Genomic DNA, 57671 nt, shown 5'->3' with positions numbered 1-57671 from the left:
TGCTGTCGGCAACGGCGCTGTTCCTGCTGCTGTACCCGCTGGCCCTCGGACGCGAGTTGGGGTGGCCCCCGATCCTGTGGGCGATGATCGGGACGGCCGGAATCCTGTTGACGCTGTTCGCTGTTCACGAGGTGCGCGTCGACGCCCGCGGTGGCACTCCCCTGTTACGACCACGGCTGTTCGCCTCGCGCCGCTTCGCGGTCGGGCTTCTCCTGTCGCTCCTGTTCTTCAGTGTGTTCGCCGGGTTCTTCTTCACCGTGTCGATCTCGGCTCAGTTCGGACTCGGCTACTCGGCCTTCGGGACCGGGATGCTGGCCCTGCCCTTCGCGATCGGCGCCGCGGTCGGCTCACTCGCCTCACCACGCGTGGTCGCCCGCATCACCGCCCCGCACACCCTGATGGCCGGATCCGTCGCCGTCGGAGCCGGATTCGTCTGGCTCGCGATGATCATCGAACCGGCTGCGGAGACCCTGCCGGTGCCCGGCATCCTCGGTCCCCTCGTACTCGGCGGTCTGGGGACGGGTGTGTTCATCGCACCGCTGCACGCCGTGATCCTGTCCGACACGACCGAAGCCACGGTGGGCACGGCAACCGGGACTATCCCCACTGTTCAGCAGATCGGCGCCTCGATCGGGCTGGCGGTCGTCACCCTCTTCTTCTTCGGTCAGGTGGCCGGCCAGACAAGCGAGACGGTTCCGGCGGTGAGAGCCGAACTCGTTGCGTCGCTGTCGGAGTCACCGGTTCGCCCGGTGCTGCACGGGGCGGTCGCCGATCGTTTCGCATCCTGCGCGAGCGATCAGCTGCGGTCCGCACATCCGGAGCGACCGGCGCCCGCCTGCGCGGGCGGACCGACCTCGCCGGCGGTCGCCGCGGTCGCCGCGCAGGCACGGCCCTCGACTCAGGATGCGGCCCGGTCGGTGACCGCTCGGACCTTCCTGGCCGCGCTGAGGACGACCTTGATGATGCTGGGTCTCGTCGCCGTGGCGATCGGGGCACTCGCCGCCGCTCTGCGGACGCGACGGACCCCATGAACGCACATCGCCCCGTCTCCTCGACGGAGACGGGGCGATGTGGAACGCGTTCGATCAGGCCTGGCCGACCTCGAACCGGGTGAATGCCTTGACGGTCACACCGGCGTCGTCGAGCAGGGCCTTGACGGACTTCTTCGAGTCCTGGACCGAGGCCTGGTCGAGCAGCACGACGTCCTTGTAGAAGCCGTTGACGCGACCTTCGACGATCTTGGGCAGGGCCTGCTCGGGCTTGCCCTCCTCCTTGGCCGTCTGCTCGGCGATACGACGCTCGTTCTCGACGACGTCCGCGGGGACCTCGTCGCGGGTGGCGTAGCGCGCCTTGAGCGCGGCCACCTGCATCGCGGCGCCGCGAGCGGCCTCCTCGGCGGCCTCGCCCTCACCGGTGTAGGACACCAGCACGCCGACGCCCGGAGGCAGGTCCGACGCGCGCTTGTGCAGGTACACGGCAACGGGACCGTCGTAGTAGGCCACGCGCCGGAGCTCGAGCTTCTCGCCGATCTTGGCCGAGAGAGCCGCCACGGCCTCGTCCACGGTGCCGTCGCCGAGCGGAGCCTTCTTCAGCTCGTCGAGGTCGTTGGTCTTCGCCGCGGCCGCCGCGTTCACGATGTCGTCGGCGAGCTGCTGGAACTCACCGTTCTTCGCGACGAAGTCGGTCTCGGAGTTGATCTCGATGAGCGCGCCGCCCTTGGCCGCGACCAGGCCCTCGGCCGTGGAGCGCTCGGCGCGCTTGCCCACGTCCTTGGCGCCCTTGATACGCAGCTCTTCGACGGCCTTGTCGAAATCGCCGTCGTTGTTGGCCAGCGCGTTCTTGCAGTCGAGCATTCCAGAGCCGGTGAGCTCACGGAGACGCTTCACATCAGCTGCGGTGTAGTTCGCCATCGTCGGCGAGCCTCCTTAGAGAAAGTGTTGGGACCGGACTGCGAGCAGTCGGGACTACTGAGCAGCCGGGGCGTCGGTCGCGGCGGCGTCGCCGGCCGGTGCCGCAGCCTGGGTCAGCAGTTCCTGCTCCCACTCTGCCAGCGGTTCGCCACTGCCGGCCTCGGGCTTGGCGTCGCCACTGGCGGCGCCGGCACGGGCCTGGACGCCCTCGGCCACGGCCGAGGCCACGACGCGGGTGAGCAGTGCTGCGCTGCGGATGGCGTCGTCGTTGCCCGGGATCGGGTAGTCGACGAGGTCGGGATCGCAGTTGGTGTCCAGGATCGCGATGACCGGGATGTTCAGCTTGCGCGCCTCGCCGACGGCGATGTGCTCCTTGTTGGTGTCGACGACCCACACGGCCGACGGAACCTTGGCCATGTCGCGGATACCGCCGAGGGTGCGCTCGAGCTTGTTCTTCTCACGCGTGAGCATGAGGATTTCCTTCTTGGTGCGTCCCTCGAAACCGCCGGTCTGCTCCATGGTCTCGAGCTCCTTCAGGCGCTGCAGGCGCTTATGGACGGTCGAGAAGTTGGTGAGCATGCCACCGAGCCAGCGCTGGTTGACGTACGGCATGCCGACACGGGTCGCCTCCGCGGCGATCGATTCCTGTGCCTGCTTCTTGGTGCCGACGAAGAGGATGGTGCCGCCGTGGGCGACGGTCTCCTTGACGAACTCGTACGCCTTGTCGATGTAGGTCAGCGTCTGCTGCAAATCGATGATGTAGATGCCGTTGCGGTCGGTGAAGATGAATCGCTTCATCTTCGGGTTCCAACGGCGGGTCTGGTGCCCGAAGTGTGCGCCGCTGTCCAGCAGCTGCTTCATGGTCACGACAGCCATGATCGTCCTTTTCTCGCAGTTGTCGTCGGTACCGTCGGTACCGACCCTGGCGCCTGCGGCCGAGTGCCACCCGAGACGGCATGGGCCGTTCCGGGACTGCTCACTTGGCGTGTGTTTCTCGACTGTGCTGGTCAGGGCGTCGAAGCCCGGAGCGTCACAGACCTGAGTGCAGGCGCGCGAAGTCACCTCATCAACGAGCGATGAGGTGCGTGGGAGAGTTTACGCCGCGGCGGATGGAACACCAAAACGCCTTCGCCCACGTCGGAGACGGTTGTGGTGATGCCGTCGGCGGTCGAATCGGCATCGACCGCGCGCCCGGCGGATCCCATCCGGCTCCCGCCGCGTCCAATCAGCGTGCCATCCCGATTACCGCGTGTCCTCGCCGCGCTCCTGCCGACCGTCCTCAGCGTCGTCGGTCCGGTCCCGACCGCCGCGTCCGTCGGTGTGTACGCGGCGCCGTTGTCGCCCCGGCCCACCGTGGTGACCGCCTACGACGAGCCCGAGAAGCGATGGCAGCCCGGCCACCGGGGCGTCGACCTCGCGGCCGGGCCCGGCCAGACCGTCCGCGCGGCGGGCGCCGGTCGCGTGCGCTTTGCGGGAACGGTCGCCGGCCGGCCGGTGGTCTCGGTGTCCCATCCCGACGGCGTGACCACGACGTACGAGCCGGTGGAGGCGAGTGTCGACGCGGGTGATCACGTCTCACGAGGTGAGGTCATCGGGACCGTGATGACAGGTCATCCGGGATGCCCGGTGCCCGCCTGCCTGCACTGGGGCGCCCGACGCGGTAGCGGCCGTGCGGCGGACTACCTGGACCCGCTCGGCCTGCTCGGGGCCGTGCGCGTCCGACTCAAACCGGTCGACTGACGGCGGTCACGCTCGCGGGTGCGCCTGTCGATGGACGGCCCGCAGACGTTCGACGCTCACATGCGTGTAGATCTGCGTCGTGGCGAGCGACGAGTGTCCGAGCAGTTCCTGGACGACGCGCAGGTCGGCACCACCCTCGAGCAGATGAGTGGCGGCGCTGTGCCGGAGTCCGTGTGGCCCGGTCGCCGGGCCTCCGCTCGCCTCGACCGCGCGTGACACGACCGAGCGCGCCATCCGCTGGTCGAGCCGTCCCCCGCGGGCACCCAGCAGCAAGGCTGGTCCGGACGCGTCGGTCACCAGGGCCGGGCGTCCGGAACGCAGCCAGGCGTCGATCGCGCGGGCGGCGGGCTCTCCGTAGGGGACCGACCGTTCCTTGTCGCCTTTGCCGATCACCCGCACCACCCGTCGCCCGGCGTCGACGTCGCCGACGTCCAGCCCGCACAACTCCCCCACTCGAACTCCGCTGGCGTACAACAACTCCAGGATGACCCGATCCCGCAGGGCGATCGGGTCGTCGGGGGCACGATCCACTCCGGTGGCCGCGATCGCGGCTTCTGCCTGGGCGGGGGCCAGTACGGCGGGCAGGGTCCGGTGCGCCTTGGGAGCCTTCAACCGCTGTGACGGGTCGGCCGCCAGGTAGCCCTCGCGGACCGCCCACGCGCAGAACGTCTTCGCCGCGGAGACCTGCCGGGCCACGGTCGTGCGCGCGGCGCCGCGCCGGGTCAGTTCCGCGAGCCAGGCCCGCAGCAGCGGGAGATCGATGTCGGCCACCGCGATTCCGCGGGCACCGGCGAACGAGACGAGGGCGCGAGCCCCACCGACATAGGCGCGGATCGTGTGCTCGCTGCGCCCTTTCTCCAGGCGCAGGTGATCGGCGAAGTCGTCGAGCATGGTCACGACCTCACCGCGTCGGACACCCGAGTGCAACCGCACACGCGGCGTTGTGGCCGAATCGGTGCGGTGTCCGGTCGGTGGGCCTCAGCCCTGGGCGCCGACGGCCTCCTCCTCGGCCCGCAGGTCGGCTTTCCACTGTCGGAAGCCCTCCTCGGTCCGGCCGCGCCGCCAGTACCCGGAGATCGAGGCGTTGGCCGCACTCACGCCGCGTTCCTTGCGGATGTAGGCCCGCAGGTTGTGCATGACCGCTTGCGCCTCGCCGTGGATGAACACGTGCGGTTCGCCCTCGAGCCATTCCGTCGCGCGCACGGCCGCGATCAGCGGGGCGTTGTCACCGGCGAGCGAATCGTCGACGTCCGCCGCGGGTCCGCCGCGGTGCACCCACGAGACCTGTGCCCCGGCGGGTGCGTCCAGGTCGAGTTCGTCGTCGGGGCCGGCGACCTCGATGAAGACCTTGGCGACGGCGTCGGCGGGAAGGGCTTCGAGTGCGGCGGCCACCGCGGGGAGACCCGCCTCGTCGCACGCCATGAGATGCCAGGGGGCATCGGATCGCGGACGGTAGCCACTACCCGGCCCGATGAAACGGATCGTCTCGCCTGGCTCCACCGAGGCCGCCCAGGGGCCGGCGATGCCCTCGGTGCCGTGCACGACGAAGTCGACGACGAGCTCGCGGGCCTCCGCGTCGACCCGGCGCACCGTGTAGGTACGCAAGACGGGTTGCCGCTCGGGCGCCTCGTTCGTACGGATCTCCTGGAGATCGAACGGTTCGGGATAGCTGACACCCGGCGGTGCGAAGACGAACTTCACATACATGTCGGTGTCGGGTTCCCCGGACTTGCCCAGAGCCGGTCGGAAGTCGTCGAACCCCTCCCCGCCCAGGTAAAGGCGTACGAAATGCGGGCTGATCCGCTCTCTTCGTAGCACCGTCATCGTGTTCACGCGTTTCGCCATCGAACCTCCCTTTCGGGTCAACCCTACGCCTACGAGATTAGGCCACCCTTAGCTTTAGAGCGGCGAACCACCCATCCGCGGTTGTAAGGTTTTCTATCGATCAAGCGATGTGAATTTGAGACTTTGCCATTCCTAAAGTCAGACGTCGCGAGACCCGACCAGAGGTGACTCCATGCCGGATCAGCCCGTGGACCAGTCCACCCCGCGCCGCGGCTCGCGGCTCAGTGTGGAGGACTGGCTGGAGGCCGCGACCCAGATCCTGGTCGACGACGGGATCGACGCCCTCAAGATCTCGCGCCTCAGTGCGCGCCTCGGTGTGACCAAGGGCAGCTTCTACTGGCACTTCACCGACATCGGGGCGCTGAAGACCGCGCTCGCCGAACACTGCCGACGGGCACAGTCGGCGGCGGCCGACCGGATCGAGGCACTGGAAGCCCTACCACCGGTCGAACGGGTCGAGGGGATGGCGCGCCTGCTGTCGGACCCTCGCCGCTGGGCGATGGAGTCCGCCCTGCGCCGCTGGGCCCAGACGGACGAGTCGATCGCGAACTCCGTCGATGCACTCGACTGCCGGATCTTCTCGATCGCGATCTCGGCCATGCGCGAACTCGGGTTCTCGGAGGCCGAGGCGCACGCACGCGCGACGACGCTCCTGTACGCGGGAATCGGTTATGTCCACGCTCATGGCCGTCTGAACGAGGCGACGGTCGAGGATCTGCATGTCATCATCGACGTCCTCACCCGCCGCTGAGGTCACGCCAGCCGCCATCGTCCGTCCACGTTCTGCACGTACCCCTTGATGTCGAGGTGCGCGAGCGCCGCGCGGACGGTTCCGATGTCGAGGCCGGCGGCGAACGCGATCTCGTCGATCCCCACTCCACCCCGGCCGGGAATGGCGTCGTGGACCCGTAGTTGCTCGGCGTCGAGCGCGTCGGTCGGTTTCGCGCGGCCGCGGCCGATGTCGCCCCCACCGTCGGGTCGTACCAGGTTGATCACCGACGCGACGTCGGACACCAGTACGGCGAGCTCGTCGGCGATCATCCGGTGACATCCGACCGAGGTCGCCGAGGTGACGGGACCTGGAACGGCTCCCAGCGGCCGGCCGAGCTTGCGCGCCCAGGCGGCGGTGTTCGCCGCGCCGGACCGTCGCCCTGCCTCGACCACGACGGTCGCGCCGCTCATCGCGGCGACCAATCGGTTCCGGGTGAGGAACCGATGTTTCGCCGCTGTCGTCCCGGGCGGGTACTCGCTGATCACCGCGCCCGTGCGCGCGATCGCGGTCAGCAGCGACGAGTGTGACGCCGGGTAGTCGCGGTCGATGCCACACGCCATCACCGCCGCGGTCACCCCGCCCGCCGCGACGACCGCGCGGTGAGCGGCGCCGTCGATGCCGAACGCCCCGCCGGACAGCACTGCGAAACCCTGGGCCGACAACCCCGAAGCGAGCGTCTGCGTGACGTGTTCGCCATACGACGACGCGGCACGGGACCCGATCAACGCGATCGACGCTGCGGCGAGGTCGTCGAGCCGGGCCGGACCGCGCACCCACAGGGCCAGCGGTTCGCCTCCGCGCGCGGCCGTGTCCGCCTGCCCCAGCGCCAGCAACGACCAGGCCGGCCACTCCGGATCGGCACGGGTCACCAGGCGCGCACCGACCCGCTCGGCGGCGTCCAGATCGTCGACCGCACAGTCTGATTCGCTCCGAGCCGCGGTGGCGGCGAGCACCGTCTCGTGGCCGCCGGGCACGGTGCGCCGACGGATCGCCGCAGCCGCCTCGACCGGACCGATGTCGTCGACGAGCGCGATGACCGCGGCGCACGGCGGTTCGGCAACCCGCGCCAGATAGGCCCAGGCGATGGATTCCGGCGACCGGGGTTCCGACGGATGGGCGGGGATCACCAGGTCGCTCCTCGGTCTCGGTACAGAAGCGCTTGTGCGACATCGTCTTCGACGGGACGCCCGGACCCGCTCAGATCGCTTAGGGTCCATGCCAGCCGCAGAGCGCGATCGGCACCGCGGGCCGTCACGCGGCCGTCTCGGAGGAACAGTTCGATGGGCCGCAGCACGTCGGGCGGCAGCCGGAACCGCTGCCGCAGCGCGGACCCGGGAACCTCGGCATTGGTGCGCCACCCGAATTCCGACCAACGCTCGATCGCAGTGGCACGCGCCGCGGTGACGCGGGCCCGGACGTCGGCACTCGACTCCCCGACACCGCTCATCAGCGCGGTGTTGCCCGGTGGGTCCATCCGCACGCGGATGTCCACACGGTCCAGCAGCGGTCCGGACAACTTGCCCAGATAGCGCCGCCGCACGACGGCCGTGCAGACGCAGTCGACGTCGTGGGCGGGCGCGCACGGACACGGGTTCGCCGCGAGGATCAGCTGAAAGCGCGCGGGATAGACCGCCATGCCGTCACGCCGGGGCACCCGGACCTCGCCGTCCTCGAGGGGTTCCCGCAGGGATTCGAGCGACTTGACACTCATCTCGGCGCACTCGTCGAGGAACAGCACTCCTCGATGCGCCTTGGACGCCGCGCCCGGCCGGGCGAATCCGGTACCGCCACCGAGCAGGGCTGTGATCGATGAGCTGTGGTGCGGGGCGACGAACGGCGGTTCGGTGATCAGCGGACGTCCGGGCGACAGCTCCCCCACCAGCGAATGGATCGCCGTCACCTCCAACGAGTCCTCGAGACCCAGCGGCGGCAGAATGCCCGGCAACCGCCGCGCGAGCATCGTCTTGCCGATCCCCGGCGATCCGGTCATCAGGACGTGATGAGCTCCCGCGGCGGCGATCTCGAGCGCATGCCGGGCCTCGTGCTGCCCGACCACGTCGGCCATGTCGGGGACCGGCGGCGCCTGCGTCGTCGCCGCCGCATGCACCGTGTCGAGCACGTGGTCACCGGCCAGCCACTGCGTCACCTCTTTCAGACTGCTCGCTCCACCGACGTCCATCCCCTCGACGAGCGCCGCCTCGGCAACGGTCTCGATCGGCACCACCGCCCGTCGATACCCCTCCTGCCGCGCCGCGATCACCGCCGGCAACACCCCGCGGATCGGCCGCACGGTGCCGTCCAGACCGAGCTCGCCCAGAAAAACCGTCGACGACAACTTCTCCGCCGACACCTGTTGCGTGGCAGCCAGAATGGACACGGCCATCGACAGATCGAACCCCGGACCGATCTTCGGCATATCGGCCGGCGACAACGCCACCGTCACCTTCAACTCGGGAAAACTGAACCCGGAGTTCTTGATCGCAGCCCGCACCCGGTCCCGCGCCTCCCGAACCGACGAATCCGGATTACCCGTCACCGCGAACCCCGGCAGACCCGAACTCACACTCGCCTGCACGTCGACGACCTGCGCGACAAAGGCATTGAGCCCCACCGCCTGTGTTTGCCCCAACATGGGCACAGTCTCACCGGAAACACACGTGGCGGGTGGCGCCGAACCACTCACACAGTCGATCTGTGGATGACCTCGCGGTTGTGCACGTCCTATACGAGCGCAGGTCGGCTCGTAACGTCAGTCGCGCCAAGCTACGTATCGGCGACCTTCCGATCTCCCACGAACACTTTCAACGTCCTCCCGTCGTCCTGGTAGCTCAACTCCGCCGACACGTCGTACTTCACGTAGGCGCGACCCTCACCACCGGTGGTGTGATCGATGACCTCGAAACGGGTGACAGTGCTCGAAGAGAGCGCAGATCGCGAGTCCTTCGGCGTAGCCGAGAGCCATTCCCTGAACTGGTCGGCTTCCTCCCACGCCACGCAGACACCGCAACGCGATGACCTGTTTTCAGTCTCGAGCTCCGGGAAATCTTCCAGGTCGGTGGTTTCGCAGCGCTCGCCCCACATGTCGGTGACGTACTGCTCGAACAATGAAAGCGCGTGTGCGCTGTGTGCGTCCATCTGTCCCTCCGGACGACGAAGAGATTCAGAGTCCTCCCAGTGACAAGGGTTGTCCAGTGATTTGCCATCGCCCATTCCGGCCACGCGTCGATCGACTCAGACCCAACAGCCCCACACCCGTGAGCGCCGTCGCTACGTGCATGAGGGACCCACTCCGTCCATGGAGGGCCCCGGACTACGCTCGACGACCGATGGACGACGGAACTTTCGACGATGCGTTCGTCGGCGATCTCGACCGACTACTCCGATGGCGTCGCGACGTCCGTCGCTTCCGCCGCGAACCACTTGAACCCCACGTGCTACCCGAGATCCTCGACGCTGCCGAACTGGCTCCGTCCGTGGGCAACAGCCAGCCGTGGCGCTGGGTCGAGGTGCGTTCCGCCGCAGCCCGGCAAACGGTGCGCGACAGCTTCACTCGCTGCAATGCCGACGCGCTGGACGGTTATACGGGCGAACAAGCACGGCTGTATTCGTCGCTCAAGCTCGCCGGTCTCGACGACGCTCCCGTCCACCTCGCCGTGTTCTGCGAGCCCGGTGTCGAGCAGGGCCGGGGACTCGGCCGACAGACAGTGCCCGAGACGCTGGAGTATTCGGTCGTCACCGCGATCTCCACACTCTGGCTGGCTGCGCGGGCCCGAGGCGTCGGGGTGGGGTGGGTGTCCATCATCGAACCCGAGGAGGTTTCCGAGGCACTTGCCGTACCGCCGGCCTGGAAGCTGGTCGCCTACCTGTGTATCGGCTACCCCGCGCACGACTCGGAGACACCGGAACTCGAACGAGTCGGCTGGCAGTCACGGACGTCCGCCGGGGAACGCTTCTTCGTGCGCTGACACCAGATCGTGACCCCGCGGAGCGCGCGATCCGCATGCAACTCAAGTAACAATAGTCACGTCAATCACTTCTGTCACAAGAGTAACTGGAGGACGCGCGTGTCGAGCCGTCTCACCACGAGTGTCCGACTGGCCCTCGCCGGGGTCATCGCCTTCAGCGGCACCGCGGTCGCGCTGACGACCGGTGCCGGTGTCGCGCACGCCGCGCCGTGCGGCAACGCGAGCACGGGCTCGAGCTTCCTGGGCTTCGGGTCCAGCGGTTCCAGCGGCTCGAGTGGCTCCAGCGGGTCGGAGGGCTCGTCGGGCAGCTCGAGCATCCCGAACCCGGGACCGCAGCGGCCGTTGATCCCCTATGTCGGTTCCAAATCACGCACCGTCGGATGGGTGACGGGCCCGCTCAGCGCCAACCGCACATTCAGCCGGTTCGGTATCGGCGGCACCGATCTCGGCGTCTCCTGGGACAACGGCCGCGGCCAGACGCTGATGGCCTTCGGAGACACCTTCGGCAACTGCAACGCGCCGGGACAGCAATGGCGGCACAACGTGCTGCTCCGCACCGACGACGACAACCTCGCCAACGGACTCTCCGTCCCGGCCGGTCGCGAAGGCGACGTGACGTCGGGTTCGGTGATCGCGCCCGGCCAACCGAACTACGCGCAGGAACTGATCCCGTCGCTCGGCATCTCCAATGTCGAGGTCACCACGATCCCGACGGCGGCCATCTCTCTCCCGCACGGCGACGGCTTCCGCCAGTACATCAATTACATGTCGGTGCGCTCGTGGGGTTCGCCGGGCAACTGGGTCACCAACTTCTCGGCGATCGCCCATTCCGACGACAACGGCCAGACCTGGGTCACCGATCAGGACACGATCCTCATCAATGCTCCGGTCTCGCTCCGACTGCCCGGCGAGTTCCGGCCGATCGAGTTCAACAACGGCAAGTTCCAGCAGAACGCGTACGTCCGCGGCCGGCCCGGGACACCCGAAGCCGAGTACGTCTACCAGTTCGGCACCCCGAACGGACGATTCGGCGCCGCCTTTCTCGCGCGGTTCAAACCCACGGACATCCTCGATCTCGACGCGTACGAGTACTGGGCCGGGAAGAGTCGCGGCTGGGTGGACGACATCGCCGCGATCCCCGACGACGGCTCGGCGGTCGTCGTCCGACAACCGGTCACCGAACTCTCGGTCGCCTGGAGCCCGTACCTCGAGAAATACGTCATGCTCGATGGCGACAACGACATCACGCTGCGCACCGCCGATCATCCCGAAGGCCCGTGGAGTGCACCGAAGACCATCGTGCCCCGCGGTGCGCTTGTCGTCTACGGACCGATGATGCTCCCCAACTCCCCCGCGCTGCAGGGGGATTCGAAGGAGCTCTACTTCAACGCATCGCGGTGGAGCGACTACAACGTGATGCTGATCCGGACCGATCTGAGCAAGCTCTGACACCCGGGCTCACACGTGCACACCCTGGTGATGCCGCACCTGCGCACGAGCCAGATCGTCGGGAGCGGCCTGGTCGAGGCGCACGCTGACGACGTCGAACCGGATCTGCGTCCATCGCTGATCCTGCGCCGCCAGCCACATCCCCGCGAGTCGGCGCATCCGGGCGAGCTTCGTCGGCGTGACCGCCATGACCGGATCGTCGTACGTGCGGCTCGCGCGAGTCTTGACCTCGACGATCACCAGGACCGACCCATCCGCGGCCACCAGATCCAGTTCGCCGTAGCGGGTACGCCAATTGCGCTCCAGGACAGTCCAGCCCAGCGATGTCGCGTAATCCGCGGCCACGTCCTCACCGAGCCGGCCGATACGACCGCGGCGATCGGGGCGAGGATGGTCGCGCGCTTGTGCACTCATGCCGATCAGATTCGCGCATAGCCGATTTCGTCGACCGTCCGAAAGCGAGCAACGCCCTGATCTGTGAACGATCAGGGCGTTGTCAACAGATTGCGCGTGGTCAGGGCTCGTCGGGCAGGCGGAGTTCCGACTTCTCGAGTTCCTCGATGTTGACGTCCTTGAACGTGATCACGCGAACCTGCTTGACGAACCGCGCCGGGCGGTACATGTCCCACACCCAGGCATCGCTCATACGGAGTTCGAAGTAGACCTCGCCGTCGGTGTTGCGCGGGATCATCTCGACCGCGTTGGCGAGGTAGAAGCGCCGCTCGGTCTCCACCACGTAGGTGAACTGCCCGACGATGTCCTTGTACTCGCGGTACAGAGAGAGTTCCATCTCGGTTTCGTACTTCTCGAGATCCTCAGCACTCATCCTGTCAGCCTATCCCTGTTGTCGTTTGCGCTGGTGACCACACGTGCCGCGACATTACGGTACGACATGCGGTGTTGTGGTGAGGGGCCGGCGGCGTCGATGCGCGACATGTGCAACGCCGTGCTGTAGCCCTTGTGGATGGCGAAGTCGTACCCGGGCAGGTCGTCGTCCATGGCGACCATGATGCGGTCTCGGGTGACCTTGGCGATGATGCTGGCGGCGGCGATGCACGCGGCCGCCCCGTCTCCCCCGATCACGGGCAGGGACGGCGCCGTCAGTCCCGGCACCGCGAACCCGTCGGACAGCACGTACCCCGGTTTCACGTCGAGGGCGGCCACCGCCCGGCGCATGCCCTCGATGTTCGCGACGTGGATGCCGATGCGATCGATCTCGGCGGCTTCGATGATCACCGCACTCCAGCTCTGCGCGTAGCGCGTCACCGAGCGGTACAGCTCCTCGCGGGTGCGCTCGGTCAGACGTTTCGAGTCATCGAGGTCGGCGAGGGAGACGAGCTGCGTCGGCTTCAAGACGCAGGCCGCCACGACCAGCGGGCCCGCGCACGCTCCGCGGCCGGCTTCGTCGACCCCCGCCACGGGCCCCAGACCCTGCCGGTGCAGGGCGAATTCGAACGTCCGCAGGCCCGCGGCACGGCGGACGGGTGAGCGGGGTGGCCATCGAGTCGTCACAGCTGTCTCACCCCTGCTGCGGATTGAACGAACCGACACCACCGATCCGCGAGAAGGGGTAGATGATGAACCGGACCTTGCCGCGGATGTCGCTGACCGGGACGGTGCCCTGGTACTGGTCCTCGACGTGGTAGCGCGAGTCCTGCGAGTTCAGTCGATTGTCACCCATGACCCACACGTTGCCCTCGGGCACGGTGATCGGACCGAAATCCGGCCCGAGACACGGAGGTACCTGGTCGCCCGGCCCGGCGACACCGGGCCCGAACGACGCGACCGTCTCCTCTTGGAGCTTCATGTCGATGTAGGGCTCGCGCAACGGGCGACCGTTGACCTTCACGCCGACGCCCTCGTCGTTGCGACATTCCACCGTCTGACCGCCGGTCGCGATGACCCGCTTGACGAGGTTGTTCTCGTCCGGCGGCGCGAACCCGAACCACGACAGCGCATCCTGCGCCTTGTGCATCACCGGGTTCGTCGATCGGGGCGACACCCAGGCGCCGTTCCACGATTCCGACGGGCCTTTGAAGACGACGACGTCGCCGGGTTGCGGATCACCGAACCGGTACGTGAGCTTGTCGATCACGATGCGGTCGTTGGTGCAGCCGTCGCACCCGATGAGGGTGGACTCCATCGACTCCGACGGGATGACATACTGCCGACCGATGAAGGTCTGCAGCACCCAGGTGAGGAGAAGGACGCACCCCACGATGATGACGACTTCGCGCAGGAGCGAACTCGAGCCGGACTTGCGCTTGCCGCGCTCGTCGGCATCGGATTCGGCCGGGTCGGTCTTCAACCTCCACGGACGCTTGGCGTCGTCGGCGCGGTCGTCGTCGGGGGCATCGTGGGGTCGCTGTGTGTCGGCCACCTCGTCAGGTTAGACGCGTCAGCGCTTTTCCTTGATCTTGGCTGCCTTGCCGCGCAGATCGCGCAGGTAGTAGAGCTTGGCGCGACGGACGTCACCGCGGGTGAGGACGTCGATCTTGGCGATGTTCGGGCTGTGCACCGGGAAGGTGCGCTCGACGCCGACGCCGAAGGACACCTTGCGGACGGTGAAGGTCTCACGCACGCCGCCGCCCTGACGACGGATGACGACGCCCTTGAACACCTGCACGCGCTCCTTGCTGCCCTCGATGACCTTGACGTGGACGTCGAGGGTGTCACCGGGGCCGAAGTCCGGCACGTCGTCGCGGAGGGACTGCTTGTCGAGGAAGTCGAGCGTGTTCATGTGTCGTGGTCCTTGTCTGGCGGAGAACGTTGAGCAGAGGAACCTGGCGGCCCGTGGGCTCGACCGGTTCGTGCTCCGAGTCGTTGGCGTCGCAGCCGGCGGTCTCGGAGAGACAGCCCCGGACACGGGGCATCGTCGGCAGGCAACCCGACTATTGTGCCAGAGACACCCCGGGCCGACGAAATCGCGGAGCCGCTACGTCCGTGGCGCCACGATCACGACGTCGTCGGCCTGCAATGCCGAGATGGTGGCGGGCTCCATCGGCGTCGCCGCGGCGATCGCTCTCGGCGTCACACCGGCATGCACCATGTGGTCGAGGATCGCGAGTTCGGGCGCCCGGCCGTTGGCGGTGAGTGCCTCGTCGTCGGCGAGTTCCACCCCCGCCCGCTGATAGGGCTGCGGGTCGTTGGTCCCGACGACGACCACCCGGGCTCCCCGCGGACCGGTCCCGACACCCACTGCGGTCCGGAACCAACCGGCGATCGATGCCGGGACCATGGTCTGGAGTCGCTCGGCTCGCCCCCGCAACCAGGTCAGGTCGTTCGCGCCGATCCCGTCGCGGTCGGCGCGAGCCCGCGCGCCGGCCAGACCCCCGAGACCGGCGGCCATCGCACCCGCCGCACCCAGTGCCCCGAGCGGCATCATCGGCATCATCCCGCTCGTCGCCGCGGGTGCAGCGGCGCTCTGCCCTGCCTCACCCGACCGTTCGGTGTGATCGTCCCCCGCCGCGGTGAGGGCCATCCGGCCGGTGCTCGCGGCCTCGACCCGCCACGTGTCGTCACCGATCGCGGCGTTCACCTCGGCACGCCGGATATCGCGGTCGGCGATCAGTGCGACCACCGACATCTGCTGCTGCGTGTCGATCACCGTCCGGGCATACGCGTCCAGCGACGTCCCGAGCGCGCGCAGCCGTTCCGCCGCTCCGGGCAGATCGGCACCGGCGATCTGTCCGAGCCCGTCGACGACGGCATCGTGGAACCGGCCCGCGGTCGAGTCCCCCGTCGCGTACGAGTCGGTCACCGACGCCACCGCCTCGGCGAGGCCGGCCACCCTCTCGGCGAGTGCCCGCACGCGCTGGGCCGAGTCGCTCAGTGCCGCCGCGTCGGCGGTCGGCCACACCCCCGGGGCCAGTTCCTCGGCGATCCGCTCGGCCTCGCCACGCGCCGTCATGCGTCGGCCCGGCCGATACGCGCCGAGGCCTCGGCATCTCGGTCGAGGAGGTCGTCGATGCCGGCGACGAGGGCGCGGCGGTGTTGTCCGAGACGGTTCTCGACGTCGTGCAGACGATCCGTCGACGCCGCGGCCGCCGGCGAGAACCCCGTCCGGAACGCACCCGCCGAGTTCCCGGTGCCTACTGCCATGTCGACGTCGATGAGCAGCGCGGCGAGCTCGGTCTGTATCGCCGTGAGTTCCGCCGCCGCGGCCTGCAGTCGCGTCGCCACGACAGCGGCGGCACCGGGGTCGGCGGCGACCCGGGGACCGGCGTCGGCCGCCGGCGAGAGGTCAGGGTCGGTCATCGGCGACCACACTGTCGAGGCGGGCGTCGGCGTAGTCGATCGGCAGATCCGGTGCGCCGGAAAGGATGTCGGCGGATCTGGTGCGCAGCGCGGTGTCCGCCTCGGCGATCAGCGTGGTCAGCAGGGCGGACAGTTGATCCGCGCGGTATCGACGCAATGCGGAGGGTTCGATCATGATGTCCACCGCACGGCCGCGCGCGTCGACCGTCACCGCGACGAGCCGGTCGTGACTGGTCGCCCGGGAGGTCAGCTGCGACAACGACTTCCGGACCCGTTCGAGTTCGGTGCGTTGCCGGTCGAGTTCCTCGACCATGGCCGAATACCCCTGCATCGTCTGCTGGACCCCCGTCCGAGTCGAACCTCTGCCGCATCCTAGTCGGTATCGCCCGGATGGTCCGCGGAGGAGTCCACAGGGTCCGGGAGGAGATCAGGCCGGCGCGCGCGCGTCCGCTCGAGGGCCTGTTCGGTACGCCAGCGTGCCACCTTCGCATGGTCGCCACTGAGGAGTACGGGCGGGACGTCCAGACCGCGCCACGACACCGGCCGCGTGTAACTCGGACCTTCGAGCAGCCCGTCGGAGAACGAATCCTCCTGATGCGAGCGGGGATTGCCGAGTACGCCGTCGAGCAGCCGGACGGTCGCCTCGATCATGGCCATGACCGCGACCTCTCCCCCGATGAGGACGAAGTCGCCGAGGGAGACCTCTTCGACGCGCACCCGTCGGGCCGCGTCGTCGAACACACGCTGGTCGATACCCTCATACCGGCCGCAGGCGAACACCAGATGCTGCTCGGTGCTCCAGCGACGCGCGGTCTCCTGGGTGAACGGCACACCGGCAGGGGTCGGCACGATCAGCAGCGCGTCGTCGGGGCACACCTCGTCCAGGCACGGCCCCCAGACGTCGGGTTTCATCACCATGCCGGGCCCGCCGCCGTACGGCGAGTCGTCCACGCTGCGATGGACGTCGTGCGCCCAGTTGCGTAGGTCGTGGACCGCCACGGTGATCCGTCCGGCGTCGATCGCCTTGCCCAGCAAGGCAACTCGGAGCGGATCGAGGTACTCGGGGAAGATCGACACGACGTCGAGGCGCATCACGGCGCCTCGTCGAGCGAATCCGGATCCAGCAGCCCCTCCGGGGGGTCGATCACGATCAGCTCGCGACCGACACTCGGCACGATCTCGCGCACGAACGGCACGAGCACCTCACGGTCGTCGGTGGTGCGTACCGACAGCAACTCGCCGCCGGGCAGATGCAGGACCGATTCGACGACGCCGACCGCGGAGCCGTCGGTGAGTTGTACGGGCACGCCCTCGAGTTCGTGGTCGTAGAATTCGTCCGGGTCGTCGGAGGGCTCCACCTGCGAACTGTCGATGAGGAACAGGGTGCCGCGCAGGGCGTCGGCGGAATCCCGGTCCGCGATGCCGGCCAGGGACACCAACAGCCGCCCGGAATGATCCCGGGCGGCTGTGACGGTGAAGTCCCGTTCCCCGGCACCGCGCGGCAGACGGCCACGCAGCACCGAGTTCGGGGCGAAACGCATCTCGGGCTCGTCGGTGCGGACGTCCACGACGACCTCACCACGGATTCCGTGTGACTTGACCACACGGCCTACGACGAGATCCACGATGCGCTCGGTGTTCGGGTTCTCGGTCAGCGGTCGGTGTCGACGATGTCGACACGCATCCCGCGGCCGCCGATCCCGGAGACCAGGGTGCGCAGCGCGGTGGCGGTACGACCGTTGCGACCGATCACCTTGCCGAGGTCGTCGGGGTTCACGTGGACCTCGACGAGCCGGCCGCGACGGCCGGTGACGAGGTCGACCCGGACGTCATCGGGGTTGGAGACGATTCCGCGGACCAGGTGCTCGACCGCGTCGGCGACGACTGCGCTCACGCGTCACCCTCGGCGGCGGGAGCCTCGGCAGCCTCGTCGTCCTTCTTGGCGGCCTTCTTCTTGGGGGTGGTCGCGGCGGCGACCGGCTCGTTGTCGGCGGCGGCGAGCGCGGCGTTGAACAGGTCGAGCTTCGACGGCTTGGGCTCGGCGGTCTTCAGGGTGCCCTCGGCGCCCGGCAGGCCCTTGAACTTCTGCCAGTCACCGGTCACCTTGAGGATCGCGGCCACGGGCTCGGTCGGCTGCGCACCGACTCCCAGCCAGTACTGCGCGCGCTCGGAGTCGACCTCGATCAGCGAGGGCTCTTCCTTGGGGTGGTACTTGCCGATGGTCTCGATGACCCGGCCGTTGCGGCGGGTGCGGGCGTCGGCGACGACGATGCGGTACTGCGGGTTGCGGATCTTGCCGAGCCGCGTGAGCTTGATCTTGACAGCCATGTCTACTTCTCTTTCGTGTGGTCACTGCGCAATTCAGCAATCCGCCCGGACAGGCGGACCCGGTTTTGCGTCTGTAGTGGTGTGACCGTCGGGCGGCCGTGACCGGATCCGACGAACCAGCGAATCATTGTGCCAGACCGGGCGGTGAGTACCGAATCCGGTGATCGGCCTGCACAGGGAACAGCCGATGGACCGGCATGTGGTCACCCACCCGCGAGGACGACCACATGCCGAACGTCACTTCCGTCACTCTGTCGGTGTCGGCTCATCCGCCTGATGCGCGACACCGCCGGAGCCTCCCTCGACCCCCGGCTCCGACGGGCCCGCGCTCTCGGATCCGGGCCGCGGATCCGAGGTGGACTGATCCGGTTCGTCCTGGCCGAACCGTTGCAACGCCGTTGCTACGTTACGCGGCGGTAAGAAAGGCAACCAGCCACTACCGTGTGGCTTTGCTCACACGAGGTGGCGACCAGAAGACACCACTGCTACCGGGTGTCGCAACGTGCCCAGGTCGTCGCACGGGTTGTCCGCGTACACGACGAAGTCCGCGCGGTGACCGTCCTCCAGGAGGTCGGCGCTCAGCCAGGCACGCGCATTCGTCGACGCCGCCGCGATCGCACCCGCCGGGCCCAGGCCCACGTCCGAGAGCGCCTCGATCTCGTCGACGATGCGTCCGTGCTCGACGAATCCGCCCGCGTCGGTCCCGGCGAAGATCGCGACGCCGGCCTCACGCGCGGCGGCGAACACCGCCGGGGCGCCCGCATGCAGGGCGCGCATGTGGGCGGCGTAGGTCGGGAAGCGTTCGGCGCCGTCGGCGATCCCGGGAAAGTTCTCGACCTGGATCATTGTGGGCACCAACGCGATCGAGCGGTCGACGAGCTGGTCGACGAGATCGGGAGTCAGCCCGGTGCCGTGCTCGATGCAATCGACACCGGCCCCGATCAGGTCGACGAGAGCATCGGTTCCGAAGACATGGGCGGTGATTCGCGCGCCGTGCTCGTGGGCCACCGCCACCGCCGACTCGATCTGCGCGCGGGTCCACAGCGGGGCCAGGTCCCCGACCTCGCGATCGATCCAGTCCCCGACGATCTTCACCCAGCCGTCGCCTGCCTGCGCCTGCCGGGCCACCTCGGCCGCCAGTTCGTCCGGATCGTCGAGGTCGACGCCGTAGTCGCGCAGGTACCGCTTGGGCCGGGCGATGTGTTTGCCGGAGCGGATCAACCGTGGGCACGCCGGATCGTCGTCGAGCGGGTGGGTGTCGAGCGGCGACCCGACCTCGCGGATCAGCAGGGTGCCGGTGCGCGCGTCGGCGTAGGCGTAGCCACGGGCCTGCTCGATGTCGACCCCGAGGCCCGGCGCGATCCCCACGTGGTTGTGGGCATCGACGAGGCCCGGCAGGATCCAGCCGCCGTCGACGGCCGTCTCGGCGTCGGGAACCGCGGTGAGGCTGATGGTGTCGTCGGACACCCAGAACTCGACCGGTTCGGACGTGAGCGGATCGGTGCCCCGGTAGTGGCGGGCCATGGCACCCTGTTCCGGGCCACCCACCGTCATTTCTTCTTGGGCTGCTGGAACTGCGACACGTCGATGCCCTCGAGACCCGGGGGCAGCTGATCGAGACCGGCCGGCATGTTCGACAGGTCCGGGAACCCGGCCGGCATGCCTCCGGGCATACCAGGGAAGCCGCCGCGCGCCGCCTTCGGCGGGGTGGGGCCGCGGCTCTTGCCCTTCTTGCCCTTCTTGCCCTTGCGGTTGGACTTGCGGTTCATCGCACCCATGCCCATGCGACCCGACATCTGCGCCATCATCTTGCGGGCCTCGAAGAACCGGTCGACGAGCTGGTTGACCTCGCTGACGGTCACACCCGACCCGTTGGCGATCCGGATGCGGCGAGAGGCGTTGATGATCTTCGGGTTGTCGCGCTCGGCGGGGGTCATGCCGCGGATGATCGCCTGCACGCGGTCGAGCTGCTTGTCGTCGACCTGCGACAGCACGTCCTTCATCTGGCCGGCGCCGGGCAGCATCCCCAGGATGTTGCCGATGGGACCCATCTTGCGGATCATCAGCATCTGCTCGAGGAAGTCCTCGAGGGTCAGCTCGCCCTGGGTGATCTTGGCGGCCGCGGCCTCGGCCTGCTGCGCATCCCAGTGCTGTTCGGCCTGCTCGATGAGCGACAACACGTCGCCCATGCCGAGGATGCGGCTGGCCATGCGGTCGGGATGGAAGACGTCGAAGTCCTCGAGCTTCTCGCCCGAGGACGCGAACATGATCGGTTGGCCGGTCACCTCGCGTACCGACAACGCCGCACCGCCGCGCGCATCGCCGTCGAGCTTGGTCAGCACGACGCCGGTGAAGCCCACACCCTCCTGGAAGGCCTCGGCGGTGGTGACGGCGTCCTGACCGATCATCGCGTCGACGACGAACAGCACCTCGTCGGGCGAGGTGGCGTTGCGGATGTCGGAGGCCTGCTTCATCAGTTCGGCGTCGATGCCGAGCCGGCCGGCGGTGTCGATGACCACCACGTCGTAGTGCTTGCTCCGCGCCTCGTCGACACCGGCCTGCGCGACCGAGACCGGATCGCCCGAGGTCACACCGAGCACACCCTCGCCGCCGACGCTCGTGCCCGGATGCGGCGCGAAGACCGGCACGCCGGCGCGCTCGCCGACGATCTGCAGCTGGGAGACCGCGCCCGGACGCTGCAGGTCACAGGCGACGAGCAGCGGCGTATGACCCTGCTGCTTGAGCCAGTTGCCCAGCTTTCCGGCGAGTGTCGTCTTACCGGCACCCTGGAGACCGGCCAACATGATGACGGTCGGGGGGTTCTTGGCGAACCGCACCCGCCGGGTCTCCCCGCCGAGGATTCCGATGAGTTCCTCGTTGACGATCTTGACGACCGTCTGCGCCGGGTTGAGTGCCGCGGAGACCTCGGCACCCTTGGCGCGCTCCTTGATCCGGGCGATGAAGGACCGGACCACCGCGAGCGAGACGTCCGCCTCGAGCAGGGCGAGCCGGATCTCGCGGCAGGTGCGGTCGATGTCGGCGTCGGACAGCCGCCCCTTGCCACGCAGATCCTTCAGAGCACCGGTTAACCGGTCGGAGAGGGAATCGAACATGGGTCCCATCCTTCCATGCGGGTCCCGGGACGGAACATCTAGGAGATCGGCACTCCGGACCGTCCCGTTCCGCCATAGGACTGCGGTCCGTCGCCGTCCTCCTCGCGCGCCGGCTGCGGCGGCGGGCAGACCGCGACGACGGCCTCGGCCAGCTTTGCCCGTGCGTCCTCGGTGTCGGTCGCCAGCCGCAGGCCGAAGATGTCGACCCCGGTGGCGCCCAGGGTCGCCACCTTGGCCCATCGGATGTCGGCGCCGTGGCGTTCCAGGACCGCACTGACCCGGCTGAGCAGGCCGATCCTGTCGTCCGAGCGGACCTCCAGCACCGCCTCACCCACCGGGGCGTCCAGCCACGTCACCCGCGGTGGCGCCACGGCGAAGAGCGCGGGTACCGCGTTCTTCGGATGCCCGGCCCCGTCGACCTCGGGATCGGTGCTCCCGGCGCTGGCGCCGATGGTCACCACGGTGCCGGGAATCGTGGTGACGGTGCCGATCGTCGGAATCGGCGAGTCCCGCTCGCGCGCGTCGAGCCGCGCGAGTACATCGATCTTGCCGTCGACGGCCGCGATCAGCTGCTGGCGCAACAGGCCGGCATCGGGCGGACTGCCGAACATCGGGACGACAAGGAACGAGTTGATCGCCTTCCCGTCGGCGCTCTGGGCACACGCCGAGTGGGACCGCAACCCGCCCAGGGCGAGGACCCCGGCCATCTTCGACAGCAGGCCGGGTTGATCAGGCGCCACCATGGTGACGCGGTACGTGTGTTGCCCGTCGGCCCGGACGAGCCGGACCGCGTAGTCCCCTTCCGCCGCCGTGGCCAGGTCCTCGGCCGTCAGCGGCTCGGGCGCGCTCGGCTCTTCGCCGTCGATGAGTCGCATCGACCGGCGGACGAGGTCGTGGATGAGCGAGGCCTTCCACTCCCCCCACACCCCCGGGCCGGTGGCCAGCGAATCCGCTTCGGCAAGTGCGGCAAGCAGTTCCAACAGCACCCGGTTGTGTCCCAGGGTGTCGGCGACCGACTCGGCGGTGGCCGGGTCGTCGAGGTCCCGGCGGGTGGCGACCTGCGGCAGCAGCAGGTGGTGCCGCACCATGTCGGAGAGGATCGCCACATCCTGCGGCCAGAGCCCGAACCGGTTGCCGACCTGAACCGCCAGATCGGCGCCGACGATGCTGTGGTCGGCACCCCGGCCCTTGCCGAGGTCGTGGATCAACGCACCGAGGACGAGCAGGTCGGGCCGGGACACCCGGGTGGTCATCGCACTCGCGTACGCCGCGGTCTCCACGAGATGCCGGTCGACGGTCCAGGTGTGGATGGCATCGCGCGGCGGGAGGTCGCGCACCGCACCCCATTCCGGCAGGAGCCGGCCCCACAGGCCGGTGCGGTCGAGTGCCTCGATCGGGTCGACCATGTGATGTCCCGAACTGAGCAGGACCAGCAGGTCGCTGAGCGCCTCGGCCGGCCACGGCTCACGCAGTTCCGGCGCGTAATCGGCCAGCCGGCTCAGCGTCGACGCGCTGATCGGCAGGCCGGTTCGGGCCGACGCGGCGGCCACCCGCAGGATGAGTCCCGGGTCTTTGCTCGGAATCGCGTTGCGCGCCAACACGATCTCCCCGCTGTGCTCGACGACGCCCTCGTCGAGCGGGCGGCGCAGCGGCGAACGCCGCAGCTTGGCCAGACCGCGACGCGGCAGGGCGTTGCCCGCGGTCCGCAGGCCGGCGTCGATGGAGTAGCTGATGGTGCGGGCCGAGTCGCTGATGACGCGGGCGAGATCGAACCGGTCCCCGATCCGGAGGGCCGCCCCGATCTCGTCGGCGTCCTGGGCCTGCACGTGCTCGCGGGGACGCCCGGCGATGCGGTGCAGTTCGGTACGGATGTCGAGGAGCCGCGTGTAGGCGACCTGCGGTCCGGCACCGGGCGAATCGGGTCGTAAGCTCGCCATCCCGCTGGTGAGCTGGGCGATCGCCAGCGCCCCCAGGAGCTGGACGTCACGCAGACCTCCCCGGCCGCTCTTGAGGTCGGGTTCGGCGCGATGTGCGATGTCGCCGGCTCGCCGCCAGCGGTCCTGCGCGTGCGTGACCACCTCGGGGAACCGATTGCGGATGTCGTTGCGCCACTGCTGGCGGACCCCGCCGATCAGCAACGTGGACAGATCCTCGTCGCCGGCTATGTGGCGCGCCTCGAGGAGGCCGAGGGCCGCGGTGACGTCGTCGCCGGCGACCTGCAAGGCCTGCGGCACCGTCCGCACACTGTGGTCGAGCGGGATGTTGGCGTCCCACAACGGGTACCAGAGTCCGTCAGCGACCTCGGACACCCGCTCGGCGGGCATGTCGTCGTGCAGCAGGATCAGATCGAGGTCGGAATACGGGAGCATCTCACCGCGACCGAGTCCGCCCACGGCGACGATCGCGAACCCGCTGTGCGGCTTGATGCCGAGTTCGGCGCCCTTGCTGGTCAGCCAGAATTCGTGCAGGTCGACGAGCACCTGGCGCAGTGCCGGTGCGTCGAGTTTTCCCGATCGGCCGGATTCGGTGAGTTGCCGTCGGGTCTTGGCCAGGTCTGCGGCGCTTACGACTGCCTCCAAAGTGTGTGGGAGAGAAGGGAACAAGAGGTGTGGAACTCCGACGGCCCCGCGCCCGACTGGTCGTCGGGCACGGGGCCGTTCACCGGGATTTCGTCGACGCCTCGGCGGGCTCGCTACAGTGCGTCGCCACCGCGCTCGCCGGTTCGGACGCGAACCACGGACTCGACCGGCGAGACCCACACCTTGCCGTCACCGATCTTGCCGGTCCGGGCGGCCTCGACGATCACGTCGACGACCTTGTCCACGGCAGCGTCGTCCACCACGACCTCGACGCGGACCTTGGGTACGAAGTCGACCGAGTACTCGGCGCCGCGATAGACCTCGGTGTGACCCTTCTGGCGGCCGTAGCCCTGGACCTCACTCACGGTCATGCCCAGGATGCCGGCCTGCTCCAACCCGGCTTTGACATCCTCGAGCGTGAACGGCTTGACGATTGCAGTGATCAGCTTCATTAGTTATCCCTCTCCACAGGATTCAGCGTAGTAGCGAATGGCTTCGAGCGTCATGCCAGCTCATAGGCCGTCTCGGCGTGTTCTGCCTCGTCGATGCCGCTCTTCTCGTCCTCGTCGCTGACTCGCCAACCCAGCGGCTTGAGCACCAGGGCGATGATCGCGGTGAGAACACCGGTGAACACGAGCGCGAACAAGGCGATCACGACCTGGACCACCAGCTGCTTGTAATCGCCACCCCAGAAGAGGCCCACGTCCTCGCCGATCAGGCCGATGGCCACCGTGCCCCAGAGGCCGGCGACGAGGTGGACACCGACGACGTCGAGCGAGTCGTCGTAGCCGAACTTGTTCTTCAGGCCGATCGCGACGGCGGCGAGAGCACCCGCGATGACACCGAGGATGAGCGAGCCGACCGGGGTCAGCGAACCACACGCGGGGGTGATGGCGACCAGACCGGCGACCACACCCGAGGCGGCGCCGACGCTGGTGGCGTGCTTGTCGCGGATGAGTTCCACCGCGAGCCAGCCGAGGATCGCCGCGGCGGTGGCAGCGGTGGTGTTGACCCACACCTGACCGGCGAGCAGATCGGCGCCCAGCTCGGAACCGACGTTGAACCCGAACCAGCCGAACCAGAGGAGTGCTGCGCCCAGCATCACGAACGGGATGTTGTGCGGACGGTAGGCGGTGCGCCCGAAGCCGACGCGCTTGCCGATGATGAGGACCAGGACCAGCGCCGCGATACCGGCGTTGATGTGCACGACCGTGCCGCCGGCGAAGTCGATCGGCGCGACGTTGGCCTCGCCGTCGGTGGTGCCGAACATCTTGGCCGCCAGACCGTCCTCACCGCCGCCGAGCAGGCCGCCGCCACCGACGAGCCCGCCCCAGACCATGTGGGACAGCGGGAAGTACACGATCGTCGCCCACAGGACGGTGAAGACCATCCAGGTGGAGAACTTGACGCGTTCGGCGAGCGCACCGCTGATGAGGGCGACGGTGATGACCGCGAAGGTCAGCTGGAATCCCATGAAGACGATCGCCGGGATGCTCAGGCCGCCGGTGACGTACATCTCGGTGTCGCCCTCGCCGATGGTGCTCATCAGCTGGTCGGACCCGAAGAGCGCGAACGGGTTCGCGAAGATGCCGCCGATGTCGCTGCTGCCGGTGATCCCGTCGCTGAACGACATCGAGAAGCCCCACAGCACGTACACGACGCTGATCGACGCGAGTGCTCCGAAGGACATCATCATCATGTTCAGGACGGACTTGCCTCGCGCCAACCCCCCGTAGAAGAACGCGAGGCCTGGGGTCATCAGCAACACGAGCGCGGCCGACACGAGCATGAATGCCGTGTTACCCGTGTCGATCGGGCCAAACGATTCGTTTGGCAACTGAGCCAACTCCACTACGAAACCTCCTCAGGATGCGCCGACGGCTCGGCGCCTCCAAAGAGATTGTCGGCAGTCGGTTTCGGCCGTGGTGCCCTGACGTTTCGGGCGCGTAACCCCCTGGGCGGTTTGTATTTCGCCCATGTAACATCCCAGTTCGGCTCCGAGCTGTCTCTCAGACTCCGCGGCCGATGTCTGACCCGACATTTCCGATCACAGATCCCGACTTCACGGCAGCGTCCGCCGGCGTCAGAGGAGGGCGTCGACGAATGCGTCCGGTTCGAAGGGCGCGAGGTCGTCCGCGCCCTCCCCCAGTCCGACGAGCTTGACCGGCACGCCGAGTTCCTTCTGGACGTGGAACACGATGCCGCCCTTGGCGGTGCCGTCCAGCTTGGTCAGCACCACGCCGGTGATGTTGACGACCTCGGCGAACACCCGGGCCTGCATCAGTCCGTTCTGTCCGACGGTCGCGTCGAGCACCAGCAGCACCTCGTCGACCGGCGCCTTCTTCTCCACGACGCGCTTGACCTTGCCCAGCTCGTCCATCAGGCCGGTCTTGGTGTGCAGCCGGCCGGCGGTGTCGATCATGACCACGTCGACGCCGCTCTCGATGCCCCGGTCGACGGCGTCGAATGCGACGGCGGCGGGATCAGCCTGTTCCTTGCCGCGCACGATCTCGGCGCCGACCCGCTCGCCCCACGTCTGCAGCTGGTCGGCGGCAGCCGCGCGGAACGTGTCCGCCGCGCCGAGCAGGACACGACGCCCGTCGGCGACCAGGACGCGTGCCAGCTTGCCGGTCGTGGTGGTCTTGCCGGTGCCGTTGACGCCGACGACGAGGACGACGGCGGGACGGCCCGCGTGTGGCAGCGCCCGGATCGACCGGTCGAGCGTCGGGTCGAGCTGCTCGACCAGGACCCGCTTGAGCAACGCCCGGGCCTCACCCGCGGTGCGGACCGGGTTGGCCGCGAGCTCGGTGCGCAGCGTCTCGACGACGGTGGCCGTCGTGGACGCACCGAGATCGGCCATCACCAGCGTGTCCTCGATCTCCTCCCAGCTGTCCTCGTCGAGATCGCCGGCGCCCAGCAGGCCCAGCACACCCTTGCCGATCGCGCCCTGTGACCGGGACAGCCGGCCGCGCAGCCGACCGATCCGGCCCGCCGTCGGCGCGATCTCGTCCAGCGGCGGCGCGGTGGTCGCCTCCGCGACATCGTCGGGTACCCGGGTCCCGGGCTCGGTCGTTGCCGGCTCGGCGGTGGCCGGTTCGGGTTCGGCGACCTCGGGCTCGGCGACCTCGGGTTGCGCGGGTGCGGCAGTGGCGGACGCGGGCTCGGCGACGTCGGGCTCCGCCGTCTCGGGCTCGACGGTTTCCGGCTCGACGGTTTCGGGGCGGGCGGTGGCAGGTTCTGCGGTCTCGGGTTCGGTGGTGTCCGGCTCGGGCAGCGACACCTCGGTGACGCCGCGCCGGATCGAATCCCGCGGCACCGCGGAGTCGTCACCGACGCCCGGCTGACCGTCGACATCGGTGCGCTCTCCGGGCGGCCGGATCACCTCGGGTGCCGGCGTCGCAGACTCCGGAGCCGGGGGTTCCGGCCTCCGTCGCGGCGGTTCCGCGAGGGCGGTGTCACCCGCGGCCTCCCCGCGACTGAAGCTGAACCCCGATCCGGCCTGGTAGCCCCCGGACCGGTCGACCTGGCGGGTCGTCCCGTCGACGATCTCCGGTTGCCGCTCGTCGGTCAGCGAGATGCGCCGGCGGCGCGACAGCACCAGCCCGAGCACGATCAGCGCGATCACGACGAGCACCGCGACGACGATGCCGATGATGATTCCGGTGTTCACTGGCTGGTGTCCTCCTGTTGACCGACGGGCATGTTCACTCCGCGCATGCGTTGCGAGATGACCGTCGTGATGCCGTCGCCGCGCATGCTGACTCCGTAGAGCGCATCCGCGACCTCCATCGTGGGCTTCTGGTGGGTGATGACGATGAGCTGGGACTTCTCCCGCAGTTGGGCGAACAACGTGATCAGTCGCCGCAGGTTGGTGTCGTCGAGCGCGGCCTCGACCTCGTCCATGACGTAAAACGGCGACGGGCGCGCGCGGAAGATCGCCACCAGCATCGCGACCGCCGTCAGGGACTTCTCCCCGCCCGAGAGCAGCGAGAGCCTCTTGACCTTCTTACCGGGCGGGCGGGCCTCGACCTCGATGCCCGTCGTGAGCATGTCGCCGGGTTCGGTCAGGACGAGCCGGCCCTCGCCGCCGGGGAACAAGGTCTGGAAGACCTGGCCGAACTCGCGTTCCACGTCGGCGTACGCCTCGGTGAACACCTGCAGAATCCGGGCGTCGACCTCTTCCACGACGTCGAGGAGGTCCTTGCGGGCCGCCTTGACGTCCTCGAGCTGCGACGACAGGAAGTTGTACCGCTCTTCGAGAGCGGCGAACTCCTCGAGCGCCAGCGGGTTCACCTTGCCGAGCGTGTTGAGATCCTTCTGTGCCTTCTTGGCGCGGGCCTCCTGCGTCGCCCGGTTGTAGGGCATCGGGGCCGGTGCGACGACCTGCTCGCCGCGTTCCCGGGCCTGCTCGTACTCGGCCATCTCCAGCGCCGATGGGGGCATCGGCACGTCGGGGCCGTACTCGGCGATCAGATCGTCGGGCGCCATCGCGAAGGTCTCGAGGACCTGTTCCTCGAGCTGTTCGATCCGCAGCGCGACCTGGGCCCGCGCCACCTCGTCGCGGTGGACGGTGTCGCGCAGCGAATTGAGCGTGGTCGTCAGTTCGCCAGCCCGCACCCGGAGCGCGTCGAGGGTCGCGGTGCGGGCGGTCCGGATCTCCTCGAGTTCGTCGCGCCCGGCCTGCGCCGAGGCCACCGCCGCGGCGAGACGCTCACTGACCTGGGCACCGGCGCGTTCGACGGTAGCCGCGACCCCGGCGGCCTGCCGTCGGATCTCGTCCTGCCGACGAGCCCGCTCGCGTGCCTCGCGCTCGCGCTGTGCGGCCCGCCGCAGCGAGTCCGCCTTGCCCCGGACCGACGCCAGGCGTTCCTCGGCTGTCCGCAGGGTCAGGCGCGCCTCCATCTCGGCGCTGCGTGCCACGCCGACGGCGGTCGCGGCGTTCGCGCGGTCGGTGTCGTCGGCGGACATCTCGGTCCCCACCTCGGACTCATCGCGGGCGAGACGCAATCGCTCGGTGAGTTCCTGCAGGTTCTCGAGGGTTTCCTCGCGGCCCTTCTCGAGCAGATTCCGCTGTCGGGTCAGCTTGTCGGCCTCGGCACGCGAGGCTCTGATCTCCTGGCCCAGCCGGGCCATCTGCTCATAAGCGGCGCCGACGCCGGCGTCGGACTCGTGCAGCGCCGCGAGCGCCTCCTCGGCCGCCTCCCGCCGATCGTGCTGCTCGGTGAGCGCACCGGCGAGCGCCGCCTTGAGTTCTTCGACGCGCCTGCGGGTCGAGGCGAGTTCGGCGGTCGCCGCATCGATCGCCGACTGGACCTCCAGCGTGGAGGGGCGGCGTGACGAACCGCCCTCGACCGACGCCGCCGAGATGCGGTCGCCGGCGGGCGTCACCGCGCGCACGCCGAGACGGCGGGCGAGTTCGAGCCCCTGCGCGGGATCGTCGACGATGACGGTGTCGGCCAGGACGGTGTCGATCGCACCGCGGATCTCCGGGCGGGTGTCGACCACCGAGGCCGCCCACCTCGCCCCGTCGGGCAGCGGGACGTCGCTCGATCGGTCCGGGCCGGTGAGTCCGCCGCAGATCAGCGCGGCCCGTCCCCCGTCGCCCGATTTCAGGGCCGCCAGCGCCCGCACCGCGGCGATCCCGTCCACGGTGACGATGCCGTCCACGGCGGGTCCGAGCGCCCCGGCGATGGCCGTCTCGAAACCCGCTTCGACCGTGACCAGCTCCGACATCGGTCCGAGCAGGCCGTCGGGCGCGTTCTCCAGGAGCCATGCGCCGCCGTCGCCCCGCTCGAGTCCCATGGCGAGTGCGTCCACCCGGGCCGACAAGGAGGCGATGGCGTGCTCGGCGTCGCGGTGCGCGGCCTGCAAGGTGGCCACGCGCTCGTTGGACAGGTTCAGCGCGGCCACGCATCGTTCGTGGTGTTCGTCGAGCGCCTGTTCGGCGGCTTCCAGCTGTGCCAGCTCGCTTGCCGCCGAATCCTGTTGCGTGACTGCGACTTCGGCGCGTTCGGTGGCGGCCGAGATGGCCGCGGTGAGGCGGTGCGCCTCGGCGTCGACCGACTCCGAACGCGTCCGCAGGTTGTCCACCTGCCCTTCGAGGCGCGCCAGACCCTCGCGACGGTCGGCGATGGCCCGGACGGCCGCGAGGTGAGCCGCCTCGGCCGCCTCCGCGATCGACTCGCGTTCGCCGAGCACCTCGCGGGCGCTCTCGAGCTGTTCGGCGGCGATCTCGACACCCTCGGTCAGCTCGGCTTCGAGTTCGGCGGCCTCGAGGGCCTGCTCGTCGAGCTCCTCCGGGTCGGGCCCGGACGCCTCGCTCGGCGGCTCGCTGAGGTACCGGCTGCGTTCGGCGGCCACCCGGCGGGTCGCGTCGACGCGCTCGGCGAGCGCCGACAACCGGAACCAGGCGCGGTTGGCCGCGGCCGCGGCGGGCGTGATCTCGGCGAGATGCTGTTCGTGTTCGGTCACTTCCGCGTTCGCACGGTCGAGTTCGGCGGCCACCTCGTCCTGCCGACGCCGGACCTCGTCCTCGACGGCGGCGTGTTCGGCCATCTCGGCGCGGCGGGTGACGAGGTCGTCGGCGGCCAGGCGCAACCGGGCGTCGCGGAGATCGGCCTGGACGGTCTGGGCCCGGCGGGCGACCTCGGCCTGGCGTCCCAGTGGTTTGAGCTGACGACGGAGTTCGGCCGTCAGATCGTTCAGACGCGCCAGGTTGGCCTGCATCGCGTCGAGCTTGCGGACCGCTTTTTCCTTGCGCTTGCGGTGTTTGAGGACCCCGGCCGCCTCTTCGATGAACGCGCGGCGGTCCTCGGGCCGGGACTCGAGGATCGCCGACAACCGTCCCTGGCCGACGATCACGTGCATCTCGCGACCGATACCGGAGTCCGACAGCAGCTCCTGCACGTCCATGAGGCGACAGGAGCTGCCGTTGATCTCGTACTCGCCGGCGCCGTCGCGGAACATCCGGCGCGTGATGGACACCTCGGAGTACTCGATCGGCAGCGCCCCGTCGGCGTTGTCGATGGTGAGGGTGACCTCGGCGCGGCCCAGCGGAGGACGGCCCGAGGTGCCGGCGAAGATGACGTCCTGCATCTTCCCGCCGCGCAGTGCTTTGGCGCCCTGCTCGCCCATCACCCAGGTCAGGGCGTCGACGACGTTCGACTTACCGGAGCCGTTGGGACCGACGACGCACGTGATACCCGGCTCGAAGCGCAGGGTCGTCGCCGAGGCGAACGACTTGAAGCCCTTCAGGGTCAGGCTTTTGAGGTGCACGACGGTACAGACTACTCACCATCGCGACGTGTTTCGGCTCTCCTCACCGTTCGACGAAGCCGTCGAGGTCCCCGCGCGGTTCATCCACACGCTCGACCACCAGGTCCACCCGTCCGGGCGTGGTTCCCGACCGGAGCGCGTCGAGCAGGGCGAGGGCCTTGTCCCGTGGCCCCTCGGCAACGACCAGCACCCGGCCGTCGGCCCGGTTCGACGCGTAACCGACGAGCCCTAGTTCGAGAGCACGCGCTCTGGTCCACCACCGGAAGCCCACGCCCTGCACGTGCCCGTGCACGTGCGCGGTGAGCCGGACGCGGTCGGTGCCGTCCTCGCTCATGCGGTCACTCCGTCTCGATCCGCAGATCCACCTCGGCGCCGGCCTTCACCGTGCGCCCGACCGTGCACACCGCGTCGATGGCGCGTTCGACGACGACGAGCAACCGGGCCGCGGCGTCGGGCTCGAGTTCGGACAGGTCGATCTCGAGGATCTCCTCGATGCGCGGGTACACCTCGTTCTCGCGGTCGGCGTCGCCGCTGACGCGGATCGTCGCGTCGTAGTCGTCACCGAGGCGTCGCGCCAGCGGCCGGTCCGACGACATGCCGGTGCAGGCGGCCAGCGCGATCTTGAGAAGTTCACCCGGGGTGAAGACGCCCTCGACGTCCTGCGAGCCAATCAGCACCTCCGCGCCGCGCGAGCTGCGACCGGTGTACCGGCGCGTGCCGGTTCGCTCGACCCACAGATCGGTGTGGGCCTGGTCGGCGGGAACCCCGGACGCGGGGGCAGTTGCTTCGGTGGTCATCGAAGACGGGTCCTCTCAAGATGTTGTCGGCCGGCGCCGCCGGCATCGCGACCAATAGTAAGAGCCCCGGCACGTCGATTGTTCCCGGCGCATGTCTGCCGAGGTGAGTCTGCCTGGTGGCTAAGGTCTTCCGCATGCGTCGCAGAACCGCAATCACGAGGACCCACCGACCGACGATGCACGTGCTGGATCCGTTGAGCCGTCGGTGGTGGCGAGCGGTCGGCCGGCGGGTCGACATGTCGACGCCTGAGTTCGCATTCCTGGGCGCGCCGCACAATGGCCGGCACGAGGTCGGCGACGCCTGGCTGCGCCAGTACGAGAAGCAGGGTGCGGTCGCGCCGCCGTCGCCGACCGCCGGCCTGTTCGAAGACATGGCAGTGCTCGACGGACCGGACTTCCGGGCGTCAGCGCTGCACCCCGCGGTGCGAGACTTCTACGAACGGACCGGATCGTGGCGGATGGAGGTCTGGTCGCAGTGGAACCCGCTGTTCGCACCCGGCGGGATGGCGGTCGCAGCGTTGTTCGGGCGGCGCGTCGAACAACTCGCTCTGCCGACCGAACCGCTATCTGTCAGCCGTGGCATGTCCAGCGAGATCCGGGTCGTCACCGACCACTCAGGACACAGAGTGGGCGCGGCGTGGCTGCGACGGCTCCGCCTGGACAATTCCCCTGTGTACAGCGGGTTCTATCGATCGGCTTCGCTTCCAGGACAACCGCAGCCGCACGTCGCCGTCGCGTTTCCCCTGGAACTCGGCAACATCCACGTTTTCCTTGCTCCACGCGCCGAGGCCGACCGGACGCTCACCTTGGCGTCGCGATCTCGGCGATTCGGGGAGGACGGCGCTTATGTGTCGGTGCGGTTCGGCGACCAGTGGTATTCGGCGCAGCCGCCGCTACGGGAATCCTTCCGGGTCTATGTCGACGAGGAAGGCGTACTCCGCGCCGATCATGAACTGAAGGTCGGACGTTTCCGCGCGCTTCGCCTGCACTACCGCCTCGAACACCAGGCCTGATACTCCCGATGCATCATCGCCGCGAATACCGGGACGGTCAGCCCGGGTTCGCCTTCGGCGGCCGCTGGCATCGCGGACACGAGAACGAGCCACGGTTCATGAACTGCTCGCGGCGCATGATCGCGCCGCACCGACGACACGGCTCCCCCGCCCGTCCGTAGGCGTTCAGGGACCGCTCGAAGTAGCCGGACTGTCCGTTGACGTTCACGTAGAGCGCGTCGAACGAGGTACCGCCGACCTTCAGCGCATCCGCCATCACGTCGGTGACGGCATCGATGAGTTCGCGCAGTTTCTTGCGACTGATCGTCTCGGCGATCCGCGCGCCGTGCAGGCGCGCGCGCCAGAGCGCCTCGTCGGCGTAGATGTTGCCGACGCCGGAGATCACCGTCTGATCCAGCAGGACCCGTTTGATCTCGGAGTGTTTGGCGCGCATGCGATCCACCACGCGGACGGGATCGAAGGCCGGGTCGAACGGATCGGTTGCGATGTGCGCCACCGAGACCGGGATGTCGGCGGGCGACGGGTCGGTCGTGTCCGTACTCCCCGAGGGCGCGTACACGTCGGGTGTGTAGTCGTCGAGATGCCAACCCCCGAAGGTCCGCTGATCGACGAAGCGGAGTTCGTTCTCGTCGTCGAGGACCGCGCGGATCCGCAGGTGCGTGTGGTCGGGGGTTCCGGTCCGGGCGATCAGCATCTGGCCGCTCATCCCGAGGTGGACGACGAGCGCCGCACGGTCGGCGGAGTCGGCGACATCGATCCACAGGTACTTGCCGCGGCGCCGGACGCCGGTCACCCGCTTGCCGGCGAGCCGACCGATCAGATCCGGCTCACCGCCGGCGTGACGACGGACCGCGCGCGGATGAAGGACCTCGGTCGAGGCCACCACCCGACCGACGAGATGGGTCTCGAGACCGATGCGGACGGTCTCGACCTCGGGGAGTTCAGGCATCGCGGATCGCGAAAAGCCGGCTGACAGAAGGGTTCACGACGCTGACGCGCGCTCGGTCAGCACTTTCCAGGCGTGTGCGGCGGCCTGCTGCTCCGCTTCCTTCTTGGTCCGGCCGACACCCTCGCCGAGGCTCTCGCCGGCGACCAGCGCGGTCGCGGTGAACTCCTTGTTGTGGTCGGGACCGGTCGCGCTGATCTGATACTGCGGCGGACCGAACCCGCGCTCCGAACTCAACTCCTGCAGCGACGTCTTCCAGTCCAGCCCTGCGCCGAGGTTGCCGGCACGTTCGAGGCGCTCGTCGAACAGACGCAGGATGACACGCTGCGAGGTCTCGAGTCCGTGACTGAGGAAGACCGCGCCGAACAGCGACTCCAGACCATCGGCCAGGATCGAGTCCTTGTCGCGCCCGCCGGTCATCTCCTCGCCGCGGCCGAGGAACAGGTACTTGCCCAGACCGCCCTCGTCCCCGAGACCACGCGCGACGTCGGCGAGCGCATGCATGTTGACGACGCTGGCCCGGATCTTCGCCAGCTCACCCTCGGGTCGATCGGGATAACGCAGGTAGAGACGCTGGGTGATGACGACACCGAGCACCGAGTCTCCGAGGAACTCCAGGCGCTCGTTGGTCGGCAGACCGCCGTGTTCATACGCGTAGGAACGATGGGTCAGTGCCAGCGTCAGCAGGTCGTCGGGAATGTCGGTGTCCAGCGCGTCGAGCAGGGCCGCACGCGGACCGTCCGCACGCACGGCCTCAGTCACGATGTCGTTCCGGGTCGGGGTCGTTTGCGGCACCGTCCGTCGGCGAATCGTCCTTCCCGAGGTCGGCGAACTTGTCGGCGAGTCCGGCCCAGCGCGGGTCGATGACCTCGTGGGAGTGACCCGGTTCGGCGATGGCCAGACGCACCCCGCAGGTCTGGCACAGACCCTCGCAGTCCGACGAACAGAGGGGCGACATCGGCAGTTCGAGTGCCACGGCGTCGATGATCGACTGTTCGAGGTCGATACGGTCGTCGGCGATGCGATGGATGTCGTCGGCGTCGGTGGTCTGCTCGGTCGCGCTGTCCGGGTAGGCGAACAACTCGGTGAGGAAGACCGTCACCGTGCCGTCGATCGGCTCGAGGCAGCGCGAGCACTGACCGACGGTTTCACCGCACACCGTCCCGGTCACCAGGATTCCCTCGGACACCGCCTCCAGACGGAGGTCGAGGTCGACATCGGAATCCGCTGGGATCCCGACCATCTCGACGCCCAGCCGTTCGGGTGTCCGGACAGTACGGTGCACCTCCGACATCGTGCCCGGGCGGCGTCCCATCGAACGCACATCCAGCACGAAGGGCTCGCGCCTGGGAGTAGAACCGGGACCGTGCGACGGCTCTGATGTCACAGCATGATCAGCCACAAACGCCCACCATACGCTCGCACCCGGGAATGATCGACCGACGCCGGCGGCGAGTGGACAGCCGGGTCGACGAGCGTGTCACACCGCGAGCGGCGAACCGTGGTCACGGTCGTAGGTGTGGCGGGCCGAGGTCTCGCGCGAGCGGGGATCGTCGCCACGGGACTCGCGCGAACGCGCACCGTCGCCACGCCCGGACTCGTCGACACCACGGGGGTACTCGACATAGTCGTGCATGCCGGCGCCGGTCCGTAGCTGGTGCCGACCCCGGTTCACCGATCGCAGCGTGCCGGTCAGGATCTCTTCGAACTGGGCGAGCTTCTCGTCCACGTAGACGTCACAGTCACCGCGCAGGCGGTCGGCCTCGGCGTGCGCGGCGTCGATGATCCGCTCGGCCTCGGACTTCGCCGCACCGACGACCTCGGTCTCGGAGACGAGGCGCTGCTGCTCGGCGATACCGTCGGCCACCGACTTGTCGTAGGAGTTGTTGGCGGCGTCGATGGTGCGCTGCGCCTCGGCCCGCGCCCGACCGGTGACGGCCTCGAACTCGCGCGCCGCGCTGGTCTGCAGACGGTGTGCCTCCTCGGCGGCGTCCTCCACCAGCGAGCTCGAGTGCGCGCTCGCCTCGTCGACCATACGGTCGGCCTGCGCCTTCGCCTCGGAGAGGATCCGGTCGGCCTCGGCGCGAGCGTGCGCGAGGACCGCCTCGGACTCCGAATCCGCCTTGGACACCGTCGTCTCGGCGTGCTCGCGGGCATCACCGATCAGCGTGTCACGCTGGTCGAGGACATCCTGCGCGTCGTCGAGCTCGCCGGGGATGGAGTCCTTGATGTCGTCGAGGAGTTCCAGCACGTCACCGCGCGGCACGACGCACCCGGCGGTCATCGGCACACTCCGCGCCTCTTCGACGATCGCGACCAGCTCGTCGAGAGCCTCAAATACCCGGTACACAGCCACCCCAATCCGGCGCTTGCCTGGTTGCAACAGTTGGTGATTCTGTGACTATTGTGCCGAATGTTGCGCTTGTGACTCGTGAAGCGCGTGGGGTGTGTCGCGCCCGACCGAGGGTCAGGCCGAGAGCTCGCCGGACAGCCGGCTCATCAGGCTCTTGTGGACATGTGCGGACAAAAAGGGCGTCACGTCTCCCCCCAGCTTCGCCACCTCCTTCACCAGCGAGCTCGAGACATGGGCGAATCGCGGGTCGGTCAGCAGGAAGATCGTCTCCACATCGGCGAGCTCGCGGTTCATCTGGGCCATCGGCACCTCGTAGTCGAAGTCGACGGCGGAGCGCAGCCCCTTCACGATGGTGTGGATCGACTCCTGCCGCAGGTAGTCGACGAGCAGGCCCTCCCACCGGTCCACCCGCACATTCGCCAGGTCCGCACAGTCCTCTTCGATGAGTTCGATCCGCTCGTCCACACCGAACATGCCTCGCTTGTTGGGGTTGACCACCACGGTGATCACGACCTCGTCGAAACACGCCGCAGCGCGTTCCACCACGTATCGGTGGCCGAGGGTGAAGGGATCGAAGGAACCGGGACACACTGCCGTCGTCATGGCCCGAACTTACCGGTCAGACCAGGCGGGCAATCTCCACCCGGGTGTCGCCATAGGACTTGTCGACGACCACCTCGTATTCGGATGGCCAGATCTCGCCGGTGGACCGCGTCGAGCGTTCGACGACGATCAGCGCGTCGTCGTCCAGGTGTGACCGCAGCAGCGCCAGGTCCGCGGTGATCCGGTCGGCCTGGAGGTCGTACGGCGGATCGGAGAAGACGAGGCCGAACCGCCGTTCCGCGGCGCCGGCGAGGTAGGCCGACACCGTGCGCGTATGTACGGTGGCGTTCGGGGCCACCCCACAGGCCCGCACGTTGGCGGATATCGTGACCGCGGCCCGGCGCCCGAAGTCGACGAACGTCGCCCCTGCAGCACCACGCGAGATCGCCTCGAGACCCAGCGCCCCCGATCCCGCGTACAGGTCGAGGACCCAGACTCCGTCCAGATCGGATCGGGCGGCCAACATGTTGAACACCGATTCGCGAACCCGGTCAGAAGTGGGCCGGGTACCCTCGCCCGGAACACGCAGTCGGCGCCCACCCAGCCGGCCGGCGATGATCCTCGTCATGAGGCCATTCTGCAACCCCGGAAGCCACCCGAACCAATCCGGAATCACGTCTTTGTGACCCGCTTCACATTGCATGTCTGAACAGGGACAAGGTAGGCGTTCCGCGGACCAATTTCCGCAGGTACATGACTTCTACGACACGCATTGTTAACGTCGATTGCGTTATGAGCCCTTCCCAAACAAGAACGGCCCCGACAACAACCCTCACCGTCGATTACCGGGTTCCCACGGTCGACGACGGTATCCGCCTCTGGGAAATCGCGTCGGACTCACAGGTTCTCGACGTCAACTCGAGCTACGCCTACGTGCTGTGGTGCCACGATTTCGCCACGACCTCGATCGTCGCCGAAGTCGATGGCCGCGCAGTCGGTTTCGTCACCGGCTACCGGCGGCAGAGCGACCCCTCCACCCTGATGGTCTGGCAGGTCGCCGTAGACGACGAGGTGCGCGGACACGGCATCGCGGCGAAAATGCTGCACGAGCTGTTCGACCGCGTCAACCGTCAGGGCATGGTCGCCATGCACACGACAATCAGCCCGGACAACGTCCCGTCCCAACGCTTGTTCGCCTCGGTGGCCAAGGCCCGCGGACTTCGTTTCGAGCGTCGAGACCTGTTCGCGGCGAACGCATTCCCCGACTCCCACGCGCGGGAAGATCTCTACATGCTCGAGCCGGAGATCCCCGAGCCCTGAGTCCGGCGCGATCCCGGTCGTCGTCTTGGACCACAGGGCCGACGCCTCAGATGCGGCACGCGCGCAAGGTTTCCATCCTGCCGACCCCGTAATCGGTTGTCCCGCATGACATCCCGACCAAAGGCCGACCCCAGCCCGTGGGGCTCAGCCGAACCCGGCGATCGCGATGACGCGACCCCGAGCCGGACACATGAACCCCACGTTGTCACACCAGAAGGAAGCACACGACATGCCACTTCTCGACACCCACATGGACGATTCAGTCTTCACCGCCCACGAATCCGAGGTGCGCAGCTACTGCCGTAACTGGCCGGCTGTGTTCACCACCGCCAAGGGCTCCTACATCACCGATCAGGACGGCCGCGAATACCTCGACTTCTTCGCGGGCGCCGGGTCCTTGAACTACGGCCACAACAATCCGGTTCTGAAGAAGGCCCTCCTGGAGTACATCGAGTCCGACGGCATCACCCACGGTCTCGACATGGCGACCGTCGCCAAGGGGAACTTCATCGAGAAGTTCACCAGCCACATCCTCGAGCCGCGCGGACTCGCCTACAAGATCCAGTTCCCCGGCCCGACGGGTACCAATGCCGTCGAGTCGGCACTCAAGCTGGCGCGCAAGGTGACTGGTCGCGAGTCGATCATCAGCTTCACCAACGCCTTCCACGGCATGACGCTCGGATCGCTGTCGGTGACCGGTAACTCGATGAAGCGTGCCGGCGCTGGTATCCCGCTCGTCCATGCGACGCCCATGCCGTTCGACAACTACTTCGGCGGCGTCATGGAGGACTTCGCCTGGTTCGAGCGTGTGCTCGACGACTCGGGCAGCGGCCTGAACCGCCCGGCGGCGGTGATCGTCGAGACCGTCCAGGGCGAGGGCGGCGTGAACGTCGCTCGTGCCGAGTGGCTGCGGGCCCTCTCCGACCTGTGCCAGCGTCGCGACATCCTGCTGATCGTCGACGATGTGCAGATGGGCTGTGGCCGCACCGGCGAGTTCTTCTCGTTCGAGGAAGCCGGCATCAAGCCCGACATCGTCACCCTGTCGAAGTCGATCAGCGGCTACGGGCTGCCGTTCGCGCTGACCCTGTTCAAGCCCGAGCTCGACGTGTGGACCCCCGGCGAGCACAACGGCACCTTCCGCGGGAACAACCCGGCCTTCGTGACCGCCGCCAAGGCGATCGAGACCTACTGGGCCGACGACGCGCTGACCCGCGACATCCATGCCAAGGGCGAGCGGATCCACGAGGTCTTCACCGACCTGTGCAACCGCTACGACGGCATCTCCACCCGGGGGCGTGGCATGGTGCGCGGACTCGCGTTCGAGGACCATACCGCCGCGGGCAAGGTCTGCGCGCAGGCCTTCGGCGCGGGACTCTTGGCCGAGACGTCGGGCCCGTCCGACGAGGTGGTGAAGCTGCTCCCGCCGCTGACCATCTCGCGCGAGGACCTCGACCGCGGCCTGTCCATCCTGTCCGATGCAGTCAAGGAGGTGATCGGATGATCGTCCGAACCACTGAAGAAATCACCGGGACCGACCGCGACGTCGCCGACCCCAAGGGCAACTGGGTCTCCAAGCGCATCATCCTCGGCGGCGACAATGTGGGCTTCTCGTTCCACGAGACCACGATCAAGGCCGGCTCGGTCAACGAGTTCCACTACGCCAACCATGTCGAGGCCGTCTGGCTCGTCGAAGGCACCGGCACGCTCCTCGACCGAGAGACCGGCGAGACCTATCCGCTCGCGCCGGGCACGATGTACCTGCTGAACGGCCACGAGCGGCACACCGTCACCGCCGACACCGAGATGCGCATGCTGTGCGTGTTCAACCCGCCTGTCGTGGGCACCGAAGTCCACGACGAGAACGGCGTGTATCCGCTGGTGACCGTGCCGCAGCCGGCCGGCAAGCACGCGGAGACGCCCGTCACCTGACGGCTCTCGCAGACACCTTGAGTACGCACCCTGCCTATCCTGGGCAGGGTGCGTACTCGTCTCCAGCTCGGCTCCGCCCCGGCCGAACACACCCCCCTCGACGATGACGTCGCGGACCGGATCGCACTGGCCGCCGACATCCTCGCCGGACGCCGTTTCGCGGTTCTGACCGGCGCCGGCATCTCCACCGACTCCGGCATCCCCGACTACCGGAGTCCCGGCTCGCCGCCGCGGACGCCCATGACCCTCGAGATGTTCCTCTCGTCGCCGGACTTCCGACGCCACTACTGGGCACGCAACCACCTCGGCTGGCGGCACATGGACGCCGCGGTCCCCAACAGAGCCCATCTGGCGCTCACCGAACTCCAGCAGCGCGGGTGGATGTCGCGGGTGCTCACCCAGAACGTCGACATGCTGCACACCAAGGCCGGCACCCGCGGGGTCATCGAACTCCACGGATGCTACGGCCGTGTCCGCTGTCTGAACTGCGACTGGCGTATCTCCCGTCACCGGCTCGCCGGACAACTCGAAGAGATCAACACCGAGTTCGCGCGTCGGGTCAACGGCCGCGGTGCCATCGAGGTCGCGCCGGACGCCGACGCGACGCTGTCCGACACGTCCGACTTCGTGATGATCGACTGCCCGAACTGCGGCGGCATCCTGAAGCCCGACATCGTCTACTTCGGCGAGACGGTCACGAAAGACGTTGTGGACGAGGCGTATTTGGTGGTCGACGAGGCCGACGCCCTGCTTGTCGTCGGGTCGTCGCTCACCGTCATGTCCGGCCTGCGATTCGCGCGGCGCGCGCACCGCGCCGGCAAGCCGCTGATCATCGTGAACCGCGGGGTCACCCGTGCCGACGAGATCGCGACCCTGAAGATCGATCACGAGGCCGGGTTCGTGCTCCCGGCGCTCACGACTTTCTGAGGCTGTTGTTGCGACGACCCTTCGTGACGGCCCTTCGCAAGCTCCGGGCCTCCTCAGGGAGCAGTGGGGAGGGCCCTTCGCAAGCTCCGGGCCTCCTCAGGGAGCAGTGGGGAGGGGCCCTTCGCAAACTCCTGGCCTCCTCAGGGAGCGAAGGCAGGACGCGTCAGCGGCCCACGACCACCAGATCGTCGGCGTGCACCACCGGGCGCTGTAGTTCGGGCGGAAGATCGCCGGTGGAGCGGCCGACCATCGACGCGATGTCGTCGACGCCGTAGGCCGCGACTCCCCTGGCCCGCACCGTGTCGTACTGGTCGACGAGTTCGACGACGTCGCCCTCGTAGAACCTGCCGGTGACCCCGACGATCCCCGCGGCGAGCAGTGAACGCCGCTTGCGCGACACCGCGTCCACGGCGCCGTCGTCGAGCACGATCCGACCCCGCGCGTCGGCGGCGTGACGCACCCAGAACCGACGCGCGGACAGCCGCTCGGGCCGCGCGGCGAACACCGTGCCCACCGAGGCGTCGGCCAGCGCCTGCGCCGCCGACGAGGCGGCCGCCAGCAGTACGGGCACGCCGGCATCCGCCGACAAGCGGGCCGCGGCCAGCTTGGAGGCCATGCCACCCGTACCCAGCGCGCCGCCGGATCCGGCGATCACCCCGTCGAGATCCTCAGGGCCGTTGACCTCGGGTATCAACCGGGCGCGACGGCCGTCGACGTCGACCCGGCGCGGATCACCGTCGTAGAGCCCGTCGACGTCGGAGAGCAGGATGAGCGCATCGGCACCCGACAGATGGGCAACGAGCGCGGCCAGCCGGTCGTTGTCACCGAAACGGATCTCGTTGGTGGCCACGGTGTCGTTCTCGTTCACCACCGCCACGGCGCCGAGTGAACGCAGACGGTCAAGTGTCCGTTGGGCATTCGCGTGGTGACCGCGGTTGGAGATGTCGTCGGCGGTGAGCAGGACCTGCCCCACGGTGCGGCCGTAGCGCGCGAACGACGTACCCCACGCATGTGCGAGGGCCAGCTGCCCGACGCTTGCCGCCGCCTGCTTGGTGGCGAGATCCGTGGGCCGCTTCTTGAGTCCGAGCGGGGCGATCCCGGCCCCGATGGCCCCCGAGGACACGACGATGACATCCGACCCGGCCCGCATCCGGGCCTCGAGCGCGTCGGCCAGTGCGTCGAGGCGGTTGCGGTCGAGTCCCTCGGTGAGGTCGGTGAGTGCCGACGACCCGATCTTCACGACCACGCTGCGCGCGTGCGCGATCCGGTCGCGTACCGACCCCTCGCGAACGCGGTCGGCGGAACCGGTGCTCACGGGAGGTCCCGCTCCCCGCCGTCCTCGTCCGGCAGCCCGCGCCGCAGGCGACGAGCCTGTTTGCGTTCGGCAGCGCCGACGCGATCGGAACGATCGAGCCGGATGTCGGTGCCGCGCCCGGTGATCGGGACGTCGTCGCCCATCGGCGTGGACGGTTCCCAGTCGAACGTGACCGCACCGATGGTGACGGGCGCACCCGGTTGTGCACCCCGCTTCACCAGTTCGTCTTCGACGCCGAGCCGGTTGAGCCGATCGGCGAGGTAGCCGACGGCCTCGTCGTTGTCGAACTGCGTCTGCGCGATCCACCGCTCCGGGCGCGAACCCCGGACGATGAAGCCGCCCTCGTTGTCCGGGTCGGTCTCGATCGTGAAGCCGGTGTCGTCGACGGCCTTGGGGCGGATGATCGCGCGCCGGGCGACCTTGGCGGGCTGGGCATCTCGGTATTCGCGCACCATCCGCGCCAGTGCGAAGGTGAGCTCGCGCAGACCTTCGTGGGCGACCGCCGAGATCCGGAATACGGGCCAACCACGTTCGGCCAGTTCGGGTTCGACGAGGTCGGCGAGCTCGGCGGCGTCGGGTACGTCCAGCTTGTTGAGGATCACCACGCGGGGGCGGGAGGCGAGGTCGCCGAGTCCGTGGTCGTCGTCGAGTGCCGGGACGTACGCGGCCAGCTCGGCTTCGAGCGCATCGATGTCGGAGATCGGGTCGCGCCCGGGTTCCAGTGTGGCGCAGTCGACGACATGCGCGAGCACCGCGCAGCGCTCGAGGTGGCGGAGGAACTCGAGGCCGAGCCCGCGGCCGGTCGAGGCGCCCGGGATCAGACCGGGGACGTCGGCGATGGTGAACACGTCGCCCGCGGTCTGCACCACCCCGAGGTTCGGGACCAGCGTGGTGAACGGGTAGTCCGCGATCTTCGGCTTGGCGGCCGAGAGCACCGACACCAGCGACGACTTGCCGGCCGACGGGAAACCGACGAGCCCGACGTCGGCGACCGACTTGAGTTCCAGGACCAGCGAACGCTGCTGCCCCTCTTCGCCCAGCAGGGCGAAGCCGGGGGCCTTGCGCGCCTTCGACGCGAGCGCCGCGTTCCCCAGCCCGCCGCGGCCCCCCTGCGCGGCCTCGAAGACCGTCCCCTCGCCGACCAGATCGGCGAGGATCGTGCCGCGCTCGTCGAGGACGACCGTGCCGTCGGGAACCTTGAGGACGAGGTCGCCGCCGGTGGCGCCGTCGCGGTTGTCGCCGGCCCCGGGCTTGCCGTTGGAGGCCTTCGCGTGCGGGTGGAAGTGGAAGTCGAGGAGCGTGTGCACCTGGGGGTCGACGACGAGCCGCACGGACCCGCCGTTGCCGCCGTTTCCGCCGTCGGGTCCGCCGAGAGGCTTGAACTTCTCGCGATGGACCGACGCGCAGCCGTGGCCGCCGTTCCCCGCGGCGACGTGGATGGTCACGCGGTCGACGAACCGAGACATCGAAATCCTTCTTCCGTCAAAAAAGAACAGGGCGGGCGGGGTACGCGATGACCCTGCCCGCCCTGTGTAAGAGCTTGTCGTGCCGGTTGCTCAGGTCAGACCGAAGCGGTTTCCGGGACGATGTTGACCGTCTTGCGGCCACGCTTGGAGCCGAACTCCACCGCGCCCGCTGCGAGCGCGAACAGGGTGTCGTCGCCACCGCGACCGACGTTGACGCCGGGATGGAACTTGGTGCCGCGCTGGCGGACCAGGATCTCACCTGCGCTCACCTGCTGGCCGCCGAAGCGCTTCACGCCGAGTCGCTGGGCGTTGGAATCGCGACCGTTGCGCGAGCTGGACGCGCCCTTCTTGTGTGCCATGTGTCAGTCCTCCTGAGGTCTTCTCGAAGCGGGTCGAACTACTTGATGCCGGTGACCTTGAGGACCGTCAGCTTCTGACGGTGACCCTGGCGCTTGTGGTAGCCGGTCTTGTTCTTGAACTTGTGGATGCGGATCTTGGGGCCCTTGACGTGGTCGACGACCTCGCCGGTGACCGAGATCTTGGCCAGCTTGTCGGCATCGGTGGTCAGGTTCGACCCGTCGACGACCAACGCGACCGGCAGGCTCACCGTGCTGCCGATCTCTCCGTCGATCTTCTCGACCTTCACAGTGTCGCCTTCAGCGACCTTGTACTGCTTACCGCCGGTCTTGACGATCGCGTACGTTGCCATCGAAGTATTCCTCTTACTCGTCTACTCGGACCCTGGGGGCGCGAGCGCTCCTGGGGCGTTTGTGTTGTGCGTGCCGGGGCGGGCCGCAGGGCACCCGGGCATGTGGCCGGGGAAGCTGCGGTTCGCACCAGAGGGCCTGCCGACGGACTACGCACCGTTGCTGTGCCGAAGCGGGCAGAACAGCGCAGACCCTCCGCGGGAGGCGACTTTCCAAGGTTACGGGAACGTCGGCGGTCGGGTCAAACTAGCCCGACCCGGGTCCGACGCGGCCCGGTCACCCGGGTCAGTCGTCGGCCGGTGGCGGTCCCGCGGGACGGCCCGCGCTGCGCTTGCGCGGCCGGCGCCGTACCGCGACCGCCGCCTCCGAGTTCCCGGTGGAGACCGGACCCGAGGTCGTCACCGGCGTCTCCGCAGCGACATCCGCCGCGGTCATCACCACGGTGTCCGGCGGTGTGGTCGTCTGCGCCGGACGCCGGACGACCCGCCGACGACGCCGTGCGGCCGCCGGAGCCTGTCCGTCGGTGGCCGAGCCGGCCGGCTCGGGCTCCGTCTCGACCGCCGCAGGTTCGGACTCAGCCGATTCCGTCCCAGCCGAATCCATCTCAGCCGGTTCCGTCGCCACCGGATACGGCAGGGTCTCGGTCGGCTCGGCAACAGCGGTGTCCACCCGGCTGTCGGCCGTCTGCTGCGGCGACGACGCCTCGACGACGGGCTTCGGTGCGTCCTCGGCCCGACTCGTGGTGTCACCGTCGGTGGTCGCGCCGGACTCCTGGTCGTGTTCGTCGTCGTGCGCGTGCGCCGCCATCGCCCGGAACATCGGGTGTTCGGCCGGCTTGTGAGCGGGCGCGACGGCCGGGGCGACTGCCTCCGGTTGCGCGTCGGCCTTCTTCTTGCCTCGACGGGACCGCTTCGAACCGGCACCGTCGCCACGCGAAGAGTCGTCGGTCTTCACCTCGACGGGATTCGCGTGCACGATGATGCCTCGACCGCTGCAGGCGGTGCAGGTGGTCGAGAACGCTTCCAGCAGACCGGTTCCCAGACGTTTACGTGTCATCTGGACGAGGCCCAGCGAGGTCACCTCGGACACCTGGTGACGGGTGCGATCACGAGCGAGCGCCTCGGTGAGCCTGCGGAGCACCAGATCCCGGTTCGACTCGAGGACCATGTCGATGAAGTCGACGATGATCATCCCGCCGATGTCGCGCAACCGCATCTGCCGCACGATCTCCTCGGCGGCTTCGAGGTTGTTGCGCGTCACCGTCTCCTCGAGGTTGCCACCCGAGCCGGTGAACTTGCCGGTGTTGACGTCGACGACGGTCATCGCCTCGGTGTGCTCGATGATCAGCGTGCCGCCGGAGGGCAGCCACACCTTGCGGTCGAGCGCCTTCGCGAGCTGCTCGTCGATGCGGTGCACGACGAACGAATCCGGCGCGTCGGCGTGCGGCTTGTCGAATTTCTCGACCCGCTCCATGAGATCCGAGGCCACCGAGCTGACGTAACCCTCGACCAGGTTCCAGGCCTTGTCACCTTCGACGACGAGCTTCTTGAAGTCCTCGTTGAACAGATCACGGACGACGCGAACCAGGAGGTCGGGCTCCTCGTACAGCGGCTTCGGGCTCGACGACCCACCCTTCTTGGCCTGGGCCACCGCCTCGTCGATGGACTTCCACTGCGACTCGAGGCGGGCGATGTCGGCACCGAGTTCCTCGGCGCTGACTCCCTCCGACGCGGTGCGGATGATGACCCCGGCCTCGTCGGGGACGAGCTTCGCCAGAATCTGCTTGAGACGTTTGCGCTCGACGTCGGGCAGCTTGCGGCTGATCCCGGTCGACGAACCGCCGGGCACGTACACCAGGTAGCGGCCGGCGAGGGAGATCTGCGTGGTCAGACGGGCGCCCTTGTGACCCACCGGGTCCTTGCTGACCTGGACGAGCACGTTGTCGCCGGGCTTGAGCGCCTGCTCGATCTTGCGCGAACCGCCGTCGAGTCCGGCAGCGTCCCAGTTGACCTCACCGGCGTAGAGCACGCCGTTGCGTCCGCGACCGATGTCGACGAATGCGGCTTCCATCCCCGGAAGGACGTTCTGGACGCGTCCGAGGTAGATGTTGCCGACCATCGACGACGACGTCGCGGTCGTCACGAAATGCTCGACGAGGACACCGTCCTCGAGGACCGCGACCTGCGTGTAGTCCTCGACCGCGGCGTGCTCGTGCCCGTCGTTACCGGAAATGCGGCTGTTCGCGCTGCGCTCTCGGACGACCATGACGCGGTCGACCGCCTCACGGCGCGCCAGGAACTCAGACTCGGTCAGGATCGGCGGACGACGCCGGCCGGCATCGCGCCCGTCGCGCCGGCGCTGCCGCTTGGCCTCGAGTCGAGTCGATCCCGAGATTCCCTGCACCTCATCGCGGGCGCGCTTGCTGCGCGGCTCACGCTCGTGCACCACCGTGTTCGGCGGATCGTCGGGAGACGCCTCATCGGGTTCGCCGCCACCTTTGCGGCGACGGCGGCGACGGCGGCGGCGAGTCGACGAGGAATCACCGGAGTCGTCGTCATCGGATGCGTCTTCGGCGTCGGCCGTGTCGGCATCGTCGCCGGACTCGTCGGCGCGGTCGCCCGCGGCGCCGGACGCCTCGGAGTCCTCCGCCTTGTCCGCACCAGAACGACGGCTGCGGCGGCGGGTGCGTTTGCCCGACGGACGGCCCTCCTCCGAGCGCGAGTCCTCGGCCGACTCGTCGGACGTGGTGTCCTCCGAGTCCGTGTCGGCATCGGTTACTCCGTCGCCGGTCGACTCATCGGCATCGGACGCCTCGGCGTCGGACTCATCGGTGTCCGAATCAGAGTCGCCCCCCTGGTCTCCCCGACCGCGCCCGCGTCCACGACGTCCGCGTCGACGCCGGCGACTCCGACCCGACCCGGAATCATCGGCGTTGGAATCATCGGTGCTGGAATCATCGGCGTCCTCGGCGCCGGATTCGTCCGGGGTCGAGACGTCGGCGTCCCGGTCGGCCGCAGTCGAATCATCGGCTCTCGACCTGTCCGAGCGGGCGGGCGCGTCCGCTGATGTCGAGGTCGCGGTCTCGGCAGCGACGGACTCGTCTGCCGGGGTGTCCGCCGACTCGTCCTTCGCGCCCGTCTCAGCGCGGGTCTTCGCACGACCCGAGCGGGCGGCGCGGGGCTTGTCGGCCGGGGCCTGAGGCTGCAGGAACAGCGGCTGCGCGCCGGTCGAGGCGTCGGTCTCCGCGGCCGGGGTCGCCACCGGTGCGTCGTACTGGGCGGCCGAGAACAACGTCGGGGCTGCGGTCGGTGCCGCGGGCGAGTCGTCGGCGGTGGTCTGTGCAGCATCCTCGGTCGATGCGACTTCGGCCGTCGGTGCGTCGTCGGCGGGCGCCGCTTCGGCGGACACCGCCTCGGTTGGTGCGGCTTCGACCGATGCCGCCTCGGCCTGTGCCGCGTCCGTCGGCGGGGTGTCGGCAGGGGCCTCGGCCGGCGTCGTGTCGGCAGCGGCGTCAGGCAGAGCCGCGTCGCCGGCCGGGGCGGCCTGCGGCGGCGTCTCGCCGGTCTCGTCGACGCCGGAGCGCACCCGTTCGGCCACGGCTTTCGCCAGGTCACGATCGACGCTGGATTGCGGGCTGCGGGTCTGCACGCCGAGATTCGCCAGGTGAGCCAGAACCTGTCGACTCGTCAGGCCCAGGAAGCGGGCCAGGGCGTGCACACGAAGTTTGCTGGGAAATTCTTCCGCCGATTCCGACGCTGCGTTCGCGTCAGCCGGCGACCCGTTGTCGGTCACTCAGTCTCCTCGAACCCCCGGGCGCGTCGGGCTGACGCGGCCACGCGAGGGTCTGCTCTGTGTCCCGGTCCTCGTCGGACCGGTGTTGTGTGGTCTGCGCGTCGTCGCGGCGGTCCGTCTCACGGATCGTCTGACGACGCTCTTGCTGTGTCGATGACCGCGTCCCTGATCGCTTTCCACGCCACCGGGCACAGGCGGAACCTGAGTGTTCGCCCGCTGGCAGCAGGGCGAACTCGGTGGGGTCAGCTGCGGTTCCGTGGCGTCGCGGTGCGTCAGTGTCGCACCGCGACGCGCCGGTACCGGGGCGCGTCATCCGGTCGTCGTCGACAAAGTGTGTCGGCGATAACTGTGCAAGTATCCCACACCGCGGTCGGATGACCGCAAAGGATGAGCGTTTGACGTTGCGCGTCGAGCCGAGGCGCTCGCGTTCAGCCCTCGAGTCCGGGGAACCAGAGAGCGATCTCGCGCTGTGCCGATTCGGGCGAATCGGACCCGTGGACCAGGTTGTACTGGGTGTCGAGCGCGAAGTCGGCACGGATCGTTCCGGGCACGGCCTTCTCGACCGGGTCGGTACCGCCGGCGATCTGGCGGAACGCCGCCACCGCGCGGGGCCCCTCGAGAACGGCCGCGACCAGCGGGCCGGACGTGATGAACTCGAGCAGCGAGGGGTGAAACGGCTTGCCCTCGTGCTCGGCGTAGTGCCCGCGAGCGACCTCGTCGCTCGCGGTCTTGAGTTCGAGAGCCACCAGGGTCAAGCCCTTGCGCTCGATACGGCTGATGATGTCGCCGACGAGGTTGCGTTCGACGCCGTCCGGCTTGATGAGTACGAGAGTGCGTTCAGTCACGACTGACACCCTATCGACCGGCTACGGTCACGTACCGGTCAGGAGCAGTACTCACCGGCGACCGGGAAGAAGCCGTAGTCGAAAAGGCTGCCGGTGCGCGAGCGCGGATCGACGACCACCTGCAGACAGCCGCCGGGCGAGGCGAGCGCGCCGGCGAGCGCGAGATCGAACTGTTGCGCCAGACCGAGATTCGCGGGCCGGTACTGGGCGGGCACCGGGAGGCTGGCGATGGCCTCGGGCGCCTTCATGGTCGCGGCACGCTGGGTGATCTCGTGGGTGGCGACATAGCTGTACTCCCCCGGACCGACGGGAACAGGTGCGTCCGCGGCGGGTATGAGGTTCGCGATCCCGATGGGTGCCTGGTCCTGCTCCGGTTCGGCCGCCGCCGTGGCCGGGACGGTCAGTGCGAGCGCCGCGCCCGCGAGGACGACGACGGCGAGCACGGGGCGTCGGGTTCGGGCGGAGGTGGTCCGGAAGAGCTGGAACTGCACGTATGTCCTCACATCGGGTGTCTCGGGAAGGGGTTCGACAAGCTGCGAGGATCGACTTGTCGCCCCCGCGGCATGGGCCATTGTTACAGCAAGCCCACCTGGCCGCCCGGGTTCGGCGATAACGGTCCGGCCACAGGTCTTGCGGCCACCAAACCCCGCCCTGAGCAACGAGAACACCGCTGGTCGGACAGCCGGCGGCGAGACGGCCGTGGCCGCCGGACCGATTACTCGATCGGCTCCTGGCCGGGCAGCATCCCGCGTTCGACCCGTTTCTCGACGTCGGCCTTGATGTAGCGGATGTACAGCCAGACCGACCCGAAGACGACTCCCACCACCGCGATCGACCAGTGGAAGAGCCCCCCGATGATCAGGACGACTTGCAGGCCGAGATCGAGGTTGATCGCGTACGGCCGGCCCTGCATCCCGGCGGCCAGGATCATTGCGATGACGACGAGCGTGAGGTATCCGCCGGACAACCAGGTCAGCCCGTCCCCGAGGCGCCACACGATCGGGAACGCCAGGATCACGACGATGACCTCCAGGATCATCGTGCCGGCCATCACGCCGCGGAGCCCCTTCCACGGATCGTTCGTGGGTGGGGTGTACCGGGTCATGAGGGTTCCTTACCGAAGAGTGTTCGCGCGGCACCGGCGGTCACGACGGACCCGGTGATGACCACGCCCGCACCGGACACGCGCTCGCCGTCGGCCTCCTCGGCCAATGCGATGGCCTCCTCGACGGCGTCGGGCAGGAAGGGTTTGACGACCACGCGGTCCTCGCCGAACACCTCCCGCGCGTACTCCGCGAGCGTCTCGGGCTCCAGGGCCCGTGGCGACCCGTTGTCGGTGACGACGACTGCGTCGAGCACCGGCTCGAGGGCTTCGAGGACTCCGCGGGCGTCCTTGTCACCCAGCACGCCGATGACGCCGACGAGTCGACGGAAGTCGAACTCCTCGGCCAGCGCCTGTGCCAGCGCCGCGGCTCCGTGGGGGTTGTGCGCCGCGTCGGCGAACACCGTCGGGGCGCTGCGCAGTCGTTCGAGCCGTCCGGGGTTGGCGACGGACGCGAAACCCGTACGCACCGCGTCGATGTCGAGCTGACGATCGGCGCCCGCACCGAAGAGCGCCTCCACCGCCGCGAGGGCCAGCGCGGCGTTGGCCGCCTGATGTGCACCGTGCAGCGGCACGAAGATCTCGTCGTAGACACCGCCGAGCCCCTGGATGGTGAGCATCTGCCCACCGACGGCGATGACCGAGTCGAGGACCGCGAACTCCGATCCCTGGCGGGCGACGATGGTGCCCGCATCGACGGCCGCGCGCAGCAGGACGTCCATGACCTCGTGGCTCTGTTCGGCGATCACCGTGACGGGATCGACGGTACCGACCGCGTCGGGTTCGGCGGGCTTGATGATGCCGGCCTTCTCCCCCGCGATGGCGGACAGGGTGTCGCCGAGATAGTCCGCGTGGTCCATCGCGATCGGTGTGATGACCGAGACCGTGCCGTCGATGACGTTGGTCGCATCCCAGCGACCGCCCATGCCCGTCTCGACGACGGCGATGTCCACCGGCGCCTCGGCGAAGACCGCATACGCCATCGCGGTCAGCACCTCGAACTTGCTCATCCGGGGTCCACCCGCCGCCGTCGACGAATCGTCGACCATGGTGATGTACGGCTCGAGTTCCCGATAGGTGTCGATGTATGTGCGTGCCGGAATCGGCTTGCCGTCGACCGAGATCCGCTCGGTGATGCGCTGCAGGTGCGGACTCGTGACCCGGCCCGTGCGCCGGTGCAGCGCGGACAGCAACGCGTCGACCATCCTGGTGACCGACGTCTTGCCGTTCGTCCCGGCGATGTGGATCGCGGGGTATCCGTGCTGGGGGAATCCGAGCAGATCCATGAGCGTCGCGATGCGGGTGAGCGACGGCTCGATCTTGGTCTCGGGCCACCGGGTGTCGAGCTCGGCCTCGACCTCGGCGAGTTCGGCGAGATCGTCGGCGCTGTCGGTGACGCGCAGCCGCGCCGGCTCGGCATCCGGATCGGGTTCGTCCTCCCCCAGGATCGCCGAGAGACCCAGGGGGTCGCCCGCCGCATCCATTCCCAGGACGGCTGGATCCTCGTCGGGGAAACCGGTGTCGTCGCTCACGCGCCGACCAGACTCGCCAGCTTCGCGTTCAACCGTTCGACCTCTTCGGTCGCGATCCGCTGACGGTCCCGGATCTTGGCGACCACGTGGTCGGGCGCCTTGGACAGGAACTGTTCGTTGCCCAGTTTCGCCGAGGTCGTCGACAATTCCTTCTCGGCCACCGCCAGGTCCTTGGCGAGCCGCTTGCGTTCGGCTTCGACGTCGACGGTGCCCGAGGTGTCGATCGCGACGACCACGGTGGCCACGCTCAGGCGGACCTCGATGGTCGCGGTCGCGCCGAAGTCGGGACCGGCCGGGTCCAGGCGCGCAAGGGAGGTCACGTACGGCAGCAGGTGTTCGAGCCCGGCTTCGCCGAGTCCGTCGAACTGCACGGCGACGCGCTGGCCCGGACGGAGGCCCTGATCGCTGCGGAAACGCCGCACCTCGGTGATCAGTCGCTGCAGATCGTCCACGCGGGCGGCCGAATCCGACGACCAATCGCGCCCGGAAGTGGTCGGCCACGGGGCCACCACGAGCGATTCACCCCCGGTGAGCGCCTTCCACAGCACCTCGGTGACGAACGGCATCACCGGCGACAGCGCGCGCAGCAATGGTTCGAGTACCGCGCCCAGCACGAGCGACGTTGCTTCCGAACGATTCTCGTCGTTCTCGGCGAACTGCACCTTCGCGAGTTCGAGGTACCAGTCGCAGACCTCGTCCCACGCGAAGTGGTAGAGCGCCTCGCATGCCTTCGAGAACTCGTAGGACTCGAACCCGGCGTCGATCTCGGCGAGCACCTCGTCGAGCCGGCCGAGGATCCACCGGTCGGCGTCGGTCAGCGTCTCGGCGTCGGGGAGCTCCCCGACCTTCGCGCCGTTCATCAACGCGAACTTGGTGGCGTTGTAGAGCTTGGTGGCGAAGTTGCGCGACGACTGGGCGTGGTCCTCGCCGACCGAGATGTCCGAACCGGGGTTGGCACCGCGGGCGAGCGTGAAGCGCAGGGCGTCGGCACCGAAGCGCTCCACCCAGTCGAGCGGGTCGATGCCGTTGCCCTTCGACTTCGACATCTTGCGGCCGTGCTCGTCGCGCACCAGGCCGTGCAGGAACAGGTTGTGGAACGGGATCTCGTTGCCCGGACCCAGATCCTTGCCCACGTAGGTGCCGAACATCATCATGCGGGCCACCCAGAAGAACAGGATGTCGTACCCCGTGACGAGAACCGAGGTGGGATAGAACTTCTCGAGATCCGCGGTCTGATCGGGCCAGCCCATCGTGGAGAACGGCCACAGCCCGGAGGAGAACCAGGTGTCGAGGACGTCGGTCTCCTGGACGTAGCCCTCGGGGGCCTGCTCGTCGGGTCCGACGCACACCACCTCGCCGTCGGGTCCGTACCAGATCGGGATGCGGTGACCCCACCACAGCTGACGCGAGATACACCAGTCGTGCATGTCGTCGACCCAGCTGAACCAGCGCGGCTCCATCGACTTCGGGTGGATCACCGTGGACCCGTCCCGCACCGCGTCGCCGGCCGCCGCGGCCAGCGTGGAGACCGCCACCCACCACTGCATCGACAGGCGCGGTTCGATCGGCTCGCCGGTGCGCTCCGAATGCCCGACGCTGTGCAGGTACGGACGCACCTCTTTCACGATCCGGCCCTGTTCGGCCAGCGCCTCGCGCACCTTGACGCGCGCCTCGAAGCGGTCCATGCCGTCGAATTCGGTTCCGGTGTCGGCGATCCGGGCCGATTCGTCCATGATCGTCGGCATCGGCAGGTTGTGCCGCTGACCGAGCGCGAAGTCGTTGGGGTCGTGTGCAGGCGTGATCTTGACTGCGCCACTACCGAATTCGGGGTCGACGTAATCATCGGCGACGATCGGGATCATCCGGTCGACAAAGGGGTGCGGCAGTGCGGTGCCGACCAGGTGGGCATACCGTTCGTCGTCGGGGTGCACCGCGATCGCGGTGTCGCCGAGCATCGTCTCGAGTCGGGTCGTCGCGACGACGATGTGAGGCTCGGTGTCGTCGAGTGACCCGTAACGGAAGCTGACGAGTTCGCCCTCGACGTCGGCGTAACTCACCTCGATGTCGCTGACGGCGGTCTTGAGGACCGGCGACCAGTTGACGAGGCGCTCGGCCTGATAGATCAGCCCGTCGTCGAACATCTTCTTGAAGACCGTGTGCACTGCGCGCGACAGACCCTCGTCCATCGTGAAGCGCTCGCGCGACCAGTCGACACTGTCGCCGAGCCGGCGCATCTGCTCGCCGATGTTGCCGCTGATCTCGGCCTTCTCGGCCCACACCCGTTCGATGAACGCCTCCCGGCCGAGGTCGTCGCGTGTCTTGCCCTCGGTGGCGAGCTTGCGCTCGACCATCGTCTGCATCGCGATCGCCGCGTGGTCCATGCCGGGGAGCCACAGCACCTCGTAGCCCTGCATCCGACGACGACGCGAGAGCGCGTCCATCAGGACGTGCTCGTAGGCGTGGCCCATGTGCAGCGAGCCGTTGACATTCGGAGGCGGGATCACGATGGAGAACGGCGGCTTGTCACTCGCCGCGTCCGCGGTGAAGTACCCGGCGTCCACCCAGCCCTGGTAGAGCGACGCCTCGTGCTCAGCGGGGTCCCAGGACTTCGGCAACCCGGTCTCGGGTACGGCAGTCCGGGGCGACGCTGTCTCGGGCAACGCGGATGTCTGGTCGGGTGATGTCACGGCCGCTATTCTATGTTTTCGCCGGGCCGGACCTCGCCCGGGACCCGTCCGCGCCCGAGCGCTTCGTGCTAACCCGCGGAGACGCGCAATCTGTGCAGGTCCTCAGGCGCGTTGACGTTGACCAGCCAGTCCGGATCGGAGATCCCCACCCGATGGGTGTTGAGCGCCTCGATCGCGCCCAGCATGCGCCGTTCACCGCCGGCGACGACATCCGCGATCATCGCCGCGGCATCCGTGCGGTAGATCCCCGCCATCGGATGATCCCGCTGGGCGTCGTGGGCGATGACCGCCTGGGTCGAGTCGGTCAGCCCCAGCCGCAGCTCGTCGATCAGCTCCGGAGCGATCAGCGGCATGTCCGTGGCACAGACGAACGCGAACTCGGCACCCGCGGCAACCGCTGCGGACAGGCCTGCGACGAGCCCGCCGAGCGGACCCGTCCCCTCCTGTTCGTCGGTCACCCAGTGCACCTTCGACGAGTCGATCCCCGGCGCCGCCCGGTCGCGGATGTCGTCGATGCCGCGGAATGCGGCGGACGTCTCGCCCGCGACGACCAGCACCGGATCGCAGCGCTGGGACACCACCCGCACCACTCGCGCGAGCATGGGTTCACCGTCCCAGTCGAGCGCGGCCTTGTCGCTGCCCATCCGTCGCGAACGTCCGCCCGCCAGCACCAGGCCGGCGAGCACCGAGGTATCCGATCCGTGTTGAGTCACATCGCTCAGTGTGCGCGATCTGGCGCACGGGCGGGGCAAGATGGACATCATGAGCAACACTCGCAACACCGAGACTGCGGCGACGCACCCCGCCGACGAGCCGCGCGAGGTCCGGCGCACACACCCGAAGACCTACGCCGCCGGAGTCCCGGCCGTCGCAGTCGCCCTCAAGCGCGGAGTCGAGCAGATGGGCGCGCTCCGGACAGCACAGACCTTGATCAAGCTCAATCAACGTGATGGGTTCGATTGTCCCGGATGCGCCTGGCCGGAGACGCCGGGCCACCGCAAGCATGCCGAGTTCTGCGAGAACGGCGCCAAGGCGGTCGCCGAGGAGGCCACACGTCGAGCCGTCGCCCCCGAGTTCTTCGCCGCCCACAGCGTCGACGACCTCCGGACACGCAGCGGCTACTGGCTCTCGCAGCAGGGACGCCTGGCGCACCCGATGTACCTCGGTCCGGGCGACACCCACTACCGCCCGCTGAACTGGGACGAGGCCAACGCCGTCATCGCCGACGAGTTCGCCGCGATGGACTCGCCTGACGAGGCCGTGTTCTACACGTCGGGTCGCACCAGCAACGAAGCCGCTTTCCTGTACCAGCTCTTCGCCCGGAGCCTGGGTACGAACAACCTCCCCGACTGCTCGAACATGTGCCACGAGTCCTCCGGCGCCGCTCTCGGCGCGTCGATCGGCATCGGCAAGGGTTCGGTCACCGTCCCCGATCTCGAGGCGGCCGATCTCATCCTCATCGCCGGCCAGAATCCCGGCACCAATCACCCGAGAATGCTCGCCACCCTGGAGAAGGCGAAGCACAACGGGGCCCGGATCGTGGCGATCAACCCGCTGCCCGAAGCAGGCCTGATGCGTTTCAAGGATCCACAGAAGGTCGGCGGGGTCATCGGCGCGGGTACCAAGCTGGCCGACGACTTCCTCCAGGTCCGGCTCGGGTCCGACATGGCTCTGTTCCGCGGCGTCGCACGTCTGCTCCGTGACGCCGAACGAGCCGCCCCCGGAACGGTTTTCGATCACCAGTTCCTCGACGAGTCGTGCGCCGGGGTCGAGGAGTACCTCGACCTGCTCGACGACGTCGACCTCGACCGGGTCGTCGAGGTCACCGGCGTGACCCGCACCCAGATCGACGAGCTCGCACGGACGGTCGCCACTTCGCGCCGCATCGTGCTGTGCTGGGCGATGGGCTTGACCCAGCACCGCCACGGCGTCGCGACGATCGCCGAAGGCACGAACCTGCTGCTCCTGCGCGGCATGATCGGCCGCGTCGGCGCCGGCCTCTGCCCCGTGCGCGGTCATTCGAACGTGCAGGGCGACCGCACCATGGGGATCTTCGAGAGGATGCCAGAGTCCTTCCTCGCTGCTCAGGACGCCGAGTTCGGCATCACGTCCCCACGCGAGCACGGGTACGACACCGTCGCCGCCATCACTGCGATGGCCGCCGGGAAGGTCCGCGTCTTCGTCGGGATGGGCGGCAATTTCGTGTCCGCCTCACCCGACACCGACGTCACCGCCGACGCCCTGCGGCGCTGCGCACTCACCGTGCACGTGTCCACCAAGCTCAACGAATCCCACCTCGTCACCGGCCGTCGCGCACTCATCCTGCCCACCCTCGGGCGCACCGACCGGGACGTCATCGACGGTGTGGCACAACGTGTCTCGGTCGAGGACTCGATGTCGGCGGTGCACCTGTCCCGTGGGTCGCTGCCGCCGGTGTCGGCGCACCTGCGCAGTGAGGTCGCGATCATCTGCGACCTGGCGACCCGGGTTCTCGGTACCGCTCACCCGGTTCCGTGGCAGGAACTGAAACGCGACTACGACCGCATCCGCGACCGGATCGAGCGGGTCGTCCCCGGCTTCCACGACTTCAACATCCGCGTCCGCCGCAGTGACGGTTTCGTGCTGCCGCACCCGCCGCGCGACACCCGGTCGTTCGACACCCCGAACGGCAAGGCCAACTTCGCAGTCCATCCCCTCGAATGGGTGGACGTCCCGGCCGACCGCCTCGTCCTGCAGACACTCCGCAGCCATGACCAGTACAACACCACCATCTACGGCCACGACGACCGTTACCGGGGCATCTCCGGCAACCGCCACATCGTGATGGTCAATCCCGATGACATCGCGTCCCTCGGCCTGCGCGCCGGGCAACTCGTCGACATCGTCTCGGAGTTCGACGGCGAGGCCGGAGTCGAGGAACGACGGGTCCGCGGCTTCGAGGTGGTCCCGTATGACACACCGCGCGGCAACGCGGCCGCGTACTACCCCGAGACCAACCCGCTGGTCCCGCTCGGATCGGTGGCAAAGGAGTCGAACACACCGGTCTCCAAGGCGGTGGTGATCCGCATCGAACCGGCCGAATCCGCCTAGGAGACTGCTGAAATAGTCGGCGTCGTTTCGGTGTGGGGTGAGCGGGTTTGCCTGGTGGGCTGGGATCCTGGTGA

At 68.6% G+C, this 57671-nt stretch carries 56 protein-coding genes (1 of these 56 running past the window's edge); 11 read left to right on the top strand and 45 right to left on the bottom strand.

Annotation, left to right across the window (positions count from 1 at the left end; genetic code table 11):
• A protein-coding gene (locus B1818_RS06665) for an MFS transporter (RefSeq protein ID WP_303048501.1) crosses the window boundary here: on the top strand, positions 1-1031 show its 3' portion. The gene continues 655 nt to the left of window position 1, outside the view; only the last 1031 of its 1686 coding nucleotides appear in the window; the start codon falls outside the window, past its left edge; it ends in the stop codon at positions 1029-1031.
• 54 nt (positions 1032-1085) lie between these two features.
• Here B1818_RS06665 and tsf read toward each other — a convergent pair whose 3' ends face one another.
• Positions 1086-1910 carry a translation elongation factor Ts gene (gene tsf, locus B1818_RS06660; protein ID WP_058250094.1) on the bottom strand — a complete coding sequence of 275 codons (825 nt, stop codon included), beginning with the start codon at positions 1908-1910 and terminating at the stop codon, positions 1086-1088.
• A 54-nt stretch (positions 1911-1964) separates the two neighbouring features.
• Positions 1965-2786, bottom strand: a complete 822-nt coding sequence (rpsB, locus tag B1818_RS06655) for a 30S ribosomal protein S2 (RefSeq protein ID WP_058250093.1) — start codon at positions 2784-2786, stop codon at positions 1965-1967.
• Between the two features lie 390 nt (positions 2787-3176).
• On the opposite strand from rpsB, the gene B1818_RS06650 reads away from it, so the two are divergent.
• Complete coding sequence (locus B1818_RS06650) at positions 3177-3650, top strand: murein hydrolase activator EnvC (protein ID WP_223258935.1); 474 nt, start codon at positions 3177-3179, stop codon at positions 3648-3650.
• Positions 3651-3656: 6 nt separating this feature from the next.
• Here B1818_RS06650 and B1818_RS06645 read toward each other — a convergent pair whose 3' ends face one another.
• Together B1818_RS06645 and B1818_RS06640 are read right to left on the bottom strand one after the other, a co-directional pair.
• A complete protein-coding gene (locus tag B1818_RS06645) occupies positions 3657-4541 on the bottom strand; it encodes a tyrosine recombinase XerC (RefSeq protein ID WP_058250297.1) in 885 nt (294 codons plus the stop codon).
• A gap of 87 nt (positions 4542-4628) precedes the next feature.
• Positions 4629-5495, bottom strand: coding sequence for a siderophore-interacting protein (locus B1818_RS06640; protein ID WP_058250092.1), 867 nt, complete (start codon positions 5493-5495; stop codon positions 4629-4631).
• A gap of 172 nt (positions 5496-5667) precedes the next feature.
• On the opposite strand from B1818_RS06640, the gene B1818_RS06635 reads away from it, so the two are divergent.
• Positions 5668-6246: a TetR/AcrR family transcriptional regulator gene (locus B1818_RS06635; RefSeq protein WP_058250091.1), complete on the top strand. Its 579-nt coding sequence runs from the start codon at positions 5668-5670 to the stop codon at positions 6244-6246.
• 2 nt (positions 6247-6248) lie between these two features.
• Here the strand turns inward: B1818_RS06635 and dprA are convergent, their stop codons facing one another.
• From dprA to B1818_RS06620, 3 genes are all read right to left on the bottom strand, one after another.
• Entirely contained in the window at positions 6249-7391 is a 1143-nt protein-coding gene (gene dprA, locus B1818_RS06630) for a DNA-processing protein DprA (RefSeq protein WP_058250296.1), read from the bottom strand.
• Positions 7391-8899, bottom strand: a complete 1509-nt coding sequence (locus B1818_RS06625; RefSeq protein WP_058250090.1) for a YifB family Mg chelatase-like AAA ATPase — start codon at positions 8897-8899, stop codon at positions 7391-7393. Before B1818_RS06625 ends, dprA begins: the two co-directional genes overlap by 1 nt.
• A gap of 131 nt (positions 8900-9030) precedes the next feature.
• Positions 9031-9402: a hypothetical protein gene (locus B1818_RS06620; RefSeq protein WP_058250089.1), complete on the bottom strand. Its 372-nt coding sequence runs from the start codon at positions 9400-9402 to the stop codon at positions 9031-9033.
• Positions 9403-9593: 191 nt separating this feature from the next.
• Here B1818_RS06620 and bluB point away from each other — a divergent pair, with 191 nt between their 5' ends.
• Positions 9594-10232, top strand: a complete 639-nt coding sequence (gene bluB, locus B1818_RS06615) for a 5,6-dimethylbenzimidazole synthase (RefSeq protein ID WP_058250088.1) — start codon at positions 9594-9596, stop codon at positions 10230-10232.
• Positions 10233-10331: 99 nt separating this feature from the next.
• Entirely contained in the window at positions 10332-11681 is a 1350-nt protein-coding gene (locus B1818_RS06610; protein WP_078112250.1) for a DUF4185 domain-containing protein, read from the top strand.
• A gap of 9 nt (positions 11682-11690) precedes the next feature.
• Here the strand turns inward: B1818_RS06610 and B1818_RS06605 are convergent, their stop codons facing one another.
• The 21 genes from B1818_RS06605 to B1818_RS06505 all read right to left on the bottom strand — a co-directional run bounded on the left by B1818_RS06605 (position 11691) and on the right by B1818_RS06505 (position 32030).
• Complete coding sequence (locus B1818_RS06605; protein WP_078112249.1) at positions 11691-12095, bottom strand: YraN family protein; 405 nt, start codon at positions 12093-12095, stop codon at positions 11691-11693.
• A gap of 100 nt (positions 12096-12195) precedes the next feature.
• A complete protein-coding gene (locus B1818_RS06600) occupies positions 12196-12507 on the bottom strand; it encodes a DUF2469 domain-containing protein (protein ID WP_004572292.1) in 312 nt (103 codons plus the stop codon).
• Positions 12504-13193, bottom strand: coding sequence for a ribonuclease HII (locus B1818_RS06595; protein WP_058250085.1), 690 nt, complete (start codon positions 13191-13193; stop codon positions 12504-12506). The genes B1818_RS06600 and B1818_RS06595 overlap by 4 nt, the downstream gene beginning before the upstream one ends.
• 7 nt (positions 13194-13200) lie before the next feature.
• Entirely contained in the window at positions 13201-14061 is an 861-nt protein-coding gene (gene lepB / locus B1818_RS06590; RefSeq protein WP_078112248.1) for a signal peptidase I, read from the bottom strand.
• A gap of 18 nt (positions 14062-14079) precedes the next feature.
• Positions 14080-14421, bottom strand: a complete 342-nt coding sequence (rplS, locus tag B1818_RS06585; RefSeq protein ID WP_004572295.1) for a 50S ribosomal protein L19 — start codon at positions 14419-14421, stop codon at positions 14080-14082.
• A gap of 195 nt (positions 14422-14616) precedes the next feature.
• On the bottom strand, positions 14617-15591 hold the full coding sequence (locus B1818_RS06580) for a hypothetical protein (protein ID WP_078112247.1): 975 nt from the start codon (positions 15589-15591) through the stop codon (positions 14617-14619).
• A complete protein-coding gene (locus tag B1818_RS06575; RefSeq protein ID WP_078112246.1) occupies positions 15588-15938 on the bottom strand; it encodes a hypothetical protein in 351 nt (116 codons plus the stop codon). Before B1818_RS06575 ends, B1818_RS06580 begins: the two co-directional genes overlap by 4 nt.
• Positions 15925-16269, bottom strand: coding sequence for a YbaB/EbfC family nucleoid-associated protein (locus B1818_RS06570; RefSeq protein ID WP_078112245.1), 345 nt, complete (start codon positions 16267-16269; stop codon positions 15925-15927). Before B1818_RS06570 ends, B1818_RS06575 begins: the two co-directional genes overlap by 14 nt.
• A gap of 41 nt (positions 16270-16310) precedes the next feature.
• The gene (gene trmD / locus B1818_RS06565) at positions 16311-17030 is read right to left on the bottom strand and encodes a tRNA (guanosine(37)-N1)-methyltransferase TrmD (protein ID WP_078112244.1); all 720 of its coding nucleotides are present in this window, start codon (positions 17028-17030) and stop codon (positions 16311-16313) included.
• A complete protein-coding gene (rimM, locus tag B1818_RS06560; protein ID WP_065628991.1) occupies positions 17030-17563 on the bottom strand; it encodes a ribosome maturation factor RimM in 534 nt (177 codons plus the stop codon). Before rimM ends, trmD begins: the two co-directional genes overlap by 1 nt.
• 26 nt (positions 17564-17589) lie before the next feature.
• Positions 17590-17832, bottom strand: a complete 243-nt coding sequence (locus B1818_RS06555; RefSeq protein ID WP_004572301.1) for an RNA-binding protein — start codon at positions 17830-17832, stop codon at positions 17590-17592.
• Positions 17829-18266: a 30S ribosomal protein S16 gene (gene rpsP, locus B1818_RS06550; protein ID WP_058250078.1), complete on the bottom strand. Its 438-nt coding sequence runs from the start codon at positions 18264-18266 to the stop codon at positions 17829-17831. Before rpsP ends, B1818_RS06555 begins: the two co-directional genes overlap by 4 nt.
• Before the next feature lie 453 nt (positions 18267-18719).
• Positions 18720-19790: an amidohydrolase family protein gene (locus B1818_RS06545; protein ID WP_078112437.1), complete on the bottom strand. Its 1071-nt coding sequence runs from the start codon at positions 19788-19790 to the stop codon at positions 18720-18722.
• Positions 19791-19816: 26 nt separating this feature from the next.
• Positions 19817-21379: a signal recognition particle protein gene (ffh, locus tag B1818_RS06540; RefSeq protein ID WP_078112243.1), complete on the bottom strand. Its 1563-nt coding sequence runs from the start codon at positions 21377-21379 to the stop codon at positions 19817-19819.
• A gap of 38 nt (positions 21380-21417) precedes the next feature.
• Positions 21418-23958: a [protein-PII] uridylyltransferase gene (locus B1818_RS06535; RefSeq protein WP_078112242.1), complete on the bottom strand. Its 2541-nt coding sequence runs from the start codon at positions 23956-23958 to the stop codon at positions 21418-21420.
• 113 nt (positions 23959-24071) lie between these two features.
• Positions 24072-24410, bottom strand: coding sequence for a P-II family nitrogen regulator (locus B1818_RS06530; protein WP_004572306.1), 339 nt, complete (start codon positions 24408-24410; stop codon positions 24072-24074).
• 50 nt (positions 24411-24460) lie between these two features.
• Positions 24461-25810, bottom strand: a complete 1350-nt coding sequence (locus B1818_RS06525) for an ammonium transporter (RefSeq protein ID WP_176455891.1) — start codon at positions 25808-25810, stop codon at positions 24461-24463.
• Between the two features lie 231 nt (positions 25811-26041).
• Positions 26042-27628: a signal recognition particle-docking protein FtsY gene (ftsY, locus tag B1818_RS06520; protein ID WP_078112240.1), complete on the bottom strand. Its 1587-nt coding sequence runs from the start codon at positions 27626-27628 to the stop codon at positions 26042-26044.
• Complete coding sequence (smc, locus tag B1818_RS06515; protein ID WP_078112239.1) at positions 27625-31233, bottom strand: chromosome segregation protein SMC; 3609 nt, start codon at positions 31231-31233, stop codon at positions 27625-27627. Before smc ends, ftsY begins: the two co-directional genes overlap by 4 nt.
• A 43-nt stretch (positions 31234-31276) precedes the next feature.
• Positions 31277-31567, bottom strand: coding sequence for an acylphosphatase (locus tag B1818_RS06510; protein ID WP_058250072.1), 291 nt, complete (start codon positions 31565-31567; stop codon positions 31277-31279).
• Between the two features lie 4 nt (positions 31568-31571).
• Entirely contained in the window at positions 31572-32030 is a 459-nt protein-coding gene (locus B1818_RS06505) for an OsmC family protein (RefSeq protein WP_058250071.1), read from the bottom strand.
• 134 nt (positions 32031-32164) lie between these two features.
• Between B1818_RS06505 and B1818_RS06500 the strand changes: the two genes are divergently transcribed.
• On the top strand, positions 32165-33043 hold the full coding sequence (locus B1818_RS06500) for a hypothetical protein (protein WP_078112238.1): 879 nt from the start codon (positions 32165-32167) through the stop codon (positions 33041-33043).
• A gap of 37 nt (positions 33044-33080) precedes the next feature.
• Here the strand turns inward: B1818_RS06500 and mutM are convergent, their stop codons facing one another.
• The 6 genes from mutM to rsmD all read right to left on the bottom strand — a co-directional run bounded on the left by mutM (position 33081) and on the right by rsmD (position 37513).
• Complete coding sequence (gene mutM / locus B1818_RS06495; protein WP_078112237.1) at positions 33081-33992, bottom strand: bifunctional DNA-formamidopyrimidine glycosylase/DNA-(apurinic or apyrimidinic site) lyase; 912 nt, start codon at positions 33990-33992, stop codon at positions 33081-33083.
• 33 nt (positions 33993-34025) lie between these two features.
• Positions 34026-34751 (bottom strand): ribonuclease III, encoded by a 726-nt coding sequence (rnc, locus tag B1818_RS06490; protein ID WP_065628999.1) that lies wholly within the window; start codon positions 34749-34751, stop codon positions 34026-34028.
• Positions 34744-35376, bottom strand: coding sequence for a DUF177 domain-containing protein (locus B1818_RS06485; RefSeq protein ID WP_171011583.1), 633 nt, complete (start codon positions 35374-35376; stop codon positions 34744-34746). Before B1818_RS06485 ends, rnc begins: the two co-directional genes overlap by 8 nt.
• 93 nt (positions 35377-35469) lie before the next feature.
• The gene (locus B1818_RS06480; RefSeq protein WP_078112236.1) at positions 35470-36339 is read right to left on the bottom strand and encodes a DivIVA domain-containing protein; all 870 of its coding nucleotides are present in this window, start codon (positions 36337-36339) and stop codon (positions 35470-35472) included.
• 117 nt (positions 36340-36456) lie between these two features.
• Positions 36457-36945, bottom strand: a complete 489-nt coding sequence (coaD, locus tag B1818_RS06475) for a pantetheine-phosphate adenylyltransferase (protein ID WP_078112235.1) — start codon at positions 36943-36945, stop codon at positions 36457-36459.
• Between the two features lie 16 nt (positions 36946-36961).
• Entirely contained in the window at positions 36962-37513 is a 552-nt protein-coding gene (rsmD, locus tag B1818_RS06470; protein ID WP_078112234.1) for a 16S rRNA (guanine(966)-N(2))-methyltransferase RsmD, read from the bottom strand.
• A 164-nt stretch (positions 37514-37677) separates the two neighbouring features.
• Between rsmD and ectA the strand changes: the two genes are divergently transcribed.
• The 4 genes from ectA to B1818_RS06450 all read left to right on the top strand — a co-directional run bounded on the left by ectA (position 37678) and on the right by B1818_RS06450 (position 41061).
• A complete protein-coding gene (gene ectA, locus B1818_RS06465; RefSeq protein ID WP_078112233.1) occupies positions 37678-38205 on the top strand; it encodes a diaminobutyrate acetyltransferase in 528 nt (175 codons plus the stop codon).
• Positions 38206-38434: 229 nt separating this feature from the next.
• Positions 38435-39706, top strand: a complete 1272-nt coding sequence (ectB, locus tag B1818_RS06460; RefSeq protein WP_078112436.1) for a diaminobutyrate--2-oxoglutarate transaminase — start codon at positions 38435-38437, stop codon at positions 39704-39706.
• Positions 39703-40134 (top strand): ectoine synthase, encoded by a 432-nt coding sequence (locus B1818_RS06455; protein ID WP_058250063.1) that lies wholly within the window; start codon positions 39703-39705, stop codon positions 40132-40134. The genes ectB and B1818_RS06455 overlap by 4 nt, the downstream gene beginning before the upstream one ends.
• Before the next feature lie 48 nt (positions 40135-40182).
• Positions 40183-41061: a Sir2 family NAD-dependent protein deacetylase gene (locus tag B1818_RS06450; protein WP_078112232.1), complete on the top strand. Its 879-nt coding sequence runs from the start codon at positions 40183-40185 to the stop codon at positions 41059-41061.
• 163 nt (positions 41062-41224) lie between these two features.
• Here B1818_RS06450 and proB read toward each other — a convergent pair whose 3' ends face one another.
• The 11 genes from proB to B1818_RS06395 all read right to left on the bottom strand — a co-directional run bounded on the left by proB (position 41225) and on the right by B1818_RS06395 (position 55220).
• Positions 41225-42376: a glutamate 5-kinase gene (gene proB / locus B1818_RS06445; RefSeq protein WP_078112231.1), complete on the bottom strand. Its 1152-nt coding sequence runs from the start codon at positions 42374-42376 to the stop codon at positions 41225-41227.
• Positions 42373-43842: a GTPase ObgE gene (obgE, locus tag B1818_RS06440; RefSeq protein ID WP_078112230.1), complete on the bottom strand. Its 1470-nt coding sequence runs from the start codon at positions 43840-43842 to the stop codon at positions 42373-42375. Before obgE ends, proB begins: the two co-directional genes overlap by 4 nt.
• 95 nt (positions 43843-43937) lie before the next feature.
• Positions 43938-44201 carry a 50S ribosomal protein L27 gene (rpmA, locus tag B1818_RS06435; RefSeq protein ID WP_004019626.1) on the bottom strand — a complete coding sequence of 88 codons (264 nt, stop codon included), beginning with the start codon at positions 44199-44201 and terminating at the stop codon, positions 43938-43940.
• Between the two features lie 38 nt (positions 44202-44239).
• On the bottom strand, positions 44240-44551 hold the full coding sequence (rplU, locus tag B1818_RS06430; RefSeq protein ID WP_004019625.1) for a 50S ribosomal protein L21: 312 nt from the start codon (positions 44549-44551) through the stop codon (positions 44240-44242).
• 283 nt (positions 44552-44834) lie between these two features.
• The gene (locus B1818_RS06425) at positions 44835-48341 is read right to left on the bottom strand and encodes a translation initiation factor IF-2 N-terminal domain-containing protein (protein WP_078112229.1); all 3507 of its coding nucleotides are present in this window, start codon (positions 48339-48341) and stop codon (positions 44835-44837) included.
• A gap of 428 nt (positions 48342-48769) precedes the next feature.
• Entirely contained in the window at positions 48770-49186 is a 417-nt protein-coding gene (gene ndk, locus B1818_RS06420; protein WP_058250057.1) for a nucleoside-diphosphate kinase, read from the bottom strand.
• A 38-nt stretch (positions 49187-49224) separates the two neighbouring features.
• Positions 49225-49677 (bottom strand): hypothetical protein, encoded by a 453-nt coding sequence (locus B1818_RS06415; protein WP_078112228.1) that lies wholly within the window; start codon positions 49675-49677, stop codon positions 49225-49227.
• 224 nt (positions 49678-49901) lie between these two features.
• Complete coding sequence (locus B1818_RS06410) at positions 49902-50291, bottom strand: DUF4233 domain-containing protein (protein ID WP_058250055.1); 390 nt, start codon at positions 50289-50291, stop codon at positions 49902-49904.
• Complete coding sequence (locus B1818_RS06405) at positions 50288-51820, bottom strand: folylpolyglutamate synthase/dihydrofolate synthase family protein (protein WP_078112227.1); 1533 nt, start codon at positions 51818-51820, stop codon at positions 50288-50290. The genes B1818_RS06410 and B1818_RS06405 overlap by 4 nt, the downstream gene beginning before the upstream one ends.
• Entirely contained in the window at positions 51817-54480 is a 2664-nt protein-coding gene (locus B1818_RS06400; RefSeq protein WP_139362997.1) for a valine--tRNA ligase, read from the bottom strand. The genes B1818_RS06405 and B1818_RS06400 overlap by 4 nt, the downstream gene beginning before the upstream one ends.
• A 95-nt stretch (positions 54481-54575) precedes the next feature.
• The gene (locus B1818_RS06395; protein WP_277243976.1) at positions 54576-55220 is read right to left on the bottom strand and encodes a molybdenum cofactor guanylyltransferase; all 645 of its coding nucleotides are present in this window, start codon (positions 55218-55220) and stop codon (positions 54576-54578) included.
• A gap of 40 nt (positions 55221-55260) precedes the next feature.
• On the opposite strand from B1818_RS06395, the gene B1818_RS06390 reads away from it, so the two are divergent.
• On the top strand, positions 55261-57597 hold the full coding sequence (locus tag B1818_RS06390) for an FdhF/YdeP family oxidoreductase (RefSeq protein WP_139362996.1): 2337 nt from the start codon (positions 55261-55263) through the stop codon (positions 57595-57597).
• Positions 57598-57671 lie beyond the last annotated feature (74 nt).

The organism is Gordonia sp. IITR100, from assembly GCF_002009645.1.
Lineage (GTDB): Bacteria > Actinomycetota > Actinomycetes > Mycobacteriales > Mycobacteriaceae > Gordonia > Gordonia hongkongensis.
The sequence above is the reverse complement of the archived record's forward strand: the minus strand, read 5'-3'. Positions and strand labels throughout refer to the sequence as shown.

Bases quoted from the DNA above. Each gene is read 5' to 3' on its own strand.
- tsf (WP_058250094.1), bottom strand. From the start codon at position 1,910: ATGGCGAACTACACCGCAGCTGATGTGAAGCGTCTCCGTGAGCTCACC.
- rpsB (WP_058250093.1), bottom strand. From the start codon at position 2,786: ATGGCTGTCGTGACCATGAAGCAGCTGCTGGACAGCGGCGCACACTTC.
- B1818_RS06645 (WP_058250297.1), bottom strand. From the start codon at position 4,541: ATGCTCGACGACTTCGCCGATCACCTGCGCCTGGAGAAAGGGCGCAGC.
- B1818_RS06640 (WP_058250092.1), bottom strand. From the start codon at position 5,495: ATGGCGAAACGCGTGAACACGATGACGGTGCTACGAAGAGAGCGGATC.
- B1818_RS06635 (WP_058250091.1), top strand. From the start codon at position 5,668: ATGCCGGATCAGCCCGTGGACCAGTCCACCCCGCGCCGCGGCTCGCGG.
- B1818_RS06625 (WP_058250090.1), bottom strand. From the start codon at position 8,899: ATGTTGGGGCAAACACAGGCGGTGGGGCTCAATGCCTTTGTCGCGCAG.
- B1818_RS06620 (WP_058250089.1), bottom strand. From the start codon at position 9,402: ATGGACGCACACAGCGCACACGCGCTTTCATTGTTCGAGCAGTACGTC.
- bluB (WP_058250088.1), top strand. From the start codon at position 9,594: ATGGACGACGGAACTTTCGACGATGCGTTCGTCGGCGATCTCGACCGA.
- B1818_RS06605 (WP_078112249.1), bottom strand. From the start codon at position 12,095: ATGAGTGCACAAGCGCGCGACCATCCTCGCCCCGATCGCCGCGGTCGT.
- B1818_RS06600 (WP_004572292.1), bottom strand. From the start codon at position 12,507: ATGAGTGCTGAGGATCTCGAGAAGTACGAAACCGAGATGGAACTCTCT.
- rplS (WP_004572295.1), bottom strand. From the start codon at position 14,421: ATGAACACGCTCGACTTCCTCGACAAGCAGTCCCTCCGCGACGACGTG.
- B1818_RS06580 (WP_078112247.1), bottom strand. From the start codon at position 15,591: ATGACGGCGCGTGGCGAGGCCGAGCGGATCGCCGAGGAACTGGCCCCG.
- B1818_RS06575 (WP_078112246.1), bottom strand. From the start codon at position 15,938: ATGACCGACCCTGACCTCTCGCCGGCGGCCGACGCCGGTCCCCGGGTC.
- B1818_RS06570 (WP_078112245.1), bottom strand. From the start codon at position 16,269: ATGCAGGGGTATTCGGCCATGGTCGAGGAACTCGACCGGCAACGCACC.
- trmD (WP_078112244.1), bottom strand. From the start codon at position 17,030: ATGCGCCTCGACGTCGTGTCGATCTTCCCCGAGTACCTCGATCCGCTC.
- rpsP (WP_058250078.1), bottom strand. From the start codon at position 18,266: ATGGCTGTCAAGATCAAGCTCACGCGGCTCGGCAAGATCCGCAACCCG.
- B1818_RS06545 (WP_078112437.1), bottom strand. From the start codon at position 19,790: ATGGCCCGCCACTACCGGGGCACCGATCCGCTCACGTCCGAACCGGTC.
- ffh (WP_078112243.1), bottom strand. From the start codon at position 21,379: ATGTTCGATTCCCTCTCCGACCGGTTAACCGGTGCTCTGAAGGATCTG.
- B1818_RS06530 (WP_004572306.1), bottom strand. From the start codon at position 24,410: ATGAAGCTGATCACTGCAATCGTCAAGCCGTTCACGCTCGAGGATGTC.
- B1818_RS06510 (WP_058250072.1), bottom strand. From the start codon at position 31,567: ATGAGCGAGGACGGCACCGACCGCGTCCGGCTCACCGCGCACGTGCAC.
- B1818_RS06505 (WP_058250071.1), bottom strand. From the start codon at position 32,030: ATGACCACCGAAGCAACTGCCCCCGCGTCCGGGGTTCCCGCCGACCAG.
- B1818_RS06500 (WP_078112238.1), top strand. From the start codon at position 32,165: ATGCGTCGCAGAACCGCAATCACGAGGACCCACCGACCGACGATGCAC.
- mutM (WP_078112237.1), bottom strand. From the start codon at position 33,992: ATGCCTGAACTCCCCGAGGTCGAGACCGTCCGCATCGGTCTCGAGACC.
- coaD (WP_078112235.1), bottom strand. From the start codon at position 36,945: ATGACGACGGCAGTGTGTCCCGGTTCCTTCGATCCCTTCACCCTCGGC.
- rsmD (WP_078112234.1), bottom strand. From the start codon at position 37,513: ATGACGAGGATCATCGCCGGCCGGCTGGGTGGGCGCCGACTGCGTGTT.
- ectA (WP_078112233.1), top strand. From the start codon at position 37,678: ATGAGCCCTTCCCAAACAAGAACGGCCCCGACAACAACCCTCACCGTC.
- ectB (WP_078112436.1), top strand. From the start codon at position 38,435: ATGCCACTTCTCGACACCCACATGGACGATTCAGTCTTCACCGCCCAC.
- B1818_RS06455 (WP_058250063.1), top strand. From the start codon at position 39,703: ATGATCGTCCGAACCACTGAAGAAATCACCGGGACCGACCGCGACGTC.
- obgE (WP_078112230.1), bottom strand. From the start codon at position 43,842: ATGTCTCGGTTCGTCGACCGCGTGACCATCCACGTCGCCGCGGGGAAC.
- rpmA (WP_004019626.1), bottom strand. From the start codon at position 44,201: ATGGCACACAAGAAGGGCGCGTCCAGCTCGCGCAACGGTCGCGATTCC.
- rplU (WP_004019625.1), bottom strand. From the start codon at position 44,551: ATGGCAACGTACGCGATCGTCAAGACCGGCGGTAAGCAGTACAAGGTC.
- B1818_RS06410 (WP_058250055.1), bottom strand. From the start codon at position 50,291: ATGACCCGGTACACCCCACCCACGAACGATCCGTGGAAGGGGCTCCGC.
- B1818_RS06390 (WP_139362996.1), top strand. From the start codon at position 55,261: ATGGACATCATGAGCAACACTCGCAACACCGAGACTGCGGCGACGCAC.